This is a genomic window from Kitasatospora sp. NPDC127121 (assembly GCF_042677305.1).
In the GTDB taxonomy this organism is placed as follows: Bacteria; Actinomycetota; Actinomycetes; order Streptomycetales; family Streptomycetaceae; genus Kitasatospora.
Genome location: NZ_JBHXTQ010000009.1, coordinates 1 through 57,671, shown reverse-complemented (window position 1 = coordinate 57,671; position 57,671 = coordinate 1). Strand labels below are relative to the sequence as shown.

General features: G+C 72.3%; 42 protein-coding genes (1 of these 42 running past the window's edge). 20 read left to right on the top strand and 22 right to left on the bottom strand.

The genetic code is table 11. The features are described 5' to 3' along the window. Positions 1–2,096 carry the beginning of a hypothetical protein gene (locus ACFVHI_RS07695; protein ID WP_380336725.1) on the bottom strand. It extends 2,776 nt beyond the left edge of the window, so the window shows 2,096 of its 4,872 coding nt (coding positions 1–2,096); the start codon lies at positions 2,094–2,096; its stop codon lies beyond the left edge, outside the window. Positions 2,097–2,594: 498 nt separating this feature from the next. Next, positions 2,595–3,038, bottom strand: a complete 444-nt coding sequence (gene mce, locus ACFVHI_RS07690; RefSeq protein WP_363372050.1) for a methylmalonyl-CoA epimerase — start codon at positions 3,036–3,038, stop codon at positions 2,595–2,597. A 301-nt stretch (positions 3,039–3,339) separates the two neighbouring features. Between mce and ACFVHI_RS07685 the strand changes: the two genes are divergently transcribed. Both ACFVHI_RS07685 and meaB read left to right on the top strand, forming a co-directional pair. Further along, on the top strand, positions 3,340–4,548 hold the full coding sequence (locus ACFVHI_RS07685; protein WP_063347781.1) for an acetyl-CoA C-acetyltransferase: 1,209 nt from the start codon (positions 3,340–3,342) through the stop codon (positions 4,546–4,548). 79 nt (positions 4,549–4,627) lie between these two features. Beyond that, complete coding sequence (gene meaB / locus ACFVHI_RS07680) at positions 4,628–5,584, top strand: methylmalonyl Co-A mutase-associated GTPase MeaB (RefSeq protein WP_063347780.1); 957 nt, start codon at positions 4,628–4,630, stop codon at positions 5,582–5,584. Between the two features lie 61 nt (positions 5,585–5,645). Here the strand turns inward: meaB and ACFVHI_RS07675 are convergent, their stop codons facing one another. The 5 genes from ACFVHI_RS07675 to ACFVHI_RS07655 all read right to left on the bottom strand — a co-directional run bounded on the left by ACFVHI_RS07675 (position 5,646) and on the right by ACFVHI_RS07655 (position 9,413). Beyond that, positions 5,646–6,161 (bottom strand): MarR family winged helix-turn-helix transcriptional regulator, encoded by a 516-nt coding sequence (locus tag ACFVHI_RS07675; RefSeq protein ID WP_079135623.1) that lies wholly within the window; start codon positions 6,159–6,161, stop codon positions 5,646–5,648. 39 nt (positions 6,162–6,200) lie between these two features. Further along, positions 6,201–7,010, bottom strand: coding sequence for an AIM24 family protein (locus ACFVHI_RS07670; RefSeq protein ID WP_063351133.1), 810 nt, complete (start codon positions 7,008–7,010; stop codon positions 6,201–6,203). Positions 7,011–7,246: 236 nt separating this feature from the next. Further along, positions 7,247–7,897: an AIM24 family protein gene (locus ACFVHI_RS07665; RefSeq protein WP_063347778.1), complete on the bottom strand. Its 651-nt coding sequence runs from the start codon at positions 7,895–7,897 to the stop codon at positions 7,247–7,249. Further along, complete coding sequence (locus ACFVHI_RS07660) at positions 7,897–8,535, bottom strand: AIM24 family protein (RefSeq protein ID WP_079135621.1); 639 nt, start codon at positions 8,533–8,535, stop codon at positions 7,897–7,899. The genes ACFVHI_RS07665 and ACFVHI_RS07660 overlap by 1 nt, the downstream gene beginning before the upstream one ends. An 80-nt stretch (positions 8,536–8,615) precedes the next feature. Next, on the bottom strand, positions 8,616–9,413 hold the full coding sequence (locus ACFVHI_RS07655; protein ID WP_380336718.1) for a DUF2127 domain-containing protein: 798 nt from the start codon (positions 9,411–9,413) through the stop codon (positions 8,616–8,618). Between the two features lie 311 nt (positions 9,414–9,724). Here ACFVHI_RS07655 and ACFVHI_RS07650 point away from each other — a divergent pair, with 311 nt between their 5' ends. Then, positions 9,725–10,036, top strand: coding sequence for a DUF3817 domain-containing protein (locus ACFVHI_RS07650; protein WP_371517107.1), 312 nt, complete (start codon positions 9,725–9,727; stop codon positions 10,034–10,036). A gap of 104 nt (positions 10,037–10,140) precedes the next feature. Here the strand turns inward: ACFVHI_RS07650 and ACFVHI_RS07645 are convergent, their stop codons facing one another. After that, positions 10,141–11,769: a M4 family metallopeptidase gene (locus tag ACFVHI_RS07645; RefSeq protein WP_380336715.1), complete on the bottom strand. Its 1,629-nt coding sequence runs from the start codon at positions 11,767–11,769 to the stop codon at positions 10,141–10,143. A 416-nt stretch (positions 11,770–12,185) separates the two neighbouring features. Then, positions 12,186–13,823 (bottom strand): M4 family metallopeptidase, encoded by a 1,638-nt coding sequence (locus ACFVHI_RS07640; RefSeq protein WP_380336712.1) that lies wholly within the window; start codon positions 13,821–13,823, stop codon positions 12,186–12,188. 493 nt (positions 13,824–14,316) lie between these two features. Here ACFVHI_RS07640 and ACFVHI_RS07635 point away from each other — a divergent pair, with 493 nt between their 5' ends. The 3 genes from ACFVHI_RS07635 to ACFVHI_RS07625 all read left to right on the top strand — a co-directional run bounded on the left by ACFVHI_RS07635 (position 14,317) and on the right by ACFVHI_RS07625 (position 17,145). After that, positions 14,317–14,856: a MarR family winged helix-turn-helix transcriptional regulator gene (locus tag ACFVHI_RS07635; protein WP_063347772.1), complete on the top strand. Its 540-nt coding sequence runs from the start codon at positions 14,317–14,319 to the stop codon at positions 14,854–14,856. A 77-nt stretch (positions 14,857–14,933) separates the two neighbouring features. Beyond that, a complete protein-coding gene (locus tag ACFVHI_RS07630) occupies positions 14,934–15,275 on the top strand; it encodes a DUF3817 domain-containing protein (protein ID WP_063347771.1) in 342 nt (113 codons plus the stop codon). A gap of 184 nt (positions 15,276–15,459) precedes the next feature. After that, the gene (locus tag ACFVHI_RS07625) at positions 15,460–17,145 is read left to right on the top strand and encodes a methylmalonyl-CoA mutase (RefSeq protein WP_380336708.1); all 1,686 of its coding nucleotides are present in this window, start codon (positions 15,460–15,462) and stop codon (positions 17,143–17,145) included. 60 nt (positions 17,146–17,205) lie between these two features. On the opposite strand, the gene ACFVHI_RS07620 is transcribed toward ACFVHI_RS07625, so the two are convergent. Beyond that, positions 17,206–17,766, bottom strand: coding sequence for a TetR/AcrR family transcriptional regulator (locus ACFVHI_RS07620; protein WP_380336823.1), 561 nt, complete (start codon positions 17,764–17,766; stop codon positions 17,206–17,208). A 494-nt stretch (positions 17,767–18,260) separates the two neighbouring features. On the opposite strand from ACFVHI_RS07620, the gene ACFVHI_RS07615 reads away from it, so the two are divergent. The 4 genes from ACFVHI_RS07615 to ACFVHI_RS07600 all read left to right on the top strand — a co-directional run bounded on the left by ACFVHI_RS07615 (position 18,261) and on the right by ACFVHI_RS07600 (position 22,866). Then, a complete protein-coding gene (locus ACFVHI_RS07615) occupies positions 18,261–19,253 on the top strand; it encodes a tetratricopeptide repeat protein (protein WP_063347769.1) in 993 nt (330 codons plus the stop codon). A gap of 719 nt (positions 19,254–19,972) precedes the next feature. Continuing rightward, complete coding sequence (locus tag ACFVHI_RS07610) at positions 19,973–20,635, top strand: DUF6230 family protein (protein WP_063347768.1); 663 nt, start codon at positions 19,973–19,975, stop codon at positions 20,633–20,635. Between the two features lie 132 nt (positions 20,636–20,767). Next, the gene (locus ACFVHI_RS07605) at positions 20,768–21,409 is read left to right on the top strand and encodes a DUF6114 domain-containing protein (RefSeq protein ID WP_079135618.1); all 642 of its coding nucleotides are present in this window, start codon (positions 20,768–20,770) and stop codon (positions 21,407–21,409) included. After that, complete coding sequence (locus ACFVHI_RS07600; protein WP_380336705.1) at positions 21,406–22,866, top strand: hypothetical protein; 1,461 nt, start codon at positions 21,406–21,408, stop codon at positions 22,864–22,866. Before ACFVHI_RS07605 ends, ACFVHI_RS07600 begins: the two co-directional genes overlap by 4 nt. Positions 22,867–22,991: 125 nt before the next feature. Here ACFVHI_RS07600 and pyk read toward each other — a convergent pair whose 3' ends face one another. From pyk to pta, 3 genes are all read right to left on the bottom strand, one after another. Continuing rightward, positions 22,992–24,419: a pyruvate kinase gene (pyk, locus tag ACFVHI_RS07595; RefSeq protein ID WP_063347766.1), complete on the bottom strand. Its 1,428-nt coding sequence runs from the start codon at positions 24,417–24,419 to the stop codon at positions 22,992–22,994. A 94-nt stretch (positions 24,420–24,513) separates the two neighbouring features. Next, on the bottom strand, positions 24,514–25,728 hold the full coding sequence (locus tag ACFVHI_RS07590) for an acetate kinase (protein ID WP_380336703.1): 1,215 nt from the start codon (positions 25,726–25,728) through the stop codon (positions 24,514–24,516). After that, positions 25,725–27,878 carry a phosphate acetyltransferase gene (pta, locus tag ACFVHI_RS07585; protein ID WP_380336700.1) on the bottom strand — a complete coding sequence of 718 codons (2,154 nt, stop codon included), beginning with the start codon at positions 27,876–27,878 and terminating at the stop codon, positions 25,725–25,727. The genes ACFVHI_RS07590 and pta overlap by 4 nt, the downstream gene beginning before the upstream one ends. A gap of 178 nt (positions 27,879–28,056) precedes the next feature. Here pta and ACFVHI_RS07580 point away from each other — a divergent pair, with 178 nt between their 5' ends. After that, positions 28,057–28,338 (top strand): type II toxin-antitoxin system Phd/YefM family antitoxin, encoded by a 282-nt coding sequence (locus ACFVHI_RS07580; protein ID WP_380336697.1) that lies wholly within the window; start codon positions 28,057–28,059, stop codon positions 28,336–28,338. Further along, entirely contained in the window at positions 28,335–28,739 is a 405-nt protein-coding gene (locus tag ACFVHI_RS07575; RefSeq protein WP_363371963.1) for a type II toxin-antitoxin system VapC family toxin, read from the top strand. The genes ACFVHI_RS07580 and ACFVHI_RS07575 overlap by 4 nt, the downstream gene beginning before the upstream one ends. Positions 28,740–28,787: 48 nt before the next feature. Here ACFVHI_RS07575 and glgB read toward each other — a convergent pair whose 3' ends face one another. The 4 genes from glgB to ACFVHI_RS07555 form a co-directional block, all read right to left on the bottom strand. After that, on the bottom strand, positions 28,788–31,154 hold the full coding sequence (gene glgB / locus ACFVHI_RS07570; protein ID WP_380336694.1) for a 1,4-alpha-glucan branching enzyme: 2,367 nt from the start codon (positions 31,152–31,154) through the stop codon (positions 28,788–28,790). A gap of 112 nt (positions 31,155–31,266) precedes the next feature. Continuing rightward, positions 31,267–32,757, bottom strand: a complete 1,491-nt coding sequence (locus tag ACFVHI_RS07565) for a phosphotransferase (RefSeq protein ID WP_380336691.1) — start codon at positions 32,755–32,757, stop codon at positions 31,267–31,269. Positions 32,758–32,998: 241 nt separating this feature from the next. Beyond that, positions 32,999–34,723, bottom strand: a complete 1,725-nt coding sequence (gene treS, locus ACFVHI_RS07560; RefSeq protein WP_063347760.1) for a maltose alpha-D-glucosyltransferase — start codon at positions 34,721–34,723, stop codon at positions 32,999–33,001. Beyond that, entirely contained in the window at positions 34,720–36,675 is a 1,956-nt protein-coding gene (locus ACFVHI_RS07555; protein ID WP_063351131.1) for an alpha-1,4-glucan--maltose-1-phosphate maltosyltransferase, read from the bottom strand. The genes treS and ACFVHI_RS07555 overlap by 4 nt, the downstream gene beginning before the upstream one ends. A gap of 1,016 nt (positions 36,676–37,691) precedes the next feature. On the opposite strand from ACFVHI_RS07555, the gene glgP reads away from it, so the two are divergent. Continuing rightward, positions 37,692–40,373: an alpha-glucan family phosphorylase gene (gene glgP, locus ACFVHI_RS07550; RefSeq protein WP_380336688.1), complete on the top strand. Its 2,682-nt coding sequence runs from the start codon at positions 37,692–37,694 to the stop codon at positions 40,371–40,373. A 35-nt stretch (positions 40,374–40,408) separates the two neighbouring features. On the opposite strand, the gene ACFVHI_RS07545 is transcribed toward glgP, so the two are convergent. The 3 genes from ACFVHI_RS07545 to glgX all read right to left on the bottom strand — a co-directional run bounded on the left by ACFVHI_RS07545 (position 40,409) and on the right by glgX (position 46,461). Beyond that, a complete protein-coding gene (locus tag ACFVHI_RS07545; protein ID WP_363371973.1) occupies positions 40,409–42,268 on the bottom strand; it encodes an ABC transporter ATP-binding protein in 1,860 nt (619 codons plus the stop codon). Then, on the bottom strand, positions 42,265–44,085 hold the full coding sequence (locus ACFVHI_RS07540; RefSeq protein ID WP_063347758.1) for an ABC transporter ATP-binding protein: 1,821 nt from the start codon (positions 44,083–44,085) through the stop codon (positions 42,265–42,267). The genes ACFVHI_RS07545 and ACFVHI_RS07540 overlap by 4 nt, the downstream gene beginning before the upstream one ends. 168 nt (positions 44,086–44,253) lie before the next feature. Next, complete coding sequence (gene glgX / locus ACFVHI_RS07535; RefSeq protein WP_063347757.1) at positions 44,254–46,461, bottom strand: glycogen debranching protein GlgX; 2,208 nt, start codon at positions 46,459–46,461, stop codon at positions 44,254–44,256. Between the two features lie 313 nt (positions 46,462–46,774). Here glgX and ACFVHI_RS07530 point away from each other — a divergent pair, with 313 nt between their 5' ends. From ACFVHI_RS07530 to ACFVHI_RS07505, 6 genes are all read left to right on the top strand, one after another. Then, on the top strand, positions 46,775–48,049 hold the full coding sequence (locus tag ACFVHI_RS07530; RefSeq protein ID WP_380336683.1) for an Ig-like domain-containing protein: 1,275 nt from the start codon (positions 46,775–46,777) through the stop codon (positions 48,047–48,049). Positions 48,050–48,223: 174 nt separating this feature from the next. After that, positions 48,224–49,498: an Ig-like domain-containing protein gene (locus ACFVHI_RS07525; protein ID WP_380336680.1), complete on the top strand. Its 1,275-nt coding sequence runs from the start codon at positions 48,224–48,226 to the stop codon at positions 49,496–49,498. Positions 49,499–49,779: 281 nt separating this feature from the next. Then, on the top strand, positions 49,780–51,012 hold the full coding sequence (locus ACFVHI_RS07520; protein WP_380336677.1) for an Ig-like domain-containing protein: 1,233 nt from the start codon (positions 49,780–49,782) through the stop codon (positions 51,010–51,012). Between the two features lie 278 nt (positions 51,013–51,290). Beyond that, positions 51,291–51,788 carry an ATP-binding protein gene (locus ACFVHI_RS07515; RefSeq protein ID WP_244293363.1) on the top strand — a complete coding sequence of 166 codons (498 nt, stop codon included), beginning with the start codon at positions 51,291–51,293 and terminating at the stop codon, positions 51,786–51,788. A 581-nt stretch (positions 51,789–52,369) separates the two neighbouring features. Next, the gene (locus tag ACFVHI_RS07510) at positions 52,370–53,323 is read left to right on the top strand and encodes a DMT family transporter (protein ID WP_380336673.1); all 954 of its coding nucleotides are present in this window, start codon (positions 52,370–52,372) and stop codon (positions 53,321–53,323) included. A gap of 219 nt (positions 53,324–53,542) precedes the next feature. Continuing rightward, positions 53,543–54,316: a class I SAM-dependent methyltransferase gene (locus tag ACFVHI_RS07505; protein WP_380336670.1), complete on the top strand. Its 774-nt coding sequence runs from the start codon at positions 53,543–53,545 to the stop codon at positions 54,314–54,316. Positions 54,317–54,577: 261 nt separating this feature from the next. Here the strand turns inward: ACFVHI_RS07505 and ACFVHI_RS07500 are convergent, their stop codons facing one another. Then, positions 54,578–55,321: a TetR/AcrR family transcriptional regulator gene (locus tag ACFVHI_RS07500; protein WP_063347751.1), complete on the bottom strand. Its 744-nt coding sequence runs from the start codon at positions 55,319–55,321 to the stop codon at positions 54,578–54,580. A 140-nt stretch (positions 55,322–55,461) separates the two neighbouring features. Here ACFVHI_RS07500 and ACFVHI_RS07495 point away from each other — a divergent pair, with 140 nt between their 5' ends. Beyond that, positions 55,462–56,064 (top strand): NADPH-dependent FMN reductase, encoded by a 603-nt coding sequence (locus tag ACFVHI_RS07495; protein ID WP_380336666.1) that lies wholly within the window; start codon positions 55,462–55,464, stop codon positions 56,062–56,064. A gap of 155 nt (positions 56,065–56,219) precedes the next feature. On the opposite strand, the gene ACFVHI_RS07490 is transcribed toward ACFVHI_RS07495, so the two are convergent. Beyond that, positions 56,220–57,587, bottom strand: coding sequence for an L-serine ammonia-lyase (locus ACFVHI_RS07490; protein WP_380336663.1), 1,368 nt, complete (start codon positions 57,585–57,587; stop codon positions 56,220–56,222). Positions 57,588–57,671: the final 84 nt, after the last annotated feature.

The window sequence follows — 57,671 nt, the reverse complement described above, 5'->3', positions numbered from 1 at the left end:
ACGCGCTCGGCGTCGGCCACCGCGGCGTCCCGGACGGCGTTCGCCTCGGCCTGCGCATCGGTGCCGAGGGCGGTCGCGGCGGCGTTCGCCTCGGCCCGGACCCGCTGGTCGAACTCGGTCGCGTCCCGGCGGAGTTCGGCGGTCTCGCGCTCGGCGGCGGCACGGTTCTCGGCGGCCGCGGCCTTGGCGGCGGCGAGGGCGTCCTGGCCCTGCTGCTCGGCGGCGGTGGTGGTCTTCTCGGCCTCGCTACGGGCCCGGGCGAGGGTCTGCTCGGCCCGGCCCTGGGTCTCGGCGGCCTGTTCCTGGGCCTGCGCGCGCAGCCGCTCGATCTCCCCGGCGGCGCCCGCGCGCAGCTCGTCGGAGTCGGCCTTGGCCCTGGTGAGCAGTTCCTCGGCGTTCTTCGCCGACTCCTCGATCTGCACGACGGCCTGGCGGCGGGCCTCGCCGCGCACCCGGTCGGCCTCGGCGGCGGCCTGGGCGCGCAGCTCCTCGGCCTCGGCCCGCAGCCGGGCCGCCTCGTCCTGCATCTGCTCGATCCGCTCGCGGATCGCGGCGGCGTCGTCGAGGGCGGCGTTCTGGGCCTGCTCGACGGCGGCCTGGGCCTGCTCGCGCAGGCGCTGCGCCTCGGCGGCGGCCTCGGTGCGGATCCGCTCGGCCTCGGTGGCGGCCTCGGTGCGGGCGGTCTCGGCGTCCTGGTTGGCCTGGCCGAGCATCTCCTCGGCGGTCTTGGCGGCCTTGGCGAGCTGGACGGTGGCGTCCTTGGCGCCGGTCGCCCGGCCCTCCTCCTCGGCCGCGTGGCGCAGCCGCTGGGCCTCGGCCTCGGCGTGGGCGCGCAGTTCGGCGACGTCCCGGTCGGCCTGGGCGCGCAGTTCGGCGATCGCGGCCTCGGCCTCGGCGCGCAGCTCGCCGGCCACCGATTCGGCGGTGGCCCGCAGCCGTTCGCTCTCCTCGGCGGCGGCGGCCTTGGCGGCCTCCGCCTCGGCCTGCCTGGTGGTGGCCTCGGCGCGGATCGCCTCGGCCTCCTTGGTGGCGTGGGCGACCATCCGGGCGACCTCGGCCCGGGCGGTCTGCGAGCGCTGCTCGTTGGCGGCCTCGCCGTCGGCGGCCTTGCGTTCGGCGGCGGCCTCGGCGTCGGCCTGGAGCTGTTCGGCGGCCTGTTCGGCCTGGGCCCGCAGCTCGGCGGACTCGCGGCGGGTGCGTTCGGCCTCGGCGATCGCCTCGGCACGCAGCCGCTCTATCTCGGCCTGGGCGTGGGCGAGCTGCTGCTCGGCCCGGATCTGCTCGGCGGAGGCCTGCTCCTTGAGCCGGCCGATCTCGCCCTTCGCGACGGCGAGCTGCTGCTCGGCGGCGGCGTGCGCGGCGGCCAGCTGCTGCTGGGCCTCGCCGCGGGCGGCGTCCACGTCGGCGGCGGCCTGGGCGCCGGCCTGCTGGGCGTGCTCGGAGGCGGCGCGCAGCAGACGCTCGGCGTCGCTCTGGGCCCGCTGGATGGCGGCCTCGGCGGCGGCCTGGGCCTCGCCGCGGGCGGCGTCGACGTCGGCGGCGGTCTGGGCGCGGGCCTGGTCGGAGAGCGCGACGGCCTCCGCGCGGGCGGCGGCGACCATGCGCTCGGCCTCGACGCGGGCGTCCTGGAGCAGGCGCTGGGCCTCCTGCTCGGAGCCGGTCCTGGTCTGCTCGGCCCAGCCGTTGACGTGCTGCTCGGCGGTGCGGCGCAGCTCGGTGAGCTCGTCCTCCAGCTGGCGGCGGCGGGCGGTGAGCTCGGCCTCCAGTCGGGCGGTGCGCTCGGCGGCCTCGGCCATGATCCGCTGGGTGGCGGCCTGGGAGTCGCGCAGCTGGCGCTCGGCGTCGGCGCGCAGCTGCTGGGCCTGCATCTCGGCAGTGCGGAGCATCTGCTCGGCCTGGCCGGAGACGGCGTCGAAGGCGCGCGGTTGGGCGAGCATGCGGCGGGATTCGTGCAGCTTGGCCCGGAGCACCTCCACCTGGTAGGCGAGGTCCTCGGCATGCTCGGCTGCCTTGTCCCGCTCCTTTCGAGTCCGACCCATCTCGGCCTCGAACTGGGAGAGGTGATCGTCAACCTCGTAGCGGTCGTTGCCCCGCACTCCGCGGTCCCATCCATCTCCTGGTCGCGTCCTCGACCCGGCCGGTCCAGGGCACCCGTTGTCCGGGTACTGGTCCGACTGGCTCCTTGCATCCGCAGCCGGTGGACGGCCCGCCGGTCAAGCCGGGGCCGCCCGCCGCGGTCGTCGGAGCCCTGGGCGTGGAAGCGCGGTGATGCCGCGTTCCCCCGTCCGGGTGGACTCCTGGGCGAACTCTTGCCTTGTGGAGAATGGTGACAGATCAGTGTTGCGACTGTTCAGCCGTGCCCGCGTTGTGGACTCCCCTGCGACGGGCCGGCCACCGCTGGGTGGACGGGCCTGTCATCGGCCGTGCCCGTCGCCTCCGTCCCCCGGAGCCTTCGCGCACCTGGGCATTGTAGTGGGAGCGCACTGCGGGGGAATGGCCGCGTGGTGGTTTTCCGGCTGTCGGACGAGGTTACTGACGGGTCATGACCGGTGATTCGGGGGTGCCGCCCGGTCGTGGGCGGCACCTGGCGGGGGTCAGTGGGCGTCGTGGAGGCCCGGTTCGGCGGAGGTGACCAGCTCGGTCAGGACGCCGCCGCAGTCCTTGGGGTGCAGGAAGGTGATCCGCGAACCCATCGAGCCGATCCGGGGCTGGTCGTAGAGGACCCGCACGCCCTTGGCCCGGACGGCCTCGGCGTCGCCGTCCACGTCGGCGGTGCCGAAGGCGATGTGGTGCACGCCCTCGCCGTTCTTCTCCAGCCACTTGGCGACGGTCGAGTCGGGCCGGGTGGGCTCCAGCAGCTGGAGGTAGGAGGCGCCGCCGTCGCCGGTGTCGTTGATCTTGAGCATGGCCTCGCGGACGCCCTGCTCCTCGTTGACCTCGGTGTGGAACACCTCGAAGCCGTAGGTGGCGCGGTAGAACTCGACCGTCTTGTCGAGGTCGCGGCAGGCGATGCCGATGTGGTCGATACGGGTCAGCACGGCGACCTCCGGGGGCGGGTTGGGTACCTCGGGAACCAGGTGGCACCAGTGCAGCGCATCGCTGCTGACCGGCGCCAGCGCCGGACGTGCGAGTCTGCTCACACGCCGGGGGTTGCCCCGGGCCGCACGCCGGGGGCTCACCCGGGGCGGGCGCCAGGGTTCACCCGGGCCGCGTTGACACGGTGTTGACTGGAAGGTGCCAGTGCGCTCGATCACACCGTCGCTCCGGTGACGGGCGGGTAACAGGTCAGTACATTGAGCGCATCCTCACCTGGCCACGACGTGCGAAGGGGCTCGTCCCATGACCAACACCACCTCTGTGATCGTTGCCGGTGCGCGGACCCCGATGGGTCGCCTGCTCGGTTCCCTCAAGGGCTTCTCCGGTGCCGACCTCGGCGGCTTCGCGATCAAGGCCGCGCTGGAGCGGGCCGGCATCACGGGTGAGCAGGTCCAGTACGTGATCATGGGCCAGGTGCTGCAGGCCGGCGCCGGCCAGATCCCGGCCCGCCAGGCCGCCGTCCGGGCCGGCATCCCGATGAGCGTCCCGGCGCTCACCATCAACAAGGTCTGCCTCTCCGGCCTGGACGCCATCGCGCTGGCCGACCAGCTGATCCGGGCCGGCGAGTTCGACGTCGTGGTGGCCGGCGGCCAGGAGTCGATGACCAACGCCCCGCACCTGCTGCCGAAGTCCCGCGAGGGCTACAAGTACGGCGCGATCGGGATGCTTGACTCGATGGCCCACGACGGCCTCACCGACGCCTACGAGAACATCCCGATGGGCGAGTCCACCGAGAAGCACAACACCCGGCTGGGCATCGCCCGCGAGGTGCAGGACGAGATCGCCGCGGCCTCCCACCAGCGGGCCGCCAAGGCGCAGGCCGACGGCGTCTTCGACGCCGAGATCACCCCGGTCGCGATCCCGCAGCGCAAGGGCGAGCCGGTGCTGTTCGGCCAGGACGAGGGCATCCGCGCGGACACCACCGTCGAGGGCCTGGCCAAGCTGCGTCCGGCGTTCGCCAAGGACGGCACGATCACGGCCGGCACCTCCTCGCAGATCTCCGACGGCGCCGCCGCGGTGGTCGTGATGAGCAAGGCCAAGGCCGAGGAGCTGGGCCTGAGCTGGATCGCCGAGATCGGCGCGCACGGCAACGTGGCGGGCCCGGACAACTCGCTGCAGTCGCAGCCGTCCAACGCGATCAGGCACGCGCTGGCCAAGGAGGGCCTAGAGGTCTCCGACCTCGACCTGATCGAGATCAACGAGGCGTTCGCGGCCGTCGCCCACCAGTCGACCAAGGACCTGGGCGTCTCCTCGGACATCGTCAACGTCAACGGCGGCGCGATCGCGCTCGGCCACCCGATCGGGATGTCCGGCGCCCGCGTGGTGCTGCACCTGGCGCTGGAGCTCCAGCGGCGCGGCGGCGGGGTCGGCGCGGCCGCGCTGTGCGGCGGCGGCGGCCAGGGCGACGCCCTGATCGTGCGCGTCCCCAAGGACGCCAGCCCGAAGGCCTGATCAGCTGACATGCCTTCGGGGCTGCGGACCGCCACGAGCGGCGCCGCAGCCCCGAAGGCATCCGCGCTAGGAGCTCCCGATGATCGATGTCGCCACGCTGGTCGAACAGGCCCGGGCGGGCCGGCCGCGGGCGGTCGCCCGGCTGATCACGCTGGTCGAGAACGCCGCCCCGCAACTGCGCGAGGCGATGGCCGCGCTCGCGCCGTACACCGGGCAGGCCTACACGGTGGGCCTGACCGGCTCGCCCGGGGTCGGCAAGTCCACCTCCACCTCGGCGCTGGTCTCCGCCTACCGGCGGCTCGGCAAGCGGGTCGGGGTGCTGGCCGTCGACCCGTCCTCGCCGTTCTCCGGCGGCGCGCTGCTCGGCGACCGGGTCCGGATGCAGGACCACGCCACCGACCCCGAGGTGTTCATCCGCTCGATGGCCACCCGCGGCCACCTCGGCGGGCTGTCCTGGACGGCCCCGCAGGCCCTGCGGGTGCTGGACGCGGCCGGCTGCGACGTGATCCTGGTCGAGACCGTCGGGGTGGGCCAGTCCGAGGTGGAGATCGCCGCCCAGGCCGACACCACCGTGGTGCTGCTCGCCCCCGGCATGGGCGACGGCATCCAGGCCGCCAAGGCCGGGATCCTGGAGATCGGCGACGTCTTCGTGGTCAACAAGGCCGACCGGGACGGCGCCGACGCCACCGCGCGCGAGCTCAACCACATGCTCGGCCTCGGCGAGGCCCGCGGGGCGGGGGACTGGCGCCCGCCGATCGTCAAGACCGTCGCCGCCCGCGGCGAGGGCGTCGACGAGCTGGTCGAGGCGCTGGAGAAGCACCGCGCCTGGCTGGAGGAGCACGGCGAACTGGCGGCGCGCCGCCGCCGCCGGGCCTCCGACGAGATCGAGGCGATCGCGCTGGCCGAACTGCGCACCCGGATCGGCGACCTGCGCGGGGACCGCCACCTGGCCGGCCTGGCCGAGCGGGTGGTGGCGGGCGAACTGGACCCGTACGGCGCGGCCGACGAACTCGTGGCCGGCCTCACCCGCGCCTGAGGACGGTGCAGGGCCGGCCCCCGGTGGGGCCGGCCCTGGTGTGCTGGGGGGCGGCGGCGCGTCAGGCACGGCCGCGGAGGCCGCGCAGGTGTTCGGCGACCGGGGCGAGGGCCTCGTACATGGCGTCGAGCTGCTCCTGGGTGAAGCGGTCGATGAAGTGGGCCCGGACGCTGCGCACGTGGTCGGGGGCGACCCGCTGCATGGTGTCCCAGCCGTGCTCGGTGAGGTGGGCGTAGAGGCCGCGGCGGTCGCCGGGACACTCCTGGCGCAGCACCAGGCCGGCGTTCTCCATCCGGGTGATCTGGTGCGAGAGCCGGCTCTTGGACTGGAGGGTGGCGGTGGCGAGGTCGGTCATCCGCATCCGGCGGTCGGGGGCCTCGGAGAGCACGACCAGGATCTCGTAGTCGTTGATCGCCAGGTTGTGCGGCTGGAGTTCGCGGCTGAGCTGGTACTCCAGCAGCTTGGCGACCTCCAGATGGGCGCGCCACATCCGCTGCTCCCTGGCGGTCAGCCAGGGAGTCTCCTCCTCGGGCTGTGACGGAGGGGTGTCCGCAGTGTTGATCGTGTGCGTATCCATGGGCTCAGCATACCCTATTTAGTTCAATATTGTACAAGTTTACAGGCCGAAACGTCGCCCCAGATCGCCCAGATTGCCGAGGCCCGGCACGTTGAGGTTGCCCCCGCCGTGGCCCGACGCCGCCGGCTGGGACGGCACCCCGCCCACCGGCACGCCCGCCTCGGCGTCCACCTGGCCCACCGACCGCTCGGCCATCAGCTTCTCGCTGGACTGCAGCAGCACCTGGCCGGCGCCGATGAACTCGAACTGGTGCTCCTCGCCGGAGGCCCCGCCCAGCCCGGTCAGCCGCCGGATGCCGCCGATCAGCCCGTGCATGTAGTCGTGGTCGTAGTGGTGGCACGGCGCCGGGCAGTCCGCCCAGCCGACCAGCGCCTGCGGGTCCACCCGGATCGGCGGCTCGACGAAGTGCACCGGCCCGTTGGAGGCGGCGACGAACTTCCCGGTGCCGATCAGGGTCAGGAAGCCCGGGATGATCGACTGCTTGAGCCGCAGCGACGGGTCGAAGGCCAGCAGGTTGCCCGAGCGGACGGTCAGGTTGCCGTCGTCCAGGTCGTAGGAGTTGAGGTCGAAGGCCCGGTCGGCCAGCAGCAGCTTGCCGCGGCCCTGGGCGACGACCCAGTCCGCCGCGTGCATCGGCGAGTTGAAGTGCTGGCCGATCACCCGGTCCAGCATGCCGGCGCCGACGCCCTTGAAGGTGATGTCGCCGTAGTAGGCGACCATCTTGCCCTTCTGCAGGAAGTACGAGCCGTTCAGGTCGACCGAGTAGGCGTACGGGTTGACGTTGTCGTTCACAGGCAGGCTGTACGCGTCGTGCACCACCGGGCCGGAGCCGCCGTGCGCGTTCGGCAGCGGGGCCTGCGGGCCGCCGAACTGCTCCTGGGCGTAGGCCTGTTGGGGCTGCTGCGGGGGAGGCGGCGGCGGGTAGCCGCCCTGCTGGGGGTAGCCCTGCTGGGGGTAGCCCTGCGCGGGCGGGTGGCCCTGGCCGGGCGGCGGCGCGTAGCCCGGAGGGGGAGGGGCGGCGAAGCCGGGCTGGGTCGGCTGGTCGTACGGCGACTGCCCGTACGGCGGCTGCGGCGGGTAGGACATCAGAGCTTCTCCTCGCTCGCCTGGACGTACACCGCGCCCTGTCCGGACAGCTCCAGCTGGAAGGCCTCGCCGGAGCCGCGGCCGATCATGTCGCGCCAGCCCAGCGCCGTGGACAGCTTGTTCTGCACCTGGCCACGGTGCGCCACGTACGCCTGCGGGTCGACGTGCACCGGCTGGCCCGGGACGATCGGCAGCTCGAAGACGCCGCCGTGCGCCATCACCGCGACCGAGCCCTTGCCGTCCAGCTGGGTGGTGAACAGGCCCTGGCCGGTGACCTGGCCGCGGACCATGCCCATCACCCCGCCCTGCGAGCCCATGAACATGGTGGACTGGCGCAGCGTGCCCTCGAAGGCCAGCAACCGGTCCGCTTCGACGTACAGGGTGTCGCCGGCCAGGTCGATCACGTGCACGTGGTGGCCGCCGTGGCCGAACATCACCCGGCCCTGGCCCTCGACGGTCATCAGCGGGGTGTCCTCGTTGGCCACCCGGCGGCCGATCATCGACATCACGCCGCCCTGCCCGCCGGTGATGTTCGGCGTGAAGCGGACGTCCCCGGTGTACGCGAGCATCGCGCCGCGCTGGCTGAACAGCCGCTGTCCGGGCAGCACCACGGCCTCGACCATCTTGCCGTTGATCTTCGTGAAGCCCATCAGACGTCGCCCCCGATGGTGACCTTCTCCGACGGCTGCACGTACACCAGGCCCTCTCCGGTGAACTCCACCTGGACGGCCTCGCCGCCGCCCTCGCCGATCACCGTGGTCCAGCCCGCGCCCGACTTCAGGCTGCGGTGCAGGCTGCCGGTGTGCGCCACGTAGGCGCCCGGGTCCACCCGCAGCGGCTGGCCCTGGCCGACCCGCAGGATGATCGCGGGCCCGTTCGAGGTGACGGCGGCCCAGCCGTGGCCCTCCACCTTGGTGGTGAAGAGGCCGTTGCCGGAGGACATGCCGTTGAGTCCGGTGAAGGTGGTGCCGGTGCGCAGCGAGCCCTCCGTGCAGAGCAGGTTGTCCGCCTCGACGAACAGCGTCTCGCCGTTCAGCCGGACCAGGTTGATCTCGGTGGCCTTGTCGGCGAAGTAGCAGGTGCCCTGGCCCTTCACCTCCATGACGGTCATCTGCTCGCCGGTGAGCCGGCGGGCGACCATGCCGCGCAGGCCGTCCCCGCCGCCGGTCAGCTTCTTGAAGCTCATCTGGCCGGTGTAGGCGACCATCGAGCCGTGTCTGGCCTTGACGGCCTCGCCGGCCAACTCGACGGCGAGTACCCGGGATCCCTGGAGTCTGAACTGTGCCACGGCCGCAATCTAGCGGGCGCGGCCGGTGCAGGGGGAGGGGCGGGGGCGGAACTGGTACCGGTCTGCGACAAACGCGCCGGTCACGCCCGCGCGTGCGCCCCCCGAGCGGCGTGCGGGACGGCGCCGGCCGCCTCCTCGACCTCCAGCAGCGAGGCCGAGTGGCGCTCCGCCTCGAAGGCCACCACACCGCCGCGCAGCCCGAACAGCCGCTTGGACAGCATGATCCAGAGCACCGCGGCGATGTTCAGCACCAGCGTGCCGATCTTCACGGCGCTGACGTGCTCGCTCAGCTCGTAGCCCTCCAGCGGCAGGAAGGCGGCGGTGGCCACGACGGTGAGGTACTCGGCCCAGCGCCTGCCCAGCCAGAGGCCGACCGCCTCGACGATCTCGATCAGCGCGTAGGCCACCAGCGCGCCCGCGACGATCAGCAGGGTGCTCTTCCTGTAGTCGAAGGTCTTGCGGATGGTGTCGACGATCGGGGAGTGTTCGAGGTCCCAGTGGAAGTGGTCGGTGACCGGCCGGAAGACCGACAGGTTCTCGTCGAACACCCGGTGCACGGCGTCCTGGCTGTTGGAGAACTTCCAGACGGCCCAGGCCACGATGATGATCAGCAGGCCGCGCAGCACCCGCTCGACGGCGAGGAAGCGCAGGATGAAGAGGTCCCGCAGCGCCTTGCCGCGCGGCACCAGCGGGGCGTCCTGCGCCGGGCCGGAGCCGTGCGGGGCGCCGAGTGCGAAGTCGCCGCAGCGCAGGCAGCGCCAGGCGTCGCCGAGGGCGGTCGCGGCGTGCAGCCGGGCGGCCAGCTCGGGCTCGGTCGGTGCGTAGGTGGTGTGGCCGCGCTTGGCGCAGGTCCTTCGGTCCCAGTCCCGCTTGAACATGTGGTCGCTACCCCCGGTCGTCCGATGTCTACGGCGCCCGGTGCGTCGGGCGCGGGCAGCAGGATAGGGGCAGCGGGTGACGGGCCGGCGCGACCCGCCGGGTTCTGGCGCACAGCTGTGACACGGACACGACGGCCGTGGGGTCGGGCGCGACGGCCGTGGCGCCGGGGCCGGACACGGCGGCTGTGACGTCGGGCACGGTGCCCACCCCGGCCGGGGCTTCGGACAGGTGCTCGGTGATAATGGCCGGAAGGCTTGTGAGTCGCTTCACAAGCAGGTCCGCCGCCGACCCCCGTATTGAGGTACCCATCGTGAACAGCAGCGCCGTCCACCGCCTGCGCCTGGTCTCCGGCCCCGAAGGGGTCTCGTTCATCCTGCTGCTGATCTGCTCCGTGCTGAAGCGGACCACGTCCTTCGACGGCGTCCCGGTGATGGGCATGGTCCACGGGATCCTGTTCATCCTGTACGTCGTCTTCTGGATCCAGGCCTGGCAGGCGCAGAAGTGGGACGCCAAGCGCGGCGTGCTGCTGTTCGTCCTCTCGGTGCTGCCCACCGGCGGCTTCTTCGCCGAGCGGATGCTCGCCAAGGAGGAGCGCGGTGAGCTGAAGCCGGCCACCGCGTAGGGACGCACCCCCACTGCGCGACGGTCGACAGGCTGCCGCGGCCTCCTCTCCCAAAGGGCCGCGGCAGCCTGTCGCCGTTTCTTACCGGGGGTGGCTAGGGGTGGCTAGTTGACGTTGACGCCGCTCCACGCGGCCGCCACGGTCTTGTACTCGGTGCTGGTGGCGCCGTACAGGTCGGTCGCGGCCTTCAGGGTCGCCGTGCGGGCGGCCTTGTAGTTGGTGGTGGAGGTCATGTAGACGGTCAGCGCGCGGTACCAGATCGCGGCCGCCTTGGTCCGGCCGATGCCGGTGACCGTCGAGCCGTTGGAGGTCGGGCTGTTGTAGCTGACCCCGTTGACCACCTTGGCGCCGCTGCCCTCGGACAGCAGGTAGAAGAAGTGGTTGGCGATGCCCGAGGAGTAGTGGACGTCGAGGTTGCCGACGCCCGAGTACCAGGAGTCCGCGGAGCTGCCGTCCTTGGAGGGCTTGTCCATGTAGCGCAGCGGCTTGCCGTTGCCGAAGATGTTGAGCTTCTCGCCGATCAGGTAGTCCGGCGGGTCCGCGGGCAGGTTGGCCGACCACTCGACCATGGTGCCGAAGATGTCGGAGGTGGCCTCGTTGAGGCCGCCGGACTCGCCGGAGTAGTTGAGGTTCGCCGTGGCGGAGGTGACGCCGTGGGTCATCTCGTGGCCGGAGACGTCGATCGCGGTCAGCGGGTTGGTGTTGCCGGAGCCGTCCCCGTACGTCATGCAGAAGCAGGAGTCGTCCCAGAACGCGTTGACGTAGTTGGAGCCGTAGTGGACGCGGCTGGCGGCGCCGACGCCGTTGTTCTTGATGCCGTTGCGGCCGAAGGTGTTCTTGTAGTAGTCCCAGGTGGCCGCGGCGCCGTACTGGGCGTCCACGGCGGCGGACTCGCGGTTGGAGGCCAGGCCGTTGCCCCAGGAGTTGCTGGTCTTGGCGAACAGCGTGCCGTTGCCCGAGGTGGCGCCCTTGAGGTCGGTGGTGGACTGGCCGCCGCGCGTGGCGTCCTTCAGCGAGTAGGTCGAGCCGCTCTGGGTGGTGGTCAGCGTGACGGTGCCGACGTTGACGCCCTTGCCGGTGCCGGTCGCGGTCTGCACCTGCTCGCGGGTGGACAGCACCTCGCCGGTGGCGGCGTCGGTGACGACCTGCTGGCTGCTCGGGGTGCCGTCGGCCCGCTCGCCGCGGACCACCGTGCGGTGGGCCAGCCGCGGCGCGCCGTCGGCCGCCCACACCACCAGCTCGGCCGCGCCCGCGCCGTCGACCCGGCTGAGCGCCGCCTCGTCCTCGTCGGCGGCCGTTCCGACGGTCGCCCGCACCGCGGCGGTGGCCCGCTCGGCCGCCTGCCCGGCGGCGAGGCCCGGGGCCAGGCTCGGCAGCGACAGGCTGCCGTCGAAGGCCCGGTCGACCGAGTCCACCGAGCCGTCGGCGCGCTGGTGGACGACCAGGTCGCCGCCGAGCACCGGCAGGCCGGCGTAGGTCCGCTCGTAGCGCAGGTGGCGTTCGCCGTTGGCGTCCGCGACGACGTCCTTGACCACCAGCCGCTCCTGGCCGCCGAGGGCCAGGGCCTGGGCGACCGGGCTGCTCTGCCCGGCGGCCACCGCGAGCAGCGCCGCGCGCTGCTGCTCCGGCGACGGGGCGGCGGCCTGGGCGGCGGGGACGATGGCGATCTGGATCACGCCGGCGAGCAGGGCGGTGGAGGAGAGTACGGCGCCGGCTGTCAGCTTTCGCTTCACGTGCGGGGGTTCCTTCCACGAAACCGCGTGTGCGCGCGGTTGCGCCGCGTACCGGGGCGCCGGGGTTGGCGCCGTTGGGGCGGTAGGGCGCGGACGTGCTGCTCCCGTGCGGTACCTGACGATCCGTCGATGGGTGGGGGTGGCGGATGTCGGACGGGGCTTGGGCAGAAGCATGACAATCGATGGCAGGAAATGACAGACCACGGACAGGAATTGGCCGGGATCCGCCAGTGCTGGTGCGGATGGTTCGGCTGCCGCCCAGTGCCCGCTACGGGCGGTTCGTCCGGCTGGCGGGACTTCGCCACCCGGGGAGCGGAGCGGGCATGCGGGGGAGGGTAGGCGCGCAAGGGGGTGTGCGGACGTCCGGGACCGCCTTCCGCGGAGGCCCCGGACGTCCTGTCACCGTGCGCCGTACGTCAGTTGACGTTGACGCCGCTCCACGCGGCCGCAACCGCCTTGTACTCGGCGCTGGTGGCGCCGTACAGGTCGGAGGCGGCCTTCAGGGTGCCGGTGCGGGCACTCGCGTAGTTGGTGGTGGAGGTGAAGTAGACGGTCAGCGCGCGGTACCAGATCTGCGCGGCCTTGTCCCGGCCGATGCCGGTGACGGCCGAGCCGTTGGAGGTCGGGCTGTTGTAGCTGAAGCCGTTGATGCTCTTCGCACCGCTGCCCTCGGACAGCAGGTAGAAGAAGTGGTTGGCGATGCCCGAGGAGTAGTGGACGTCGAGGTTGCCGACGCCCGAGTACCAGGAGTCCGCCGAGGCGCCGTCCTTGCTGGGCTTGTCCATGTAGCGCAGCGGGCTGCCGTCGCCGTTCAGGTTGATCAGCTCGCCGATCCAGTAGTTCGGCGGGTTGGAGGGCAGGTTGGCGTAGAACTCGACCATGGTGCCGAAGATGTCGGAGGTGGCCTCGTTGAGGCCGCCGGACTCGCCGGAGTAGTTGAGGTTCGCCGTGGCGGAGGTGACGCCGTGGCTCATCTCGTGGCCGGCCACGTCGATCTCGGTGAGCGGGTGGGTGTTGCCGCTGCCGTCGCCGTAGGACATGCAGAAGCAGGCGTCGCTCCAGAACGCGTTCACGTAGTTGGAGCCGTAGTGCACCCGGCTGGTCGCGCCGACGCCGTTGTTCTTGATGCCGTTGCGGCCGAAGGTGTTCTTGTAGAAGTCCCAGGTGGCGGCCGCGCCGTACTGGGCGTCCACGGCGGCGGACTCGCTGTTGGAGGCCAGGCCGTTGCCGAAGGCGTTGGTCGAGTTGGCGACCAGCGTGCCGGTGCCGGAGGTCTTGTTCTTCAGGTTGACGGTCGACTGGCCGCCGCGGGTGGCGTCCTTCAGCTGGTACGAGGTGCCGCTCTGGGTGGTGGTCAGCGGGACGCTGCCGACGAAGACGCCCTTGCCGGTGCCGGAGGCGGTCTGCACCTGCTCGTGGGTGGACAGCACCTGGCCGGTGGCGGCGTCGGTGACCAGCAGCTGGCTGCTGGGGGTGCCGTCGGCGCGCACGCCCTCGACGGTGGTCCGGTACGCCAGGCGCGGGTTGCCGTCGCTCGCCCAGACCACCAGCTCGGCCTTGCCGGTCTGGTGCACGGCCGCCAGCGGGGACTCGTCCTTGTCCGCGGCGACGCCGACGGTGGCCTGGACGGCGCCGGTGGCCTGCGCGGCGGCCTTGTCGGCCGGGATCTGCGGGGCCAGGCTCGACAGGCTCACCTGTGCGGAGATCGCCTTGTCGACCGACTGCACCGCGCCGCGGGCGTTCTGGTGGACGACCAGGTCGCCGCCGAGCACGGGCAGTCCGGCGTAGGTGCGCTCGAAGCGCAGGTGCCGGGTGCCGTCCTGGTCCACCACGGCGTCCTTCGCCACCAGTTGCTCCTGGCCGCCGAGGGCGAGGGCCTTCGCCAGCGGGCCGGACTGGCCGCCCGCCAGGGCGAGCGCCGCCGCGTGCTGCTCGGCGGCCTGCGCCTGCGCCGCGGGGATCGGGCTGGCCTGGGCGGCGGTGCTCACCTGGACGACGCCGGTGAGCAGGGCGGTGGCGGAGAGTACGGCGACTGCTGCGAGCTTTCGCTTCACGGACGAGTCCTTCCGGGTAACCGCGTGTGGGCGGTCGCGCCTCGTCCCGGGGGCCGGGGTCGGCACCTGAGGGGCGGGACGGGCGCTGACGTGCGGACCCCGTGCGGTCGAGCGGCGAGCCACCGGTGGGTGGGGGTGGTGGCTACCGGACGGGGTTGGCGGAAAGCATGACAATCGAGCAAATCAAATGACAGGTCTTGCTCATGAATTGGCCAAGTCCCGCCAGCCGGAAGGATTGTGAACGGGCGGACAAAAGGTGCGAATCACCCTGCCTTTCAGCGGGTTACCATCCGAACCGAGGCCTGATAGTGCGGCTGCGGACCGATCGGCCGTCAACTCCGCTGCGCCCCGCTCCCGTTGCCGTGCATTCACACCGGTGCAATGTCCTGGTATGGACCTGGCCGCCCTTTTGGCGGGTTCCCGCCACGCGTCGCGCTTGTCCACCATCAGGACGGCTGGTAGCGCCCGTCCCGTCCGCCGGTACGGTAAGGAGGTGCCCAAGCCCCTAGCCCTCGACTTCGACCCGATCGCCCGCGCCGACGAGCTCTGGACCCGCCGCTGGGGCGGGGTCCCCTCGATGGCGGCGATCACCTCGATCATGCGAGCCCACCAGATCCTGCTCTCCCGGGTCGACGCGGTGCTCAAGCCGTACGGGCTGACCTTCGCCCGGTACGAGGCGCTGGTGCTGCTGACCTTCAGCCGGACCGGCGAGCTCTCGCTGTCCAAGATCGGCGAGCGGCTCATGGTCCACCCGACCAGCGTCACCAACACCGTCGACCGGCTGGAGCGGGCCGGCCTGGTCGCCCGCCGCCCCAACCCGCTGGACGGCCGCGGCGTGCTCGCCGCGATCACCGGCCGCGGCCGCGAGACGGTCGAGGAGGCCACCCGGGAACTCATGGCGATGGAGTTCGGGCTGGAGGAGTACGACACCGAGCAGTGTCGGCAGGTGTTCGAACTGCTCAGGCCGTTGCGGATCGCCGCCGGCGACTTCACCGACGACCGCGGCGAGGGGGCTGCGCCGGAGCGGCCGTGAGGACGGCTACCCTCGTGGGAGCGGTGCGCGGATCCGGGCGTACCGGTCGATCCCTGCCGAACGAGGCGATGAAGAGTATGAAGGCGACCCCCCTGCTGGGCTGGTACCGGGCCCTGGCCATTGCGACCGGTGTGGCCCTGCTGGTGTTCTGCGGCTTCATGGTCGCGAAGTACGGCTTCGACGCGGCCGAGGACCTGACCACGTACGTCGCGATGCTGCACGGCTACCTGTACATCGGGTACTTCGTGGTGACCTTCCTGCTCGGGCAGAAGCTGAAGTGGCCGCTCGGCCGGATGATCCTGACCCTGGCCGCCGGCTGCATCCCGTTCGCCTCCTTCGTCTTCGAGCGCAAGGTGGTCCGCGAGGCCGCCGAGCGGCTCCCGGCCGGCGGCGACGCCCGCCAGCCCGCCGGCGTCTGATCCGACGCCCCGGCGAGTGCCCCTTCCCCCCGCGGGGGAAGGGGCGCTGTGCGTTTGCGGCCCCCGGCGTTTCGACCCCGGCATCCATCGACAGCTACTAGGACGCCCGAGTAAATTAGTAGGACGTCCTAATAGCTGTGCCGCCCCGGTGCCGTGGCGGCCGTACGGAGCGGAGTTCGGGGTCATGGACGCCGAGGAGATCGAGCGCGGACGGCAGCGCTGGCAGCAGCGGTACGACAGCGCCCGCAAGCGGGACGCGGACTTCACCACCCTGTCCGGCGACGAGGTCGAGCCGATGTACGGGCCCGCCCCCGGGCAGGCCGTCGAGGGCTTCGAGCGGATCGGCTGGCCGGGCGAGTACCCCTTCACCCGAGGGCTGCACCCGACCGGCTACCGGGGCCGCACCTGGACCATCCGCCAGTTCGCCGGCTTCGGCAACGCGCAGCAGACCAACGAGCGCTACCGGATGATCCTGGAGGCGGGCGGCGGCGGCCTCTCGGTCGCCTTCGACATGCCCACCCTGATGGGCTACGACTCCGACGACGCCAAGTCGCTCGGCGAGGTGGGCCACTGCGGCGTCGCCATCGACTCGGCCGCCGACATGGAGGCGCTGTTCAACGGCATCCCGCTCGGCGAGGTCACCACCTCGATGACGATCAGCGGCCCGGCCGTCCCGATCTTCTGCATGTACCTGGTCGCCGCCGAGCGCCAGGGCGTCGACCCGGCGGTGCTCAACGGCACCCTGCAGACGGACATCTTCAAGGAGTACATCGCCCAGAAGGAGTGGCTCTTCGCCCCCGAGCCGCACCTGCGGCTGATCGGCGACCTGATGGCGTACTGCGCCCAGGGCATCCCCGCGTACAAGCCGCTGTCCGTCTCCGGCTACCACATCCGCGAGGCCGGGGCGACGGCCGCGCAGGAGCTCGCGTACACCCTCGCCGACGGCTTCGCCTACGTCGAACTGGGCCTGTCCCGGGGCCTGGACGTGGACGTCTTCGCGCCCGGCCTGTCCTTCTTCTTCGACGCGCACCTGGACTTCTTCGAGGAGATCGCCAAGTTCCGCGCCGCGCGCCGGATCTGGGCCCGCTGGATGCGCGACCGCTTCGGCGCCAAGACCGACAAGGCGCAGTGGCTGCGCTTCCACACCCAGACCGCCGGCGTCTCGCTGACCGCGCAGCAGCCGTACAACAACGTGGTCCGCACCGCCGTGGAGGCGCTGTCCGCGGTGCTCGGCGGCACCAACTCGCTGCACACCAACGCCCTGGACGAGACCCTGGCGCTGCCCTCCGAGCAGGCCGCCGAGATCGCCCTGCGCACCCAGCAGGTGCTGATGGAGGAGACCGGCGTCGCCAACGTGGCCGACCCGCTGGGCGGTTCCTGGTACGTCGAGGCGCTCACCGACCGGATCGAGCAGCAGGCCGAGGCGATCTTCCAGCGGATCCTCGACAAGGGCCGCGAGGACCACGGGATCGGCCCGATCACCTCCGGCATCCTGCGCGGGATCGAGGAGGGCTGGTTCACCGGCGAGATCGCCGAGGCGGCCTTCCAGTACCAGCAGTCGGTGGAGAAGGGGGACAAGCGCGTGGTCGGCGTCAACTGCCACCCGCGCAGCGTCACCCCCGAACTGGAGATCCTGCGGGTCAGCCACGAGGTCGAACGCGAGCAGGTGCGGGTGCTGCGCGAGCGCAAGGAGGCCCGGGACGAGGCGGCGGTGCGGGCCGGGCTGGACGCCATGCTGGCGGCCGCGCGCTCGGGCGAGTCGATGATCCCGCCGATGCTGGACGCGGTGCGCGCCGAGGCGACCCTGGGCGAGATCTGCAACGCGCTGCGCGAGGAGTGGGGGACGTACCGGGAGAACGCGTCCTTCTAGGACGTGCCGGTGGGCCGCCCCGTACGGAGCTTCTTCGTGCGGGGCGGCTTCGCCATGCGCTCAGTCGCCCAGCAGGCTGGGGAAGGGGCCGAGCAGCAGGTTGGTGAAGCGGCGGGTCCAGTCGGCGGTGATCGGCTCGCCGCTGACCAGGACGCGGTGCTCGACCGTCCCGGCGATGGTGTCGAAGATGATGTCGATCTCCTCGCGGGCCGTCCGCGGGTCGGCGTCCGGGGCGAGTTCGCCGCGCGTCTGGGCGGCCGCCCGGCCCTGCCGGACCAGGCGCTTCTGCGGGTCGACGATGGCCTCCCGGATCCGGCGGCGCAGGTGCGGGTCGCGGGTGCCCTCGGCGAACAGCGCGAGCAGCGCGGCCTGGGTCTCGGGGCGGGCCAGCAGGTCGGCGAACTGGGCGACCACCGCCTCGATGTCGGCCCGCAGGCTGCCGAGGTCGGGCATCACCAGGTCGTCGAAGAGGCTGGCGACGGCGTCCACCACGAGTTCGTTCTTGGACGGCCAGCGGCGGTAGAGGGTGGTCTTGGCGACCTTGGCGCGGGTCGCGACGTGGCCCATGGTCAGCCCGCCCCAGCCGAGTTCGGCGAGGGCCTCGCGGGTGGCGTCGAGGATGGCGCGGTCGGCGGCGGCACTGCGCGGGCGCCCCTTGGCCCTGGTCGTGGCACCCGCCGAGGGGGCGGGGCCGTCCGCGGTCTCCGGGCCCGTGACGTCCGGGTTCGCGGGGGGCTGGGGGGCCGGCAACCGGGCCTCCTTGCGCTCTACTGGTGAGTAACATGGGTGGGGCTGGTAACGGTAGCGGCTGTTCGCCCGTTCGGGCAGCCGGGCCGCCCCGGAAAGTGGGGCAGGTCACGTCGCGGAACCGCCGGTGGGGCTTGCGGCCGGGACCCCGGCTCCAGTTACGCTACGACTCGTAGCGAAAGCAGTGACAACCAGGCGCCGCACCCGTGGGACGGGGCGGCGCGGGCGCGGGTGGGGATCCGCGCCGAACGGTTCAGGCTACCGGGGGAGGGCCACCGCGCCCGGGAATCCGCGCCGCGCGGCCCGCGCGGGGCGACTTTCCCGAGGTTGGTTGCCCGCAGGCGGCGCGGACGGGGGAGGATGGTGCCATGCAGCCACGGAATTCGCGTCTCAACAGCTCCGCCCTGCGCGGTGCGGTCGACCTCGCCGCAGTGAAGGCAGCCGGCGAGGCTGCCCAGAAGGCCGAGCAGGCCCGGGTCGAGCGGGCCCGCCAGGCGGCCGCCGACGAAGCGGCCGGAGTCGCCCCCGAGCAGTCCGCCTACGCGCTCGTCATCGACGTCACCGAGGACACCTTCGAGTCCGAGGTCGTCCAGCGCTCCACCGAAGTGCCGGTCGTCATCGACTTCTGGGCCGAGTGGTGCGGCCCCTGCAAGCAGCTCAGCCCGATCCTGGAGGGCCTGGCCGAGGAGTACGCCGGCCGGTTCGTGCTCGCCAAGATCGACGTGGACGCCAACCCGCTGATCTCCCAGCAGTTCGGCATCCAGGGCATCCCGGCCGTGATGGCCGTGGTGGCCGGCCAGTTGGTGCCGCTGTTCCAGGGCGCCGAGAGCGCGGCCAACGTCCGCAAGGTGCTGGACCAGCTGATCCTGGTCGCCGAGCAGCGCTTCGGCGTGGTCGGTGGCGCCGGGGCTCCGGGCGAGGCGCCGGACGCCGCCCCGCAGCGGCCGGAGGACCCGGCCCTGGCCGCCGCGCACGACGCGCTGGACAGCGGCGACCTGGGCGGCGCCGTCCAGGCCTACCGGAACGTGCTGGCCGACCAGCCGGGCAACACCGAGGCCAGGCTGGGCCTCGCCCAGGCCGAACTGCTGCAGCGGATCGAGAGCGTGGACCCGCAGGCCGTCCGCGCCGCGGCCGCGGCCGACCCGAAGGACGTCGAGGCCCAGCTGCGGGCGGCCGACCTGGACCTGGTGGGCGGTCACGTCGAGGACGCCTTCGGCCGGCTGGTGGACACCGTCGGCCGGACCGCCGGTGAGGACCGGGACGCCGCCCGGCTGCGCCTGCTGGAGCTGTTCGAGGTGATCGGCCCGGAGGACCCGCGGGTCACCGCGGCCCGCACCGCGCTGGCACGCGTGCTGTTCTGACGCCCCCTCCGGTCCGGGCCCGGCCGGTCCCGGGCGGATCCTGGCACGGCGGATGACCTGCGGTGTCGCCGGGTGATTTGGCGACAATCCGGTCAACCGGACAGAGGTTTACCAAATCTTGACAACACCCGTGGACAGTCACACTTGGTGACTGTCCACGGGTGTTTCGTTCGTGTTTCCGGCGGATTTCTTCGTCACGTTTCCTTCATGACGTCACGCACGGTGCATGCCGCGCCGATTCCGCGGTCAACGCCGCCCGGTGTTGCATTACCCGTCAGTAAGGAACCTCTTGTGCTTCGCCCGGGATTCGAGCACGATCGGCGACGCCCGGTCCCTGACTCCACACCCTCCGATCCGGTCGGCCACGTGGAGCGCGGGATCCCCACCGGGTGATCCGCCGGCCCCGGTCGGCGGTAGGGAGGGCAGGGGGGTATCCGCGGTCCCACGGCGGTTCCTGTCCTTCGACCGGCCGCGCGGCCCTGCGCGGTCGCTGGTTGTCGCTCGGGGGTGATCGCCGATGTCGTCGGTCCTGCCCGCCGCCCCGCAAGGACGGCCGGTGGAGGGACGGGAGTGCCGCTGTGTGCCGGCCGCTCCCGCGTCCGACGACGCCCAAGGCGCTCTCCGCTACCGAGGACGTAGCTCTCTCCCATCCCAGTCCCCCACCGGCGCGGGCGCGCCGCCGGGGAGCCGGAGATGTACGTCCTAGAAGGAGGACTCGCATGTCCCAGACCTACGGCAAGACCCGCTGGAAGCGCTTCGCCCTGGTGATGGTGCCGAGCATCGCGGCCACCGCGATGGTCGGCGCCGCCATGGCCAACAACGCGCTGGCGGCTTCGTTCAGCGTCTCCGGCCAGAGCTTCAAGGTCACCACGCCGGAGCTGCACGGCAAGAACTTCGCCCAGTTCGGCTCGATCGACGCCGAGGTGAACGGCACTCCGCACCCGGTCGCCGTCTCGGCCTTCGACGAGGCCACCATCAAGGGCCTCTGCCAGTCGGTGGTGACCGACCCCAACGTCATCCCCGGCCTGCCGTGGAAGCTGCCCAAGATCGTCCTTCGCCTGGAGGCGGGCAACAGCGACGACGTCAAGAAGCAGGTCTACGCCAAGAACCTGCTGATCGACCTCGACCAGCTGAACGCGGACGCCGAGTTCACCAACATCAACATCGGCCAGGACGCCTCGACCCTCAAGGGAGAGGCCACCCAGGGCTGGAAGTCCAAGCTCGGCGGCCTGCCGTCCGGCGCGACCGGCTTCGCCCAGGCCGCCGACAAGGCCGACCTGTACAACGTGCAGCAGACCGCCTGGGCCACCTCGGCCGGCACCTTCAAGCTCCCCGGCCTGAAGCTCGCGCTGCACACCGACGGCACCGGCGAGTGCTACTAGGCCGTTGACGGGCGGCGGACCGGGCCCGGTCCGCCGCCCCGACGGCACCTGAGGGACCGGTGGCGGCGCGTGTGCCGTCGCCGGATCCCGTGTCTCGTCCATCCCTCGTTCACACCATCGAGGAGCTGCACCGTGTCCAGCGCCCTTGCCTCATTCCGGCCCGCCGAGCACGAGAACCCCGTCCAGTGGCTGCGCCGGGTGTTCCGTACCTTCCGTCGGACGCGGCCGTACTACGGCGGCCTGCTGGCCATGATCGCCGGCGTCCCGATCATGTACTTCCCGTACGCCAAGCTCTCGTTGGGCGGCATGACGGTGGCCATGGCCACCACGGCGGGCGCCGGATCGCTGATCATCGGCGTGCTGCTGATCGTGCTCGGGCTGACCGCGTGGTTCCAGCCGACCGTGCGGGTCTTCGCGGGAGTCGCCACCACCCTGCTGACGCTGGTCTCGATCCCGGTCTCCAACCTGGCCGGGTTCGGCCTGGCGCTGCTGCCGGGTCTGATCGGCGGCGGTCTGATGGCGTCCTGGGCGCCGCTGCCGGAGCCGAAGGCGGCCGAGGCCGCCGTCGCCGCGAGCGTCGCCACCGAGGCCCCTGCTCCTGAGGCCCTCGCCTCCGAAACCCCTGCCTCCGAGGCCGCCGTCGCCGAGACCGCGGTCGTCGCCGGGAGCGTCGCCACGGAGCCCGCGGCCGCCGAAGCGCCCACCGCGAAGCTGCCCGCACAGGCCGTGTCGAACGAGCAGGCCGTCGCCGTGGACCCGAAGGAGGCGCGGTGAGCGCGTCGGAGGACCAACCGCAGCGCGCCGGTCGACACGCGGCGCCGCGCACACCCGTCCGGGTCCGGCTGAGAGGCCGCGCGCTGGCGATGGCCGCGGTGCCGACGGCGCTGCTGATGGCCGCCGCGTACACCCCCAACCCGGCCGTCGCCGAGTCCACGGCGGGCAAGCCCTGCGGTACCGCGCCCGCCACCGTGCCGGACGTCGCGCCGCTGGAGACGCCCGTCCCCAAGAGCGAGCTGCCCGAGCCACCGCCCGGTCGGTCCACGGCGCCCTCGACGGTGCCTTCCACAGCGCCTTCGACGGGGCCCTCGACGGGGCCGAGCGCGATCCCCACCCAGACGCCGACCACCGCGCCCACCCAGCAGCCCTCCGCGCCGGCCGGTACGCCGAGCGCCGACGCGACGCCGACCGGTGCCCCGACCGGCGCGGCCACCACCCCGGCGACCACGCCGTCGGCCGCCCGCTCCGCCGCCACCGGCGGTTCGGACACGGTCCACCGGGCCGGGCTGATCGACGACGTCCTGGGCGGCGTCAACCACCTGCTGGACCCGGGTGGTTCACCGAGCCCGACGCCGAGCGCCAAGTCGACCGGCACCCCCGCGCCCGCCACCACCCAGGCCCCCGCGCCGGCCGCCCCGGCCCCGCGCGCCGGGACGCCGGCCCAGCCGCAGGCCCCGACGACCGGGGCCCCGGCCGACGCACAGCCCGGCACCCCGCCGCCCGCCGCCGGCAGCGGCGAGCAGACCCCGGCGGGCGACCAGACCTCGCCCGCCGCGACGGCCCCCGCCGCCGGTGGCCCGGCCGGCGCCACCACGGGGAAGCCGAGCGGCAAGGCGAGCCCGAAGACGGCCCCCGCCACGCCGTCCGGGGCCGCCACCGACACCCCGTCGTCCTCGCCGAGCGCCAACCCCAACTGCGCGGTGGACACCAGCGGCCTGACCGCCGGCGCGCCCGCCACCGGGGACGTCGTCCCGCAGCAGAACTGGACGCTGGCGACCAGCCGGCTGGCGCTGCATGGCGCGGCCTTCCACGGCGTCTACGACGTGCGGACCCCGACCGGCACCAAGCGGGTGCTGAAGTTCGTGGTGGACACCGTCGACATCGACAACCTCGACATGTCGACGTTGCAGGGCAACGGCAAGACCTTCCACGTGAAGGGCGCCCCCGGCTCGACCTCGACCATGCGCAAGGGCCCGGTCACGATGTACGTGGAGCGGCTGTCCGGCCACCTCTCCAAGGTGCTCGGCCTGCCGATCCCGATCGACCTGGGCGAGATCACGCTCACCCCGGACACCCTGCCGCGCTGGCTGTACGACCTGATCGGCTCGATCCCGATCCCGCTGGACCTGGAGCTGACCGGGGTCACCGCCAAGCAGGCCGGCCAGTTCGGCGGCACGCTGACCATCCCCGGCATGCGCCTGTTCAACGACGACGCGCCGTACAGCGACAAGTAGACGCGCCGTACGGCGACGAGTGGGCGACCGGCAGCCGCGCCACGGCGGCGGCGACGTCGCGAGAACGCCCGTGGGGCGGCCCTCCACCGGAGGACCGCCCCACGGGCGTCGGTGCCACGGGGGTGTTACTCGCCCCGGGTGCCCAGGTGGTGCACCTGGACCATGTTGGTGTTGCCGGGGATGCCGGGGGGCGAGCCGGCGGTGACGATGACGGTCGCGCCCTCGGCGAGCTGGCCCATGCTGAGCAGCTCGCGGTCGACCTGGGCGACCATCGCGTCGGTGGACCCGACCTGCTCGGTGACGTGCGCCTCGACGCCCCAGCTCAGCGAGAGCTGGTTGCGGGTGGCGACGTCCGGGGTGAACGCGATCACCGGGATCGGCGAACGGTAGCGGGACAGGCGGCGGGCGGTGTCACCGGACTTGGTGAACGCGACCAGCGCCTGGCCGTTCAGGAAGTCGCCCAGCTCGCACGCGGCGCGGGCGATCGAGCCGCCCTGGGTGCGCGGCTTGCGGCCCGGGTTGAGCGGCTGGAGGCCCTGGGACAGCAGCTCCTCCTCGGCCCTCTCGGCGATCCGGCTCATGGTGCGGACGGTCTCGATCGGGTACTTGCCGACGCTCGACTCGGCGGACAGCATGACCGCGTCGGTGCCGTCCAGGATGGCGTTGGCGACGTCGGAGACCTCGGCGCGGGTGGGGCGCGAGGCGTGGATCATCGACTCCATCATCTGGGTGGCGACGATGACGGGCTTGGCGTTGCGGCGGGCCAGCGTGATCAGCTGCTTCTGGACCAGCGGCACCCGCTCCAGCGGGTACTCGACGGCCAGGTCGCCGCGGGCGACCATGATGGCGTCGAAGGCGAGGACGATCTCCTCCATGGCCTCGACGGCCTGCGGCTTCTCGATCTTGGCGATGACCGGCACGCGGATGCCGACCTCGTCCATGACCTCGTGGACGTCCTTGACGTCGTCCGCGTTGCGGACGAAGGACAGGGCGACCATGTCGACGCCCAGGCGCAGCGAGAAGCGCAGGTCGTCCTTGTCCTTCTCGGACAGGGCGGGCACGTTCACGGCCGCGCCGGGCAGGTTGATGCCCTTGTTGTTCGAGAGCACGCCGCCCTCGATCACCACGGTCTTCACCCGCGGGCCGTCGACGCTGACGACCTCCAGGGCGATGACGCCGTCGTTGATCAGGATCGGGTCGCCGGGCTTGACGTCGCCGGGCAGGCCCTTGTAGGTGGTGCCGCAGATGTGCTGGTCACCGGGGACGTCCTCGGTGGTGATGGTGAACTCGTCGCCGTTGTCGACGGTCACCGGGCCGTTGGCGAAGGTCGCCAGACGGATCTTGGGACCCTGGAGGTCGGCCAGGACGCCGATGGCCTTGCCGGTGTCCTCCGAGACCTGGCGGACCTTGCGGTACCGCTCCTCGTGGTCCGCGTGGTTGCCGTGGCTCATGTTCAGTCGGGCGACGTTCATGCCCGCCTCGACGATGGCCTTCAGCTGTTCGTAGGAGTCCGTCGCCGGACCCAGGGTGCAGACAATTTTCGCTCGGCGCATATGGATCAGTCTATCCGTTCGTGTTATAGGTGCATTCGGCACGAATCGTGAGGAATCGCCAACGAAGGATCCCGAGGGGCGAGACGGCGTTCGGTCAGTCCCCGGACCGCCTGTGGACCAGGGCGAAGGCCTGTCGGGCGATCTCCAGTTCCTCGTCGGTGGGCACCACGGCGACCGCCACCCGGGCGTACGCGGGCGAGATGATCCGGGCCTCGCCGGAGCGCACCGAGTTCAGCTCGGGGTCGACCGCGATGCCCAGTTCGTCCAGCCCGGCGGTGGCCGCCGCGCGCACCGGCGCCGCGTTCTCCCCGACGCCCGCGGTGAACGCGATCGCGTCCACCCGGCCGAGCACGGCGTAGTAGCCGCCGATGTACTTGCGCAGCCGGTGGATGTACGCGTCGAAGGCGAGCTTCGCGTCGGCGTCCCCGGCCTCGGCCCGGCGCATGATCTCGCGCATGTCGTTGTCGCCGCACAGGCCGCGCAGACCGCTGCGGCGGTTGAGCAGGTCGTCGATCTCGTCGATCGACAGCCCGCCCACCCGGTGCAGGTGGAACACCACACCGGCGTCGATGTCGCCCGAACGGGTGCCCATGACCAGGCCCTCCAGCGGGGTCAGGCCCATCGAGGTGTCCAGGCAGCGACCGCCGGCGACCGCCGAGGCGGAGGCACCGTTGCCCAGGTGCAGCACGATCACGTTCACCTCGGCCGGGTCCTTGCCGAGCAGCCGGGCGGTGGCCCGCGAGACGTACTGGTGCGAGGTGCCGTGGAAGCCGTAGCGGCGCACCCGGTGCTCGTCGGCCACGGCCTTGTCGATCGCGTACCGGGCCGAGAACTCGGGCATCGAGGCGTGGAAGGCGGTGTCGAAGACGGCCACCTGGGGGAGGTCCGGGCGCAGCGCGCGGGCCACCTCGATGCCGGTGATGTTGGCCGGGTTGTGCAGCGGCGCGACCGGGATCAGCCGGCGGATCTCCTTGAGCACGTCGTCGGTGACCACGGTCGGCTCGGTGAACCGCTTGCCGCCGTGCACCACCCGGTGGCCGATCGCGGCCAGCTCGGGGGAGTCCAGCCCGAGGCCGTCGGCGGCCAGCTCCTCGGCGACGGCCTTCAGGGCGGCGGAGTGGTCCGGGAAGAGCTGCGGCAGCTCGCGCGGCCCGCCCGCGTGCGGGGTGTGCACCAGCCGCCCGCCGGGCTCGCCGATCCGCTCCACCAGGCCGGAGGCCAGCCGGGCACCGTCCAGCATGTCGATCAGCTGGTACTTCACCGACGACGAGCCGGCGTTCAGCACGAGAACGCGCGTTCCATCGCTCATGCCTGCGACTCCTTGTCGTCCTGGGCCTGGATGGCGGTGATCGCGACGGTGTTGACGATGTCCTGGACCAGCGCGCCGCGCGAGAGGTCGTTGACGGGCTTGCGCAGGCCCTGGAGGACGGGGCCGACCGCCACCGCGCCCGCCGAGCGCTGGACCGCCTTGTAGGTGTTGTTGCCGGTGTTGAGGTCCGGGAAGATCAGCACGGTCGCCCGGCCCGCCACCGCGGAGCCCGGCAGCTTGGTGGCCGCGACGTGGGCGTCCACCGCCGCGTCGTACTGGATCGGGCCCTCGACCAGGATGTCCGGCCGCAGCTCGCGGACCAGCTCGGTGGCCTTGCGGACCTTGTCGACGTCCGCGCCGGAGCCGGAGGTGCCGGTCGAGTACGAGAGCATCGCGACCCGCGGCTCCACCCCGAACTGGGCGGCGGTGGCGGCGGACTGGATCGCGATGTCGGCCAGCTGCTGGGCGTCCGGGTCGGGGTTGACCGCGCAGTCGCCGTACACCAGCACCTTGTCGGCCAGGCACATGAAGAAGACGCTCGACACGATGGCCGCGCCCGGCGAGGTCTTGATCACCTCGAAGGCGGGCCGGATGGTCGCGGCGGTGGAGTGCACCGCGCCGGAGACCATGCCGTCCGCGATGCCCTCCTGGACCATCAGGGTGCCGAAGTACGAGACGTCGGTGACCACGTCCAGCGCCAGCTCGACGGTCATCCCCTTGTGGGCGCGCAGCCGGGCGTACAGCTCGGCGAACTGGCGGCGCAGCGGGCTGGTGGTCGGGTCGACGATCCGGACCTGGGCGCGGTCGCCGCCCGGCTGTTCCTGCGGGAGGTCGATGCCGAGGCCCGCGGCCTTGCGGCGCACCGCGTCGGCCTCGCCGAGCAGGGTGAGGTCGCAGATGTTGCGGCGCAGCAGGATCTCGGCCGCGCGCAGCACCCGCTCCTCGGTGCCCTCCGGCAGGACGACGTGCCGCCGGCTTGCCCGGGCCCGCTCCAGCAGCGCGTGCTCGAACATCATCGGGGTGACGCGTTCGGACCGGCCGACCTCGATCAGGTTGGTCAACTCGGCCGTGTCGACATGCAGTTCGAACAGTCCGAGGGCGATCTCGGCCTTCCGCGGACTGGCCGCGGTGAGCTTGCCCTCCAGGTGGGTGAGGGTCGCGGCGGTCGGCCAGCTGCCCTCCGGGACGACCGCGACCGGGGTGCCGGGGGCGAGCCGGGCGGCCAGCGCCATCACGTTCGGGCCGGGGTGCTGGCCGAGCGTCAGCAGCACGCCGGCGATCGGCGGGGCGCCGGCGGCGTGCGCGGCCAGCGAGCCGATCACCAGGTCGGCGCGGTCCCCGGGGGTGACGACCAGGGCGCCCTCGGTCAGGGCGTCCAGGAAGGTGGGCAGCATGGCGCCGCCGAAGACGAAGCCGCGGACGTCCCGGGCCAGGCCGGCGGCGTCCCCGAGCAGGACCTCGGCGCCGGTCGTCTCGACCAGTTGGGCGACGGTCGGCGCGGCCAGCGCCGGCTCCTCCGGGATGACGTAGGCGGGGATCGGCAGCTTCTCGGTGAGCTTGCGCTGGATCCGCTGCTTGGCGCCCGGGGCGACCCGGTTGGCGATCATCGCCAGGGTCTCGCAGCCCAGGTCGGTGAACGCCCGGTGGGCGTTGCGGACCTCGGCGATGACGGCCTCCGGGTCCTCGGCGTGCCCGCCGACCACCGGCAGCACGGCGGCGCCGAACTCGTTGGCCAGCCGGGCGTTGAAGGCCAGCTCGTCCGGGATGTTGGTGTCGGCGAAGTCGGTGCCGAGGACCAGCACCGCCTGGCAGCGCCGCTCCAGCGCGCGGAAGCGGTCGACCAGGGTGGAGACCAGCTCGTCCTGCCCCTGGGCGGCCTGCAGCGCGGCGGCCTCCTCGTAGCTGAGCCCGTACAGCTCGGAACTCGGCAGGTCGATCCGGTACCGGCCGCGCAGCAGTTCCACCACGTGGTCCGAGCCCGGCTCGCCCCCGGCCCGGCGGCCGGCAGGTGCTCCCGCGTGCGCGTGCACCAGCGGCCGGAACACCCCGACCCGGTCCACCTGGCGGGTGAGCAGTTCCATGACCCCGAGTTCGACCGCCTGCCGGCCGTCCCCCCGGTCGATACCGGTCACGTACACGCTGCGCGCCACGTGGGTGTCTCCGTCCCGTCGTCTCGGAATATGGCCATATCGACCATACCTTCGCACCACGAACGGGCGTCCGCGAGCAGAGCGGCCCGGCGGGGGCAAGGGCTGAACGTCCTGGGCTCGGGGTTTGCGCCGCGGCCCGCCCTTGATGTACCTACATGATGTAGTTACATTGGAAGCCATGGAGACCATGGGACTGCGTGAGCTCAACCAGAACCCGTCCAAGGCGGTCGCGCGGGTCCGGGCCGGCGCGACGATCGTCGTCACCGACCGCGGGCGGCCCGTGCTGAGACTGGTGCCGGAGGAGCCCCCGGCGACGACCCTCGAACGCATGATCGCGGCCGGCGAGGTCACCCCGCCCGCCGAGGAGGGCATGCCCGAGCTGGCCCTCGACCTGCTGCCGGACATCGGCAGCCTCTCGGACCTCCTGGTGGAAGAGCGCGAACGGGAGCGGAACCGTTGATCTACCTCGACTCCTGCGCGCTGCTGAAGTTCATCAAGCCGGAGCCGGAGACGGCCGCACTGCGGGCGTGGCGGCAGGCGCTGCCCGCCGGGACCGAGCTGATCACCAGCGCGCTGGCCCGGCTGGAGATCACCCGCACCCTGCTCCGCGCGGGCCTGGCCCACCAGCAGGTCCCCTACTACGTGGACCAGGCGCTCCGGGGCAGCCACCAGGTCGACCTCAGCAGCGCGGTGCTCGCCCGGGCGCTCTCCTACCGCACTCCGCGCCTCGGCTCGCTGGACGCGTTGCACCTGGCCAGCGCGGACCCGTTCCGCACGGAGCTGACCGAGTTCATCACCTACGACCGCGAGCTGGGCAGGGCCGCGGAGGACCTCGGCTTCCCGGTGTCGGCACCGAGCTGAGGGCCTGCCCGGCCGGGCAGGCCCTCAGACACTCAGGTGCTCAGGCCCTCAGCGGGCCGGGCGGAGCCAGAGGGTGGCGAGCGGTGGGAGGACCAGTTCGGCGGAGCGGGGCTGGTCGTGCCAGGGGGTCGGTTCGGCCTTGACCGGGTGGGAGTTGCCGATGCCGCCGCCGCCGTAGGCCTCGGCGTCGGTGTTGAGCAGTTCCTCCCACAGCTGGTCGCGGCCGTCCAGGTCGGGTAGGCCGACCCGGTGGCCGTGCCGGACGACGGGGGAGAAGTTGCAGACCGCGACCAGCGGCGAGCCGTCGGCCGCGTACCGGGCGAAGGAGAGCAGGTTGTCCTCGGCGGCGCCGCCGTCGAGCCAGCGGAAGCCGTCCGGGGTGGTGTCCCGTTCCCATAGGGCGGGGGTGTCCAGGTAGTGCCGGTTGAGGTCGCGGACCAGCCGGCGGACGCCGTGGTGGTCCTGGTGGGCGGGCCACTGCTCGTCGAGCACCCACCACTGCGGGCCCTGCTCGTGGTCCCATTCCGCGCCCTGGGCGAACTCCTGTCCCATGAAGAGCAGTTGCTTGCCCGGGTGGGACCACATGAAGCCCAGGTAGGCGCGGTGGTTGGCGCGCTGCTGCCACCAGTCGCCGGGCATCTTGGAGACCAGCGCCTGCTTGCCGTGCACCACCTCGTCGTGCGAGATCGGCAGGACGTAGTTCTCCGAGTAGGCGTACACCATCGAGAAGGTGATCTCGTTGTGGTGGAACTTGCGGTGCACCGGCTCCTTGGACATGTAGACCAGCGAGTCGTGCATCCAGCCCATGTTCCACTTGAGCCCGAAACCGAGGCCGCCGGCGTCGGTGGGGCGGGTGACGCCGTCCCAGGCGGTGGACTCCTCGGCGATGGTGACCACGCCGGGGCAGCGCCGGTAGACGGTGGCGTTCATCTCCTGCAGGAACGCGGCCGCGTCCGGGTTCTCCCGGCCGCCGTGCTGGTTGGGCGTCCAGGCGCCGCCCTCGCGGGAGTAGTCGAGGTAGAGCATCGAGGCGACGGCGTCCACCCGCAGGCCGTCGATGTGGAACTCCTCGCACCAGTAGACCGCGTTGGCGACGAGGAAGTTGCGCACCTCCGTGCGGCCGTAGTCGAACTCCAGGGTTCCCCAGTCGGGGTGCTCGGCGCGCAGCGGGTCGGCCGGCTCGTACAGCGGCTCGCCGTCGAAGCGGGCGAGCGCGAAGGCGTCCTTGGGGAAGTGGGCGGGCACCCAGTCGACGATCACGCCGATGCCGTGCCGGTGCAGGGTGTCGACCAGGTGGCGGAAGTCGTCGGGGCTGCCGAGCCGGGCGGTGGGGGCGTAGTAGCCGGACACCTGGTAGCCCCAGGAGCCGCCGAAGGGGTGCTCCATGACCGGCATGAACTCCACGTGGGTGAAGTTCAACTCCTTGAGGTAGCGCGGCAGTTCCTCGGCGATGGCGCGGTAGCTGGTGAGGTCGGGCCGCCAGGAGGCCAGGTGCAGCTCGTAGACGGACATCGGCGCCCGGTGGTGTGCGGCGCGGGCCCGGCGGGCCATCCACTCGCCGTCCTGCCAGCGGTGGTCGGAGGAGGTGACCACCGAGGCGGTGGCGGGCGGGCACTGGGCGGCCCGGGCGAGCGGGTCGGCCTTGTCGAGCACCCAGCCCTGCCGGGTGTGGATCTCGTACTTGTACGCGGCGCCCTCGGCGAGGCCCGGGACGAAGAGCTCCCAGATGCCGGACGAGCCGAGCGAGCGCATCGGGTGCCCGGTGCCGTCCCAGTGGTTGAAGTCGCCGATCAGCCGGACGCCGACGGCGTTCGGTGCCCAGACCGCGAAGGCGGTGCCGGCGACGCCGTCGACGGTGCGCACGTGCGAGCCGAGGGCCCGCCACAGCTGCTCGTGCCGGCCTTCGGAGATCAGGTGCAGGTCGAGTTCGCCGAGGGTGGGCGGTGTGCGGTAGCCGTCGTGCTGGGCCAGCGGCTCGCCGCCGGGGTAGGTCACCAGCAGCCGGTAGTCCACGGTGTCGGCGCCGGCCACCAGCCCGGTGAACAACCCGCCCTGCTGATGGGTGAGTTCGGCCGGGCCCTGGGTGGTCTCGACGACCACCCGCTCGGCGAACGGGCGCAGCACCCGGATCGCGGTGCCGCCGTGCACCGGGTGCGCGCCGAGCAGGGCGTGCGGGTCGTGGTGCTGCCCGCCGACCAGCCGGTCCACCTCGGACGGCGGCAGCGGCGCCTCGGGCAGGCGCAGCGAGGCCGTGGGCGGAGCCGTGACCGGTGCGGACTCCGCGGCCGGCACGGGCTCGCCGGCCGGCGCGGACTCCTCGGCCGGGACGGGCTCGGGCCGGGGCGAGTCCGGGCCGGCCAGGAAGGTGGCCGGGACGGGGCGGGTGGTGCGGCCGGGCGGGTCGAGCGGCGTCACGGCTGGGTCCTCCTGCGACGGGGGGTGGGCTAACTCCAGGGCGGCGGAACCGGGGGTGCGGGTGGGGCAGGGGATGCGGGCAGGGCAGGGGGTGCGGGCGGGGCCGGGGCGGTCAGACGGTGAGGGCGAGCCGGTTGATCGCGGCGAGCGGGATCGGCAGCCAGCTCGGCCGGTGCCGGGCCTCGTACACGACCTCGTACACCGCCTTGTCGATCTCCAGGGCCCGCATCAGCTCCGGTGAGGCCGCCGGGTCGGCGCCGCCGCCGGCGGTGTAGCCGGCGCAGAAGGCGGTGCGGTTGCGCTGGGCCCAGGCGGCGGCGAGGTGGGCGAGTTCCGGGTCGACCGGGCCGCCGGCCAGCAGGTGGGCGGCCGCGTAGTCGAAGGAGCGGAGCATCGCGGCGACGTCGCGTAGCGCGGGCTGCGGTTCGCGGCGTTCGTTGACGGATTTGGCGGGTTCGCCCTCGAAGTCCAGCAGCACCCAGCCGTGCGGGGTGCGCATGGCCTGTCCGAGGTGCAGGTCGCCGTGGATGCGCTGGACGGGCAGGCCGTCGGGGTGGGCGTCGGCGAGTTGCTGGAAGGCGGTGCGCAGTGCGGCCCGGTAGCGCAGCAGGCCGGGGACGGCGGCGACGGCGCTGTCCAGCCGGTCGGCCATGGTGGTGGCGAGCCGGCTGGTCTGGGCGCGGTCGAGCCGGGCGACCGGCATCGAGCGGGCCAGGACCCGGTGGACTTCGGCGGTGGCCCGGCCGAGCCGGTGGGCCTCGATGGCGAAGTTGCCGGGGGAGGGGTCGCCCTTGAGTCGGCCGACCTGGTCGAGGGCGAGCTCCCAGCCGTCCTCGGCGTCCGGCAGGTAGCGCTGCAGCAGCCCGAGGGTGGCGGGTTCGGCGCGTTCCAGCCGGCTCTCGAACCAGGCGGCGACCCGGGGGATCCGGGTGGAGCCGGCCCGGGAGAGGGCGAGGGAGAGTTCGAGGTCGGGGTTGGTGCCGGGGTGGATGCGGCGGAACAGCTTGAGGATGTACGAGGTGCCGTAGATGACCGAGCTGTTGGACTGCTCGGCGGTGGAGGCGCGGCCGGGGAGGTTGGCGGGGAGCCCGGAGCCGGGGGTGCGGCGGAAGGACAGCGAGCCGAACCGGTCGCCGGTGGCGAGGTGTTCCAGCAGCCGCCCGGTGAGTTCGGGGTCGTGGACGGCGTCGTAGAGCGCCGCGCCGTCGTACGGGCCCTGGCTGAGCCGGCCGAGCACGGCGCTGGGCTCGATGTCCGCGTGCCCGTCCGAGCGGATGCCGAGCAGGAGTTGGTAGATGTCGCCGTGCGGGGCGCCGACCGTGGTGGCGTGCTCGACCCGCAGCAGCAGGTGCAGCAGGGCGGGGTCGCCGACCTGGAGCGGGGTTCCGACCATCGGGGTGAGGCCGGTGATGGGCCGTCCCTTTCCGGCGTACCACCGCTGGGTGGGGAGCCACTCGGCGATCAGCGGCAGCGCGGCCTGGACGAGTTCGCTGACCCCCAGGGCGGCTCTCCGGGCCCCGGTGCTCCGCGCGCCCGCCGGTGCGGCGGGGTCGGCGGGGGCATCCTGCTGCACATGGGCTTGAGAACGGGAGGTTTCGGACATGACTCCCTTTCCCCGGAAGCGGGCGGACTGCCCGACGGGTCTGGCCGGGTCCGTCAGTCTTCCGGATTTCGGCGGCGCGGCGGCGGCGGCACGCGAGCGGGGCTCAGGTGTCACGCCTTCGTGTGGGTGGCCGTTGGGCTGTTCTCCGTACGCGGCGGTGCAGAGAACTCCGGGGGCGCAGGGGTTCAACTCGCGCCCCCGGAGGGTCTGGTGGTGCTGTGTGGCAGGGTGTGGCGGATCGTTACTTCGAGCGCCTGGTCCCGCTCAGCCGCGGCGGCTGCCGGAGCTGGAACCAGTAGAAGCCGTGGCCGGCCAGCGTGAGCAGGTAGGGCCACTCGCCGATGGAGGGGAAGCGCACCCCGCCGATCAGCTCGACCGGGTACCGTCCGCCGTACTGCCGCAGGTCCAGCTCGGTCGGCTGCGCGAACCGCGAGAAGTTGTTCACGCACATGACCAGGTCCCCCTCGTGTTCGCGCACGAAGGCCAGCACGGCGGGGTTGCTGGAGGGCAGTTCGGTGTACGTGCCGAGGCCGAACGCCGGATTGAGCTTGCGGATCTCGATCATGCGACGCGTCCAGTGCAGCAGCGAGCTCGAACTGCTCTGCTGTGCCTCGACGTTGGTCACCTGGTAGCCGTACACCGGGTCCATGATGGGCGGCAGACTGAGCCTGCCCGGGTCGGCGGAGGAGAAACCCGCGTTGCGGTCCGGGGTCCACTGCATCGGCGTGCGCACGCCGTCCCGGTCGCCCAGCCAGATGTTGTCGCCCATGCCGATCTCGTCCCCGTAGTAGAGGACCGGCGAGCCGGGCAGCGAGAACAGCAGGGCGGTGAACAGCTCGATCTGGTTGCGATCGTTCTCCAGCAGCGGGGCGAGCCGGCGGCGGATGCCCACGTTGGCGCGCATCCGGGGGTCCTTGGCGTACTCCGCGTACATGTAGTCGCGCTCCTCGTCGGTGACCATCTCCAGGGTCAGCTCGTCGTGGTTGCGCAGGAAGATGCCCCACTGGCAGCCGCCGGGGATCTGCGGGGTCTTGCTGAGGATCTCCGACACCGGGTAGCGGGACTCCCGCCGCACGGCCATGAAGATCCGGGGCATCACCGGGAAGTGGAACGCCATGTGGCACTCGTCGCCGCCCGCGGTGAAGTCGCCGAAGTAGTCGACGACGTCCTCCGGCCACTGGTTGGCCTCGGCCAGCAGGACGGTGTCGGGGTAGTCGGCGTCGATCTCCTTGCGGACCCGCTGGAGGAACTCGTGGGTCTCCGGGAGGTTCTCGCAGTTGGTGCCCTCGCGGGCGAACAGGTACGGCACCGCGTCCAGCCGGAAGCCGTCGATGCCGAGGTCGAGCCAGAACCGCAGTCCGGCGATCATCTCCTGCTGGACGCGGGGGTTGTCGTAGTTGAGGTCCGGCTGGTGGGAGAAGAACCGGTGCCAGAAGTACTGCTTGCGGACCGGGTCGTAGGTCCAGTTGGAGGTCTCGGTGTCGACGAAGATGATCCGGGCGTCCGGGTACTGCTTGTCGTCGTCGGCCCACATGTAGAAGTCGCCGTACGGGCCGTCCGGGTCCGTCCGGGAGGCCTGGAACCACGGGTGCTGGTCGCTGGTGTGGTTCATGACGAAGTCGATGATCACGCGCATGCCGCGGGCGTGCGCGGCGTCGACGAACTCCATGAAGTCGGCGAGGTCGCCGAACTCCGGCAGCACCGACTTGTAGTCGGCCACGTCGTACCCGCCGTCGCGCAGCGGCGAGGCGAAGAACGGCGGGAGCCAGAGGCAGTCGACCCCGAGCCACTGCAGGTAGTCGAGTTTGGTGGTGAGCCCCTTCAGGTCCCCGACCCCGTCGCCGTTGCTGTCCTGGAAGGACCGCACCAGCACCTCGTAGAAGACCGCACGCTTGAACCACTCCGGGTCCAGGTTCTTCTTCGAGGTCTCCGGGAAGGTGTCGGGGACGGGCTCGTTCACAGTCACGCTGGGTTCCTCCGAACCGTGAGGAGGTGAGCCGGCTCGGCTGAGGGATCGAGCCGGACGTAGTTGTGCCGGCCCCAGGTGTAGACGGCGCCGGTGAGCTCGTCGTGCACCGCGTACGGGCCGTCGCCGTCGAGGGTGACGGTGGCCTCCTGGACGTGGTGCGGGTCGAGGTTGACCACGGTGACGACCTGGTCGGTGAGGCCCTCGGGGGTGGTCGCGGTCTTGGAGTAGGCGAGCACCTGGTCGTTGTCCGTGGGGTGGAAGCGCAGGTTGCGCAGCTGCTGGAGGGCCGGGTGGCGCCGGCGCAGCCGGTTCAGCACGGTGAGCAGCGGGGCGAGGGAGTCGGTGCGGGTCCAGTCGCGGGGGCGCAGCTCGTACTTCTCCGAGTGCAGGTACTCCTCGGAGCCGGGGTGGGCCGGCTCGTCCTCGTACAGCTCGAAGCCGGCGTAGACGCCGTAGCTGGGGGCGAGGGTGGCGGCGAGCACGGCGCGGATCGCGAACGCGGCGCGGCCGCCGTGCTGGAGGTAGTCGTGCAGGATGTCCGGGGTGTTGGCGAAGAAGTTGGGCCGCATGTAGGCGGCGGCGTCACCGGTGAGTTCGGTGAGGTACTCGGTGAGTTCCGGCTTGGTGGTGCGCCAGGTGAAGTACGTGTACGACTGGTGGAAACCGATCTTCCCCAGGGTGTGCATCATCGCGGGCCGGGTGAAGGCCTCCGCCAGGAAGACGACGTCCGGGTCGGTGCGGGCGATGTCGGCGAGCACCTTCTCCCAGAACGCCACCGGTTTGGTGTGCGGGTTGTCGACCCGGAAGATCCGAACGCCGTGGGACATCCAGAACCGGAGGATCCGGATGGTTTCCTTGACGATTCCTTCCATGTCCTGGTCGAAGTTGATCGGATAGATGTCCTGGTACTTCTTCGGCGGGTTCTCGGCGTACGCGATGGTGCCGTCCCCGCGGTGGCTGAACCATTCCGGGTGCTTGTTCACCCACGGGTGGTCGGGGGAGCACTGGAGGGCGAAGTCCAGCGCCACCTCCAGGTGCAGGGCCTCGGCCTCGGCGACGAAGTGGTCGAAGTCCTCGATCGTGCCGAGGTCGGGGTGGACGGCGTCGTGGCCGCCCTCGGGGGAGCCGATCGCCCAGGGCGAGCCGACGTCGTGCGGACCGGCCGTCAGGGCGTTGTCCGGCCCCTTGCGGAAGGCTCGCCCGATCGGGTGCACCGGCGGCAGGTAGACCACGTCGAAGCCCATCGCGGCGACGGCCGGCAGCCGCTCGGCGGCGGTGCGCAGGGTGCCCGAACGCGGCGGCTCGACGCCGCCCGGATCCACCACCGCGCCCTCCGAGCGGGGGAAGAACTCGTACCAGGAGCCGTACAGCGCGCGCTCGCGGTCCACCTGGAGCGGCAGCGGGCGGGAGGCGCTGAGCAGTTCGCGCAGCGGGTACCGGGCCAGCAGGTCCAGCACCTCGGGGGCGAGCGCGGCGGCCAGCCGGGACAGCGGCGGCAGGCCGGGGTCGCGCAGCGCGTCGGCGGCGGCCAGCACGTGCGCGCGGCCCTCCTTCTTCGGCACGCCGACCGCGGCCTGCTCCAGCAGCCGGGCGCCGTCCTCCAGGACCAGCGCGGTGTCGATCCCGGCCGGCAGCTTCACGGCGGCGGTCCGGCGCCAGGTGGCGACCGGGTCGCTCCACGCCTCGACCAGGTACGACCAGCGGCCGGACGCGGTCGGGGTGACGTGCGCGCCCCAGCGGTCGGTGCCCTCGGCCAGCTCGCGCATCGGCGTCCACGGGCCGCCGCGGCCGCGCGGGTCGCGCAGCACCACGTTGGCGTTGACGGCGTCGTGGCCCTCGCGGAACACGGTCGCGGTGACCAGGAAGGTCTCGCCGACGACGGCCTTGGCCGGGCGGCGGCCGGAGTCGACGAGGGGGCTGACGTCCAGGACGGGGATGCGGCCGATCACGGTGTCGCTCTCTGTCGTCTTGCGGGCGGCGGGCTTGCGGGCGGAGGCCTTGCGCGGCGCGGCGCCGGAGGTGCCCTCGGCGGTGGTCCCGGCGGTCCCGGCGGTCCCGGCGGCGTCGGCGGTGGCCTTCGCGGTGGCGGCGGCGCGGCGCGTGGTGGTGGTGCGCCTGCGCGGTGCCGCGGTCCGGCCCTCCTCGGCCCCGGGTTGTCGGGCCGCTTCGGCCGGCTCGGTGCGGACCGCCCCGGCGGCCCGCGGCGCCGGCATCGCCGGATCCGTCCGAGTGTCAGAATCCATCCGTCCGGCGGATTCCGCGACCGCTGCGTCGTGGCTGTCGGCCACCGGTGTGGACTGGTCCCGCGTGTCGCCGTGCATGTCAAACTCCTGCCCGAGATCGGCGGCAGCTCCCGCGGGCCGGGGATGGGCCAGGGGAGTACCGGGAGGACTGCTGGGTGGGGAGGACGTGCGACCGGAAGCCTGCCCGCGCCGCCGTCCCCGGCAACCTGCCCGGCGCCCGCCGAGCCCTCGACGGGAGCCCTGGAGCCGCGCGCGTCCCGGCGCGCGCCTCCAGGGGCACGCCCCTGGGCGACCCGGTCGACCCGTGAACGAGCAGGCCGAGTACGAGGACACGCGTCGGTGCGAGGTGAGCGCCGAATGGGCTAAGAAGAAGGGGAACGATCAACGCGAAAAGGATTCGGACGTGCTGCTTCAAGGCGGACGCCACCCGCCGCCGCACTCCCCGCAGCATCAACGACCTTGAGTCATCCTCGCACCGGGGACAAGACTTTTGCAGCGGTACGACAGTAGTTTCGGGCTTTGTCCTGAGCGGATGAGTCATCGGAAATGGACCTGTTCCGCAGTGTTCATGCATTGGTAGCGCAGGACCCCGGAAATGTGCGCCGCGCGCGCCCCCCGTGCAGACCAATGCGCCGAATGCGATCTCATCAATAGGCCGAACGGATGCCCAATAGCCCACTTGACGCACTGTCATGACGGACATCGCGGCTACGCTTCACGCCGTGAAGGCAATCCGCAGATTCACCGTCCGCACCGTCCTGCCCGAACAACTCCAGCCGCTGCACGAGCTGGCCCTCAACCTGCGCTGGTCCTGGCACCCCGAGACCAGGGACCTCTTCCGGTCCGTGGACCCGGAGGTCTGGGCCGCGACCGGCGAGGACCCGGTGCGGCTGCTCGGGGAGGTCCCGGCCGCCCGGCTCGCCGCCCTCGCCGCCGACCGGCGGTTCCTGCGCAGACTCGGCGACCTCGCCGACGACCTGCGCGAGTACCTCAGCGGCCCGCGCTGGTACCAGGCCCAGCAGGAGGCCGGCACCACCCCGCCGCCCGCCGCCATCGCCTACTTCTCCCCCGAGTACGGCATCGCCGCCGCGCTGCCGCAGTACTCCGGCGGGCTCGGCATCCTGGCCGGCGACCACCTCAAGGCCGCCAGCGACCTAGGCGTCCCGATCATCGGCGTCGGCCTGTTCTACCGGCACGGCTACTTCCGGCAGTCCCTCAACCGGGACGGCTGGCAGCAGGAGCGCTACCCGCTGCTCGACCCGGACGAACTCGCGGTCAGCCTGCTCCGGGAGGACGACGGCACCCCCGGCCGGGTCGACCTCGCCCTGCCCGGCGGCCGCACCCTGGCCGCGCACATCTGGAAGGCCCAGGTCGGACGGGTCCCGCTGCTGCTCCTCGACTCCGACATCGAGGCCAACTCGCCCGCCGAGCGCGACGTCACCGACCGGCTCTACGGCGGCGGCAGCGAGCACCGGCTGCTCCAGGAGATGCTGCTCGGCATCGGCGGCGTCCGCGCCGTCCGCGCCTACTGCCGGCTCACCGGGCACCCCGCCCCCGAGGTGTTCCACACCAACGAGGGCCACGCGGGCTTCCTCGGCGTCGAACGGATCCGCGAGCTGGTCGCCACCGGCTCACCCGGCCCCGACAGCGTCGGCCTGGACTTCGCCGCCGCCCTGGAGTCCGTCCGGGCCGGCACCCTGTTCACCACCCACACGCCCGTCCCGGCCGGCATCGACCGCTTCGACCGCGAGCTGGTCGCCCGCCACTTCAGCGGCGACGCCGCCCTGCCGGGCGTCCCGGTCGAACCGGTGCTCGCGCTCGGCGCCGAGACCTGGCCCGGCGGGGACCCGAAGCTCTTCAACATGGCCGCCATGGGCCTGCGGCTCGCCCAGCGCGCCAACGGGGTCTCCACCCTGCACGGCGAGGTCAGCCGCTCCATGTTCAACGGGCTCTGGCCCGGCTTCGACGCCACCGAGGTGCCGATCACCTCCGTCACCAACGGCGTCCACGCCGCCACCTGGATCGACCCGGCGGTCGTGCGGCTCGGCGCCGCCGAGATCGGCGCCGACCGCGCCGAGGACGCCATGACCACCGGCGACGCCAAGCGCTGGACCGGCCTGGAACGGATCGGCAACACCGAGATCTGGGACCTGCGCCGCAGCCTGCGCGCCCAGCTGGTCGACGAGGCCCGCCGCCGACTGCGCGACTCCTGGCGCCAGCGCGGCGCCGGCGAGGCCGAACTCGGCTGGGTCTCCTCGGTGCTCGACCCCGACGTGCTCACCATCGGCTTCGCCCGCCGGGTGCCCTCGTACAAGCGGCTCACCCTGATGCTGCGCGACCCGGACCGGCTGCGCGCCCTGCTGCTGCACCCCGTCCGGCCGGTGCAGATCGTGGTCGCCGGCAAGGCCCACCCGGCCGACGACGGCGGCAAGCGGCTGATCCAGCAGATGGTCGCCTTCGCCGACGACCCGGCCGTCCGGCACCGGATCGTCTTCCTGCCGGACTACGACATGGCGATGGCCCGGCACCTCTACCCGGGCTGCGACGTCTGGCTGAACAACCCGCTGCGCCCGCTGGAGGCCTGCGGCACCTCCGGGATGAAGGCCGCGCTCAACGGCTGCCTCAACCTGTCCGTCCTGGACGGCTGGTGGGACGAGTGGTACGACGGCCAGAACGGCTGGGCGATCCCCACCGCCGACGAGACCGGCGGCGTGCTCGACCCGGAGAGCAGCGAGGCCGAGCGCCGCGACGACATCGAGGCCGCCGCGCTGTACGACCTGATCGAGGACCAGGTCGCCGGCCGGTTCTACGACCGGGGCACGGACGGGCTGCCGCACCGCTGGATCACCATGGTCCGGCACACCCTCGTCACCCTCGGCCCCAAGGTGCTGGCCGGGCGGATGGTCCGCGAGTACGTCGAACGGCTGTACACCCCGGCGGCGCTGGCCCAGCGGGAGCTGGCGGCGGCGGAGCACCACGGCGCCCTGGAGCTGGCGGCCTGGAAGGCGAAGGTCCGGGAGGCCTGGCCGGCCGTCCGGGTCGAGCACGTCGAGGCGGACTGTCCGGACGAGGCGCAGGAACTGGGCAGCTCGCTGGCGCTGCGGGTGCAGGTCGCGCTCGGGGCGCTGGAGCCGGGCGACGTCGAGGTGCAGGCGGTGTCCGGCCGGGTGGACGAGACGGACGGCATCTCGGACGGCTGCGTGCTCGCCCTCAAGCCGGTCGGCGGGTCCGACCTGGACGGCCGGACCCGCTACGAGGGCTCGCTGGAGCTGGGCCGGACCGGCCCGTTCGGCTACACCGTCCGGGTGCTGCCGGCCCACCCCCGGCTGGCCTCCCCGGCGGAGCTGGGGCTGGTGGCCCTGCCCGCCGAGTCGTCGGGGATGGACGCGGGGGTGCTGCGGTGAGGCCCTGCCGCGGGGAGCGCCGGACCTAGGAGGACCTAGACCAGGCTGTCCCGCCAGGCCTGGTGGAGGGCGGCGAAGCGGCCGGATCCGTCGATCAGCTCCTGCGGGGAGCCGTCCTCGACGATCCGGCCCTGGTCCATCACCAGGACGCGGTCGGCGATCTCCACGGTGGAGAGCCGGTGCGCGATGATCACCGCCGTCCGGCCGGCCAGCACCGTGCGCATGGCCCGCTGGACGGCCTGCTCGCCGGGGACGTCCAGCGAGCTGGTCGCCTCGTCGAGGATCAGCACCGCCGGGTCGGCGAGCAGGGCGCGGGCGAAGGCGACCAGCTGGCGCTGCCCGGCGGAGATCCGGCCGCCGCGCTTGCGCACGTCGGTGTCGAAGCCGTCCGGGAGCGCGGCGATGAACTCGTACGCGCCGATGTCCCGGGCGGCCTGCTCGACCTCCTCGCGGCCGGCGCCGGGGCGGCCGATCGCGATGTTCTCGGCGACGGTGCCGGAGAACAGGAAGGACTCCTGGGTCACCATCACCACGCCGCGCCGCAGCTCGGGGGTGGCGAGGTCGCGCAGGTCCACGCCGTCCAGCCGGATCCGGCCGTCGGTCGGGTCGTAGAAGCGGGCCAGCAGCTTGGCGACCGTCGACTTGCCGGCGCCGGTCGCGCCGACCACCGCCACCGTCTGCCCGGCCGGGATCACCAGGTCGAACGGCGGCAGCACCTGCTTGCCGGTGCGGTAGGCGAAACGGGTCTCCTCGAAGCGGACCTCGCGCCCCTTGCCGACGGCCTGCGGCAGTTCGGCGGGCGCGGCGGGTTCGGCGACGGTCGGCTCGTGGGCGAGCAGGCCGGCGATCTTCTCCAGCGCGGCGGCGGCCGACTGGTAGCTGTTCAGGAACATCGCCAGCTGGTCGATCGGGTCGTAGAGCCGGCGCAGGTAGAGCACGAAGGCGGTGAGCACGCCCAGTTCGACCGTGCCGTCGGCGACCAGGTAGGCGCCGAGCAGCACCACGCCGGTGGTCCACAGGTTGGCGGTGACGCGGGAGAGGCCGACGTAGCGGGCGATCTCCAGCAGGCCGTCCGCCGTCGCGGTGGCGGACTGCCGGTTGACCAGGCCGAAGGCCTCGTCGTTGGCCTTCTCCCGGCGGAAGGCCTGCACCGGGCGGATGCCGTTCATGGTCTCGGTGAAGCGGACGATCAGCGAGGCGGCCGAGGTGCGGGAGCGGCGGTAGACCCGGCGCGAGCGGCTGCGGAAGGAGCGGGCGATCAGCGCCAGCGGCAGGATCGACGCCAGCGAGACCAGGCCGAGCCGCCAGTCCAGCACCAGCAGCAGCACCGAGATGTAGCAGACCGACAGGAGGACGGTCAGCAGCTCCTGGAGGCCCTCGGAGAGCAGCTCGCGCAGCGCGTCCACGTCGCTGGTGGCGCGGGAGATGATCCGGCCCGAGGTGTAGCGCTCGTGGAAGTCCAGGCTCAGCCGCTGGGCGTGCCGGAAGATCCGGCCGCGCAGCTCCAGCAGGATGTCCTGGTTGACCCGGGCGCTGATCTTGATGAACGCCCACTGCAGCAGCAGGCTGAGCAGCGCACAGCCCAGGTAGGCGCAGACCACCGCGATCAGCGGGCCGCTGTCGCTCTCGCGCAGCGCCGGGATGCCGCGGTCCATCGCGATGGCGACCAGCAGCGGGCCGGACTGCAGGGCCGCCTGCTGGATGAGGATCACCAGCATCGCGACGCCGATCCGGGCCCGGTGCGGGCCGAGCAGCGAGCGCAGCAGCGCCCGGGGGGCGCCGGGCGGGACGGGGATGTCCTCCTCGTCGGCCGGGGGCGGCGGCGGAAGCTGTTCCTCGACCGGTTCGGCGGTCTCCCGTTCGGCGGGGCCGGCGGGCGAGATGGTGGTGGTCATCGGGTGGTGCCCCCCTCGGAGACCAGTGCGGCCTCGGGCATCGGGGCGGACTCGCCCGACATCAGTTCGCGGTAGTGCGCGCAGTCGCGCAGCAGGTCCTGGTGGGTGCCGACGGCCTCGATCCGGCCGTCGGAGAGCACCGCGACCCGGTCGGCGAGCAGCACGGTGCTCGGGCGGTGGGCGACCACCAGGGCGGTGGTGGCGCCGAGGACCTGGCGCAGCGCCCGTTCGACCAGGGCCTCGGTGTGCACGTCGAGGGCGGAGAGCGGGTCGTCCAGCACCAGGAAGGCCGGGTCGCCGACCACCGCACGGGCCAGGGCGAGACGCTGGCGCTGGCCGCCGGACAGGCTCAGGCCCTGTTCGCCGACCTCGGTGTCCACGCCGTCCGGGAGCTTCTCCACGAAGGAGGCCTGGGCGGTGGCCAGGGCGGCGCGCAGCTGCCGGTCGTCCGCGCCCGGGGCGCCCATCAGGACGTTCTCCCGGACGGTGGCGGAGAACAGGGTGGGCTCCTCGAAGGCGACCGCGACCAGCTCGCGCAGCCGTTCCCGGGGGAGGTCGCGGATGTCCCGGCCGTCCAGGGTGATGGTGCCGGCCGTGGCCTCGTACAGGCGGGGGAGCAGTGCGGTGAGCGTGGTCTTGCCGCTGCCGGTGGCGCCGACCAGGGCCATCGTCTCGCCGCTGCGGATGTGCAGGTCGATGCCGGCCAGCAGGTCGGGGGTGTCGTCGGGGGCGTCGGGGTAGCGGAAGCGGACGCCGGTGAAGCGGATGCCGTCGGGGGTGGCGCCCAGGCCGTCGGCGGTGCCCGGGTCGGCGGTCTCGGGCTCGTCCAGCACCTCGAAGAAGCGGTCGGCGGCGGTGGCGGCCTCGTTGGCGTAGGCGAGCAGCCAGCCCAGGGACTCGACCGGCCAGCGCAGCGCCAGCGCGGTGGAGAGGAAGGCGACCAGGGTGCCGGCGCTCAGCTCGTCGTGGGCGACCAGGTAGGCGCCGGCGGCGAGGGCGCAGCCGAGGGCGATCTCGGGCAGGCCGACGATGACCGCCCAGAGGTTGGCGAGCAGCCCGGCCTTGCGCAGTTCGGTGCGGCGCAGGTCGTGGGCCTGGGCGCGGAAGCGCTCGGCCATCGAGCGGTGGCGGCCGAAGGCCTTGAGGATGCGGATGCCGAGGACGGACTCCTCGATGACGGTGGCGAGGTCGCCGTTCTGGTCCTGGGCGCGGCGGGAGGCGCCGGAGTAGCCCGCCTCGAACCGCCGGGTGAGCACGAACAGCGGGACGGCGGGCAGCAGGATGATCAGGGCGAGCCGCCAGTCCTGGGTGAACATCACCGCCGTGCCGGCGAGGAACATCACCGAGTTGACGATCAGGAAGACCAGCGGGAAGGCCAGAAACAGCCGCATGGTGTACATGTCGGCGGTGGCCCGGGAGAGCAGCTGGCCGGATCCCCAGCGCTCGTGGAAGGAGATCGGCAGCCGCTGGAGCTTGGCGAAGAGGTCGCCGCGCATGGCCGTCTCCAGCCCGGCCAGCGGGCGGGCCAGGACCACCCGGCGGGTGTAGAACAGCGCGGCCTCGACCAGTCCGAGGACCAGCAGCAGGCCGATCAGCGGCCAGAGCCCGCTCAGGTCGTGTTCGGCGAGCGGGCCGTCGACGATCCGGCCGAGGACCAGCGGGACGCCGAGGACGCTCAGCATGGCGACCAGGGCGGCGGCCACCGAGGTGGCCAACCGGCGGCGGACGGCTCGGGCGTAGGGCCACAGGCGCAGGAGGGAGCGGACCGTGGAGCGGTGCCCGGTCGCGGTGTCGTCGTCTTGTCGGTTCTCGGCCATCGTCGTGAGGGTAGGACGAGGTCGCGTCATTTCTCATCAGGTTTTTCACCCCTGACAGAACGCTTCGGCGAGAACCGGCCACCTGTACGGGTGGGGCGCGGGTGAAAAGCGGGGCGCGTGGGGCCGGCCGCAGGGGCCGGAGTGCGCCGCACGTGCGGCCGACACCGCTCAGGTCGTGGCGGCGGGCGCGCGCAGCAGCCGCAGCGAGCGCCCGGCCAGCAGCGTCGCGCCCTGCGGACAGGGCTCGCCGCCGCCCTCGACGGCGGTGTCGACCACCGTCTCGTACGCCTCCTCCGGCGCGGCCCAGGGCTCGCCGGGGAGGGTGAACAGCACCGGTTCGTGGCCGGCGTTGAGCAGCAGCAGGAAGCTGTCGTCCAGCGTCGGCCGCCCGGCCTCGTCCCGTTCGGACATCGCGGTGCCGGACAGCAGCATGCCCAGGCAGGCGGTGGGGGCGAACCAGTCGGCCTCGGTCATCTCCTTGCCCAGCGGCGTGAACCAGGCGAGGTCCGGCTGGCCGCCCGGGGCGGCGGCCCGGCCGGAGAAGAACGCCCGCTGCCGCAGCACCGGGTGGGCCCGGCGCAGCCGGATCAGCCGGGCGGTCAGCTCGCACAGCCCGCGCCAGCGGGGATCCGCCAGGAGCGACCAGTCCAGCCAGCCGAGTTCGTTGTCCTGGCAGTAGGCGTTGTTGTTGCCGCCCTGGGTGCGGCCCAGCTCGTCCCCGGCGGTGAGCATCGGGACGCCGGTGGAGAGCAGCAGCGTGGCCAGCAGGTTGCGCAGTTGGCGCAGCCGCAGGGCGTTCACCTCCGGGTCGGTGGTCTCGCCCTCGACGCCGTGGTTCCAGGACCGGTTGTCGTCGGTGCCGTCCCGGTTGGCCTCGCCGTTGGCCTCGTTGTGCTTGCGGTCGTAGCTGACCAGGTCGCGCAGCGTGAAACCGTCGTGCGCCGTCACGTAGTTGACGGAGGCGTACGGGCGGCGGCCGCCGCGCTGGTAGAGGTCGGAGGAACCGGACAGCCGGTAGCCCAGCTCGCGCACGTCCGGGCGGGCGCCGCGCCAGAAGTCCCGCACGGTGTCCCGGTACTTGTCGTTCCACTCGGCCCACAGCGGCGGGAAGCCGCCGACCTGGTAGCCGCCCGGGCCGACGTCCCAGGGCTCGGCGATCAGCTTCACCCGGCTGAGCAGCGGATCCTGGGAGACGGCGGCGAGGAAGGGGTGGTCCATGTCCACCCCGTCGGTGCCGCGGGCGAGGGCGGCGGCGAGGTCGAAGCGGAAGCCGTCCACGCCCATCTCGGTGACCCAGTACCGCAGCGAGTCGGTGACCAGCCGGACCACCTGCGGGCGGCGGGTGTCCAGGGTGTTGCCGCAGCCGGTGAAGTCGGCGTAGCCGCGCGGGCGGTGCGGGGCCGGGCGGTAGTAGGCGGTGTTGTCGATGCCGCGCAGCGAGAGCATCGGGCCGAGTTCGGCGCCCTCCGCGGTGTGGTTGAACACCACGTCGAGGATCACCTCGATCCCGGCGGCGTGCAGGGCGCGGACCATCCGCTTGAACTCGCCGACCTGGCCGCCGCGCGAGCCGGCCGCCGAGTAGCCGGCGTGCGGGGCGAAGTAGCCGATCGTGTTGTAGCCCCAGTAGTTGACCAGGCCGCGCGACTGGAGGTGGTCCTCGCTGGCGTACTGGTGCACCGGCAGCAGCTCGACGGCGGTCACGCCGAGGCGGGTCAGGTGGGCGACGGCGGCCGGGTGGGCCAGGCCCGCGTAGGTGCCGCGGAGTTCCGGCGGGATGTCGGGGTGGCGCATGGTGAAGCCGCGCACGTGCAGTTCGTAGAGCACCGTCTCGGCCCACGGGGTCTTCGGGCGGTGGTCGTCGTACCAGTCGTCGTCATCGTGGACGACCACGGATCTGGGCACGTAGCGGGCCGAGTCGCGGTTGTCCCGGACGGTGTCGGCGACGTCCGCCTCCGGCCAGTTGCGGACGGCCGCGCAGACCGCGTCGTGGCTGGTGTAACAGCCGTCCACGGCACGGGCGTACGGGTCGAGCAGCAGCTTCGCCGGGTTCCAGCGGGCGCCGGTCCACGGATCCCACCGGCCGTGCACGCGGAAGCCGTACCGGGTGCCGGGGCGGACGCCGGGCAGGAAGCCGTGCCAGGTCTGGAAGTCCTGCTCGGTGAGGCGGTGCCGGCCCTCCCGGCCGTCCTCGTCGAACAGGCAGAGGTCGACCGCCTCGGCGCCGGCCGCCCAGAGCGCGAAGTTGGTGCCCTGGCGGCCCTGTTGGTCGGTCCGGAAGCGGGCGCCGAGCGGCTGCCAGCTGCCGGGCCACGGTGGCTCGGCGGTGTCCCCGCCGGGCGGCCGCACTCCGGCTTCCAGCTCCTGCCCTGACGCCATGGCCGCACCCTCCCTGGACGGGGTGTCCCGGACCCCGTTCACTTCCTCTTTCCCGGATTGCGCAGATCGGAAGCGGCTGAACGGGGGCTTACCGGCGGATGGCGGCCGATGGATGGGGGGATTTCGCGCGGCTGCGCGTGTCCCCGCCGCGATTGCCCTCGTTGTTCCCGGTATCGGGCGTTCCCGCTGCCGGACGTTCCTGGCACCGGGAGTTCCTGACATCGGGAGTTCCCGGCGTCGGGCGTCCCCGGTAGCGGAGGCTCCCGGTACCGGATCTTCCCGGTACCGGACGTGGACAGTGGGAGGCCCCGGAATGCGGCGCCGAGGACGGGTGTGGGCGCGGCGGGCGGCGGCGGTGGCCTGGGGCCTCGCCGTCCTGACGGGGTGCGGCGGCCCCCCGGCGGCCCCCGCGCAGGACGCCGCCGGGCCCGGGGCGCACACCCCGCCCCCGCCGCCGTCCCGGGCGGTCGTCACGGCGCTGCCCGCCGACGGCGCCCAGGACGTGCTGCCGGAGGGCCCGGTCCGGGTGACGGCGGCGCAGGGCCGGCTGGTCACCGTCCGGCTGGCCGACGCCAAGGGCACCGAGGTTCCCGGCACGATCGCCCCGGACGGCGCCGCCTGGACACCCGACGGCCCGTTGCCGCTGGGCACCGCGTACACCCTGGACGCCGTCGCCGAGGATGACCAGGGCCAACGGGCGGCCCAGCACTCGGCGTTCTCCACGATGGCCCGGGCGCACACCTTCGTCGCCTTCTTCACCCCGGAGGACGGCTCCACCGTCGGTGTCGGCATGCCGGTGTCGCTGCGCTTCAGCCGGCCGATCACCGACCGGGCGGCGGTGGAGAAGGCCGTCCAGGTGAGCGCCGACCCGCCCGTCCCGGTGGCCGCGCACTGGTTCGGCAACCAGCGGCTGGACGTCCGCCCGCAGCAGTACTGGGCGGCCGGCACCAAGGTGACGGTGGCGCTGCGGCTGAAGGACGTGCAGGGCGCGCCGGGCGAGTTCGGCACCCAGACCAAGGACCTGCACTTCACCGTCGGCCGGGCCCAGGTCTCCACCGTCGACCTGGACGCGCACACCCTGACCGTCCGGGCCGGGCAGGGCGGCAAGGTGGTGCGGGTGCTCAAGGTGTCCGGCGGCAGCCGTGACCACTCCACCTACCGGGGCGTCATGGTGGTGTCGGAGAAGTACAAGGTGACCCGGATGAACTCGCAGACCGTCGGGATGGGCGACGAGTACGACATCAAGGACGTGCCGCACGCGATGCGGCTGACCAACTCCGGCACCTTCGTGCACGGCAACTACTGGGCGGACCCCGGGGTGTTCGGCGCGGCCAACACCAGCCACGGCTGCATCGGCCTGGCCGACGCCAAGGGCGGTGCGAGCAAGGACTCCCCGGCGGGCTGGCTGTTCGAGCACACCATCCCGGGGGACGTGCTGGAGGTGAAGGCCTCCGCGGGGGACTTCGTGCCGCCGCAGAACGGCCTCAACGGCTGGAACGTGCCGTGGGAGCAGTGGGTGGCGGGCAGCGCCCTCGGGCCGGTTGCCGGTCCCGCCGTCGGTCCCTCCGCAAGCCCCGTCGCGCAGTAGTCGATCTTCACCGCCGATTCACCCCCGATCCACCCACCTCCCCCCGGGAGCCGCTCGGACGGCCCGGCTATCCTGCTCCGGCGCGCCCTGGTCCGGCGCGAAAGATCGGCGCCCGGTGCAACTCATGGGGGCACTCAACGCGTCAAGAGAGTGGATACCGGGAGGGGAGAAACCGTGAAGACGGGGAAGACGGCCGACGCCGCGATACGTACCACCAGCCGTTACCGGCGCAGGGGTGCGATGGCGTTGGTCATGGGCGGGGTGCTGCTGCTCACCGCGGCCTGCGGCGACGACAAGGGCGGAACGGGCGGCGGGGGTGACAACGCGGCGCCCGCGGCGACGGCGGGTGCGGGCGGGACGGCGGCCCCGGCGGGCGCGTCGGCCGAGCCGAAGACCTCCGCCGCGGTGCTGGCCGTCGAGCCGAAGGACGGCGCTCAGGACGTCGCACCGAGCAACGCGTTGCAGGTGTCCGTCTCGAACGGCAAGCTCACCACGGTCGAGGTGACCGACAAGAACGGCAAGCCGGTCGACGGGGCGATCACCCCGGACGGCATCGGCTGGAAGCCCGCCACCGCGCTCACCGTCGGCATGGCGTACAAGGTGAACGCGCAGGCCAAGGACGCCGACGGCCTGGTGGCCGCGTCCACCACGACGTTCACCACGCTGACGCCGGACAAGAAGGTCTCCACCAACGACAACATCAGCGACGGCGCCACCTACGGCGTCGGCATGATCGTCTCGGTGAACTTCAGCAAGACCGTCAAGAACAAGGACGCCGTCCTCAAGGGCATCACCTTCGAGACGAACAACGGCACCGAGGTGAAGGGCCACTGGTTCGGCGACAACCGGCTGGACTTCCGCCCGGCCGAGTACTGGAAGCCGGACACCAAGGTCACCATCAAGTACCGGCTGAAGAGCGTCGAGGTCGCCCCGGGCATCTACGGCGACGTGGACAAGGACGAGCCGTTCACCATCGGCCGCTCCCAGATCGCCACCGCCGACGCCAAGGCGCACCAGATGACGATCGAGCGGGGCGGCAAGAGCACCACCGTGCCGGTCACCATGGGCGCGGAGGCAACGCCGTCCTGGAGCGGGACCATGGTGATCATGTCCAAGGAGAAGGTCACCCGGATGAACTCGCAGACCGTCGGCCTCGGCGGCGAGTACGACATCCAGGACGTGCCGCACGCGATGCGGCTGACCACCTCCGGCACCTTCGTGCACGGCAACTACTGGTCCAACGCGACCAACCCGTTCGGCAGGACCAACGCCAGCCACGGCTGCGTCGCGATGGTGGACGAGAAGGGCGGCAGCGACACCTCCGTCGCGGGCAAGTTCTTCAACGACTCGATGGTCGGCGACGTGGTCAAGGTCGTGAACAGCAAGGAGAAGACCGTCGCGCCCTCCAACGGGCTGGGCGGCTGGAACGTCGCCTGGGCGAACTGGTAGATCCTGCCCGCTGATTGACCGGATAGTCCCGGTTCGTCGGCGCGGTGCAGAAGAGCGGCCCGATCCTCACCCGTTGGGGTCGGGCCGTTCGCGTTTTCGCAGCGCACCGGGCCCCGAATGGCGCAACCTTTCCGGGGGCCGGCGCGTGTAGTGGTCGGGTCCGTCGTGTGCACGGGAGTTGTGCGGGGTTTCGGGTCGTGGGGTTTCGGCCCGCGGGCTTCGGTTCGCGGGTTGCGGGTCGTGGGGTTCGGTTCGTGGGGTTTCTGAGGGAGGGATCGACGTTGAGGTCGATACGCAGAGTGGTGGCCGTCGGTCTGGTGGGCGGCGCGATGGCGCTGACGGCCGCGTGCGGCGGCGGGAGCGGCGGTAGCGGGGGCGGGAGCGCGGCCAAGGCGGACCTGGGGGCCGGCGCGGCCGCCGGGACGGCCTCCCCGGGCGCCGCGGCGGCGAGCAGCGCGGCGCCGAAGGTGTCGCAGGCCGTGGTGAACATCGAGCCCAAGCCCGGCACGGTGGACGTCGCGCCCGACGCGCTCAAGGTCGGCGCGACCGGCGGCAAGCTCACTACCGTCAAGGTCAGCGACAAGACGGGCGCGGAGGTGCCCGGCACCATCGCCGCCGACGGCTCCAGCTGGACCCCGTCGGCCGGCCTCGCCGTGGGCAGCGCCTACCAGGTCAGCGCGCTGGCCGCGGACGCCAACGGCGTGGTCGCCAGCGCGGACAGCAACTTCACCACGCTGACGCCGACGGCCCTCGCCAAGGCCGCCGACAACGTGGACAACGACGCGACGTACGGCGTCGGCATGATCGTCTCGGTGAACTTCAGCAAGGACGTCAAGAACAAGGACGTCGTCGCGAAGGGCATCACCTTCGAGACCGACAACGGCACCGTGGTCAAGGGCCACTGGTTCGGCAACCGCCGACTGGACTTCCGCCCCGAGCAGTACTGGAAGTCCGGCACCAAGGTGACGGTGCACTACCGCCTCAAGAGCGTCGAGATCGCCCCTGGGGTGTACGGCACCGACCGGGACGAGCCCTTCACGATCGGGCGGTCTCAGATTTCGACGGTTGACGCCGCCGCGCACAGGATGACCGTCGAACTGGACGGCAAACCGTCGGACATCGACATCACCTCCGGCTCGCCCGAACACCCGACCTGGAACGGCACGATGGTCGTCATGTCCAAGGAGGGCGTGGTGCGGATGCAGTCCAGCACCCTCCCCGGCATGAGCGGCTCCCCGTACGACCTCCAGGTGCCGCACTCGATGCGGCTCACCGACAGCGGCACCTACCTGCACGGCAATTACTGGAGCAAGCTCATCGGCGAGGACAACGTCAGCCACGGCTGCGTCGCCCTCAAGGACGTCGAGGGCGGCGGCGAATCCACCTCGATGGGCAAGTTCTACGCCGGCTCGATCGTCGGCGACGTGGTGGTCGTGAAGAACTCCACCAAGAAGGAGACCCTCGACCCGGCGAACGGCCTGAGTGGCTGGAACGTGCCCTGGAGCGCCTGGTAGGCCGACCGGTAGCCGCCCTGGTCGGGGCGGTTCCGTGGCAACCCGGGATTGACGCGGACGCGGCCCGGGTTGCCTGCTCCCCACCCTCTTCCGGCTCCTTCCGGGCCCCCTCCGGGCCCCCGCCTGGCACTCTCCCCGGGGTCTCCTTGCACGCGGCATATGCCGACTCGGAGGAGATCGTTTGCTCATTGTCCGTACGCGGCCGCTTGCGTTCCGCAATGATGGACCGCATGGCGGGTTGGGGCGAAACAGATCAGTCATCAGTTCCCGGGGCCGGATTGGTCGCCGAGGCGTCGTGGATCGATGTCCAGGGCGCGCTGGCGGCGCTGGAGCGGCTCAGCTCGGAGGAACTGGAGGAGATGTATTGCGGCAGGCTGAGCGATCAGTCCGTGCCGAACGAGGTACGACTGCCGTCCCGGCCGGAGACCGGCCCGGTGGCCCGCCGACTGGTGCTGTCGGTCCTGGAGTCCTGGGACCTCCATCAGCACCTGGAGGCTGGCGAGTTACTCACCAGTGAACTGGTCTCCAACGCCGTCCGGCATGCCGCCGGACGCACTATCGGGCTCCAGGTGATCCGCAAGCCGGGCTGGCTCCGCGTCGAGGTCCGCGACTCCTCCCGGGCGCTGCCCTGCATGATCCTCGCGGAGCCGAAGCCGGTGACCGAGCGGGGGCGGGGCCTGCGGGTCATCGACGACCTGGCCGACCGCTGGGGTGCCGACCTGCTGCCGCGCGGCAAGGGCGTCTGGTTCGAACTGAAGGTCCGCGAGCGGCACTGACCCTTCCGGGTGTTCCCGGGAAACGCGCAGGGCCCCCGAAGTCGCCGTGGTCCGGCGGATGGGGGCCCCTGCAAGTCATCGCGCCGGCCAAGGGGGTGCGTGCCGCGCGATGGGCGTCGGCCGTGCCAGGTCGGGCCAGCCGAAGTCTCCATGCCCAGGCCGGCGTGCTGTGCCGCCCGCCGTTGGGCTGCTTCGACTATCGCACGGATCTCAGCATGTGGGCAAACCAGGCGACTTGGATTGAAAGGTTTGTAACCTAGTTCACCTTTGGATTTTGCATAGGTTCACGCTGTCGCCTGTGAATATTCACCATCCTCGCCGTCGAGCCTCCGGTGCTTCGTCGCCCGGCCGCCAATTCCTCCGTGAACCCCACCCCGCCGGAACTGCCGGGTAGCATCAGGCCCGTGAACCTGTACTGGCACGTCGTGCTGCCACCGCTCTGCGCCTGATCGGGCACACACGCCGGTGGCTTGATCCCTGCGCTCCCTGCTGCGGCCCTCTCCGGCCGCCAGGAGGCTGCCATGTGTGCCCGTTGCGAAACCAGCTCCCCTGACGGTCTTCGACGACGGAAGTTCACGACTGTGCCGAACCGCATCTCCACGCCCGCGCCCACCCGGGCCACCACCACCCCCGCCGCCCGCCGCACCAGCCCGCTCGGCGGGCCGGTCCCGATCCTGGTCGCCGCACTGCTGTGGGGCACCACCGGGACGGCCAGCTCCCTCGCACCCGACGGCGCCCCTTCGGCGGGCATCGGCGCCGCCGCGCTGGTCCTCGGCGGCCTCCTCCTCTTCCTCTCCACCCGCAGCGCCCGCGCGCTGCCCCGGGCCTGCGGCCGCCGGGAGCGGTGGCAACTCGCCGTCGGCGCCGTCGCGGTGGTCGGCTACCCGGTCACCTTCTATCCGGCGGTGACCCGCGCCGGGGTGGCGGTGGCCACCGTGATCGCACTGGGCAGTGCCCCCGTCTTCGCCGGCCTGCTCGGCTGGCTCACCCGGCAAGGGCGGCCGAGCGGCCGGTGGGCCTGTGCCACGGTGACGGCGGTCGTCGGCTGTGCCGTCCTGGTGCTGGGCCCCGAACTCACCGGCGGCGGCGCGGCGGTGGACACCGTGGGGGTGGCGCTGGCCGCACTCTCCGGTCTCTCGTACGCCGTGTACTCGCTCATCGGCGGGAAGCTCATCTCGCGCGGGCACCCGTCCGCCGGGGTGATGGGGGCGATGTTCGGCGCGGCCGCGCTGCTCGTCCTGCCGGTGCTGTTCCTCGGCGACCTGCGGTGGCTCGCCTCGCCGCGCGGTGCGGCGGTGGTGCTCCACCTCGTCGTGATCACCACCTTCCTCGCCTACCGCCTCTTCGGCCACGGCCTGCGCCGCACCTCCGCCCAGACCGCCACCACCCTCACCCTCGCCGAACCCGCCGTCGCCGCCCTCCTCGGCGTCGCCGTCCTCGGCGAACGCCTCCCCGCCGTCTCCTGGTGCGGCCTCGCCATCCTGGCCGCGGGCCTCGCCGTCCTCACCGTGCCCGTGGGCACCCGCCGTCGCTGACCTGCGGGCGGCACCTGCACAGGAAGTCGGACGGGCCGACTTCCTGTGCGGTGCCGCTGGTTGGCGGTGCCTCGTGACCGGCCGCCCGGCCCTGCCTTCCGATCGCCGATGCCGCCCGGTGGTCGGTGGTCGGTGGACGGTGGGCCAACGCGCCGTGCTTTCCCCGCTCTTGCGCCGAACCGCTTGCCGCCGGGCGCCCCGCTTGGTGGGCTTGACCGCATGGAAGAGACCACTGACAGCCGACCGCAGGCGACGTACGACCGGATCGGGGTCGGCTACCGCGCCATCCGCCGGCCCGATCCCCGACTGCACGCCCTGATCGGTGCCGCCCTCCAGGGGGCCCGGTCGGTGGTGAACGTCGGTGCGGGCGCCGGATCCTACGAGCCCGAGGGCGCCGCCGTCACCGCCGTCGACCCCTCCCAGGTCATGCTCGACCAGCACCCGGGGAGCCGGAAGGTCAAGGCCGGAGCCGAGCAACTGCCCTTCCCGGACGGCTCCTTCGATGCGGCGATGGCCGTCATGACCGTCCACCACTGGTCGGATCCCGAACGGGGCCTCGCGGAGCTGCGGCGGGTCGCCCGGCGGCAGGTCGTCTTCACCTGGGATCCGGCCCACCGTCCGCAACTGTGGCTGCTGGAGGAGTACCTGCCCGAGATCCGGGAGCTGGAGGAGAGCCGCTTCACATCGCTGGCCCAGGTCGTCGATGCGCTGGACGCGCACACCGTGCTGCCCTTCCCCGTCCCGCACGATTTCACGGACGGTTACCAGATCGCCTACTGGCGGCGGCCCGAGTTCTACCTCGACCCGGTCGTCCGGCTGGCCAGCTCGACCTTCGCCCAGTTGCCGCCCGCGGTGGTGCAGCCGGCGATCGCCCGCTTGCGCGCCGATCTCGAATCCGGCGCCTGGCACCGCCGCCATGCCGAACTCCTCGACCAGGAGCAGATGGACTACGGGTACCGGCTGCTCGTCGCGGGGGAGCTCTCCGCGGAGTAGGAAGTCGGACGGGCCGACTTCCTGTGCGCGGGGCCGGGATCGAGTGTCCGAGCGGGGGCCTGGGGGAAATATATCGACCGGTCTACATAGGGCGCGTTAGTGGAGGGCTGGGGCGCATAGGAAGTCGGCGGGGCCGACTTCCTGCGCGGGAGGTGGGTGGGGGAGCGCTGAAAAGGTAGACCGGTCTGCATATTCCGGGCGTGAAAGGTAGACCGGTCTACATAATTTCCCCTACCCACCCACCTGAGGGCCGGGTCGCGCTCAGATGTCGAGGTGGGTGGCGATGCCGGTGAGGACGCAGTCGAGGCCGGTTTCGAACTGCCAGGTGGGGTCGTCCTTGCGGGTGGCCTCGTGGAGGTAGCGCTGGTAGGTGGGGTAGCGGCCGGTGTCCATCAGGAAGGACATCCGGGGGGCGAGGCCGGCGCGGGTCTCGTCGCCGTCGGACCAGCCGTGCTCGCGCTGGAGGGTGCGCAGGGCGAGCTCGGCGGCGACGGACCCGTGGACGTAGCCGGTGACGGTGCGGAAGACCGCCATGGTGGTGTCGGCGTCCAGGCCGTGGTCGGCGAGGGCGGCGAAGGCGCGTTCGGGGATGGCGAGCTGGTTGGGGGTGAGGGGGACGGCGCCGGCGCGGACGATCCACGGGTGGGCCAGGTTCATGGCGCGCAGGTGGAGCGCCAGGGTGCGCATGGTGTCGCGCCAGCCGGTGGCGGGGGTGCCCCGGGGGAGTTCGCCGTAGACGAAGTCGACCATCAGGTCGATGAGTTCGTCCTTGCCGGAGACGTATCGGTAGGCGGCCATCGGGGCGACGCCGAGCGTGGTGGCGAGCCGGCGCATGGTGACGGCGTCGAGGCCTTCGGCGTCGGCGATCGCGATCGCGGCCTCGGCGATCCGGTGCGGGGTGAGGGTGGTGCGCGGCGCGGGGGCCGGGCGGGCGAGGCGCTCCCAGAGTGAGGCCTGGGGCTTGGTCTGGTCGTCGTCCCCGGCGGGGGCCTGCTGGGCGGGCATGACGGCGGGTTCCTTCCGGCTGGGGTCCTCTCACCGTACCACCGGAGTGTACGGCGTATCGGAAGTAGACGGCGTACGCGCCGATGTGTACGTTGTATCTGCCAGATACGTTGTACACATCGTCCCGGAGGGGGATATCCATGGCCAAGGACGTTTCGGAGAAGAGCCTGAAGGTCGCGGTCGTCGTCGGCAGCACCCGGAGCGGCCGGTTCGCGCCCGTCGTCGCCGACTGGCTGCTCGGCCACCTCGGCGCGCGCGGCGACATGACCGCCGACCTGATCGATCTGGTCGAGACCCCGCTGCCGACCACCTTCCCGTCCTTCGGTGGTGAACTGGAGCCGGGCGCCGCCGAGTTGCTCGCCGCCGTCACGCCCCGCCTGGAGGCCGCCGACGCCTTCGTGGTCGTCACGCCCGAGTACAACCACAGCTTCCCGGCCCCGCTGAAGAACGCCATCGACTGGCACAACAGCCAGTGGCACGGCAAGCCGGTCGGCTTCGTCTCCTACGGCGGCCTCTCCGGCGGTCTGCGCGCCGTCGAGCAACTGCGAGTGGTGCTGGCCGAGTTGAACGCCATGACGATTCGCAACACGGTCAGCTTCCACGGCGCCGCCCAGTGCTTCGGCGCCGACGGCCAGCCGCTCGACCCGGCCGCCGACGTCGCCGCCAAGACCATGCTCGACCAACTCGCCTGGTGGGCTGAGGCGTTGCGCGACGCCCGGCGAGTCCGCCCGTTCGCGGCCTGAGCGGCCTGAGCGGCCTGAGTGGCCTGAGCGGGCGCGTCGGGTGGCGCCGGGAAGCAGGGCCGGGGTGAGGCCGGCGGTGGCCCCGCCGCCCAGGGCGCCCCGGAACGCCGAGAGCCCCCGGACGGGTCCGGGGGCTCAGGCGACAGCGGGTGTGATCAGCACTCGATGACGTTGACGGCGAGGCCGCCGCGCGAGGTCTCCTTGTACTTGATCTTCATGTCGGCGCCGGTCTCCTTCATCGTCTTGATCGCCTTGTCGAGCGAGACGTGGTGCCGGCCGTCGCCGCGCAGGGCCATCCGGGCGGCGGTGACGGCCTTGACGGAGGCCATGCCGTTGCGCTCGATGCAGGGGATCTGGACGAGCCCGCCGACCGGGTCGCAGGTGAGGCCGAGGTTGTGCTCGATGCCGATCTCGGCGGCGTTCTCGACCTGTTCGGGGGTGCCGCCGAGGACCTCGGCGAGGCCGCCGGCGGCCATCGAGCAGGCGGATCCGACCTCCCCCTGGCAGCCGACCTCGGCGCCGGAGATGGAGGCGTTCTCCTTGAAGAGCATGCCGATGGCGCCGGCCGCGAGGAGGAAGCGGACGATGCCGTCCTCGTCGGCGCCCGGGATGAAGTTCAGGTAGTAGTGCAGGACGGCGGGGATGATCCCGGCCGCGCCGTTGGTCGGAGCGGTGACCACCCGGCGGCCGGAGGCGTTCTCCTCGTTGACTGCCATCGCGTAGAGGGTCACCCACTCCATCGCGTTGGCCGGGCCGATGCCCTCGGCGCGCATCGCGCGGGCGGCCGCGGCGGCGCGGCGGCGGACCTTGAGGCCGCCGGGCAGGATGCCCTCGCGGGACATGCCGGCCCGCACGCACTCCTGCATGACCTGCCAGATCTCCAGCAGCCCGGTCCGGATCTCCTCCTCGGAGCGCCAGGCCTTCTCGTTCTCCAGCATCAGGCCGGAGATCGACAGCCCGGTCTCCCGGGTGAGCCGCAGCAGCTCCTCGCCGGTGCGGAAGGGGTAGCGCAGCGAGGTGTCGTCGGGCTTGACCCGGTCCGCGCCGATGGCGTCCTCGTCGACGACGAAGCCGCCGCCGACCGAGTAGTAGGTCTTCTCCAGCAGCGTGGAGCCGTCCGCCGCGTACGCCCAGATGGTCATGCCGTTGGCGTGGTACGGCAGCGAGCGGCGGCGGTGCAGGACCAGCTGGGTGCCCGGGTCGAAGTCGATGGGGTGGGTGCCGAGGAGGTTGAGCCGCTTCTCGGTGGTGATCCGCTCGACGTCCTTGTCCGCCTGGTCGACGTCGACCGTGCGGGGGGAGTTGTCCTCCAGGCCGAGCAGGACGGCCTTCGGGGTGCCGTGGCCGTGGCCGGTGGCGCCCAGCGAGCCGTACAGCTCGGCGCGCACGCTCGCCACCTGGGCGAGCAGGTCCTCGGACCGCAGGCGTCGGGCGAACATCCGGGCGGCGCGCATCGGGCCGACGGTGTGGGAACTCGACGGGCCGATGCCGATGGAGAAGAGGTCGAAGACGCTGATGGCCACGGGGGACGTCCTTGTCTGGTCTCGTGGAAGGACTGGCGGGCGGGGGACGACACGGGTCGGGGCACCGCGCACACTGTCCAGTGT

Excerpts from the sequence above, each read along its gene's own strand:
- ACFVHI_RS07685 (WP_063347781.1), top strand. The coding sequence starts at position 3,340 with ATGACCAACACCACCTCTGTGATCGTTGCCGGTGCGCGGACCCCGATG.
- meaB (WP_063347780.1), top strand. The coding sequence starts at position 4,628 with ATGATCGATGTCGCCACGCTGGTCGAACAGGCCCGGGCGGGCCGGCCG.
- ACFVHI_RS07675 (WP_079135623.1), bottom strand. The coding sequence starts at position 6,161 with ATGGATACGCACACGATCAACACTGCGGACACCCCTCCGTCACAGCCC.
- ACFVHI_RS07665 (WP_063347778.1), bottom strand. The coding sequence starts at position 7,897 with ATGGGCTTCACGAAGATCAACGGCAAGATGGTCGAGGCCGTGGTGCTG.
- ACFVHI_RS07655 (WP_380336718.1), bottom strand. The coding sequence starts at position 9,413 with ATGTTCAAGCGGGACTGGGACCGAAGGACCTGCGCCAAGCGCGGCCAC.
- ACFVHI_RS07630 (WP_063347771.1), top strand. The coding sequence starts at position 14,934 with ATGAAGGCGACCCCCCTGCTGGGCTGGTACCGGGCCCTGGCCATTGCG.
- ACFVHI_RS07625 (WP_380336708.1), top strand. The coding sequence starts at position 15,460 with ATGGACGCCGAGGAGATCGAGCGCGGACGGCAGCGCTGGCAGCAGCGG.
- ACFVHI_RS07615 (WP_063347769.1), top strand. The coding sequence starts at position 18,261 with ATGCAGCCACGGAATTCGCGTCTCAACAGCTCCGCCCTGCGCGGTGCG.
- ACFVHI_RS07610 (WP_063347768.1), top strand. The coding sequence starts at position 19,973 with ATGTCCCAGACCTACGGCAAGACCCGCTGGAAGCGCTTCGCCCTGGTG.
- pyk (WP_063347766.1), bottom strand. The coding sequence starts at position 24,419 with ATGCGCCGAGCGAAAATTGTCTGCACCCTGGGTCCGGCGACGGACTCC.
- ACFVHI_RS07590 (WP_380336703.1), bottom strand. The coding sequence starts at position 25,728 with ATGAGCGATGGAACGCGCGTTCTCGTGCTGAACGCCGGCTCGTCGTCG.
- ACFVHI_RS07580 (WP_380336697.1), top strand. The coding sequence starts at position 28,057 with ATGGAGACCATGGGACTGCGTGAGCTCAACCAGAACCCGTCCAAGGCG.
- ACFVHI_RS07565 (WP_380336691.1), bottom strand. The coding sequence starts at position 32,757 with ATGTCCGAAACCTCCCGTTCTCAAGCCCATGTGCAGCAGGATGCCCCC.
- ACFVHI_RS07545 (WP_363371973.1), bottom strand. The coding sequence starts at position 42,268 with ATGACCACCACCATCTCGCCCGCCGGCCCCGCCGAACGGGAGACCGCC.
- ACFVHI_RS07540 (WP_063347758.1), bottom strand. The coding sequence starts at position 44,085 with ATGGCCGAGAACCGACAAGACGACGACACCGCGACCGGGCACCGCTCC.
- glgX (WP_063347757.1), bottom strand. The coding sequence starts at position 46,461 with ATGGCGTCAGGGCAGGAGCTGGAAGCCGGAGTGCGGCCGCCCGGCGGG.
- ACFVHI_RS07530 (WP_380336683.1), top strand. The coding sequence starts at position 46,775 with ATGCGGCGCCGAGGACGGGTGTGGGCGCGGCGGGCGGCGGCGGTGGCC.
- ACFVHI_RS07505 (WP_380336670.1), top strand. The coding sequence starts at position 53,543 with ATGGAAGAGACCACTGACAGCCGACCGCAGGCGACGTACGACCGGATC.
- ACFVHI_RS07500 (WP_063347751.1), bottom strand. The coding sequence starts at position 55,321 with ATGCCCGCCCAGCAGGCCCCCGCCGGGGACGACGACCAGACCAAGCCC.
- ACFVHI_RS07495 (WP_380336666.1), top strand. The coding sequence starts at position 55,462 with ATGGCCAAGGACGTTTCGGAGAAGAGCCTGAAGGTCGCGGTCGTCGTC.